Origin of the sequence: Mesorhizobium sp. M1142, assembly GCF_040318565.1 — a bacterium.
GTDB lineage: Bacteria > Pseudomonadota > Alphaproteobacteria > Rhizobiales > Rhizobiaceae > Mesorhizobium.
Genome location: NZ_JAMYMK010000001.1, coordinates 683463 through 739373, shown reverse-complemented (window position 1 = coordinate 739373; position 55911 = coordinate 683463). Strand labels below are relative to the sequence as shown.

Below are 55911 nucleotides of genomic sequence, written 5' to 3'. Positions count from 1 at the left end.
GGCTCGGTGCCGGACATGTTCAAGACGCTGCCGGATGTCGCCGTTGCCGGCGCCTGGGCCGAGATCAAGGGCGTGCAACTCAACCCGAACACCGCGCTCGACGGCAAGACCAAGGAATTGATGGGCCTCGCCGTCGCCTCGCAGATCCCCTGCCAGTACTGCATCTATTTCCACACGCAGGCGGCCAAGCTCAATGGCGCCAGCGACGAGGAGATCAAGGAGGCGGTGGCTATGGCGGCGATCGTGCGCCACTGGTCGACGATGCTCAACGGCAGCCAGGTCGATCTCGCCACTTTCAAGAAGCAGTCCGACGAGGTGTTCGCGGCCGTCAAGGCGAAGTCGCAGTGAAGAAGCCACTGCCCGGCGGCGAGCGCCGGGCAGTGCCTGATCAAGCAACCACCCGATCCGAGAAGACGGGCCTATGGAGGAAAAAATGCTGACCAAGACACAGACGATAGACGGCGCTGCGATCAAGAAGGCGATTGAGGGCCGTGATGGAAAATTGCTGGCGAGCTTCTATGCCGACGACGCATTGGTGCGGGTGATCGACCGCAACAACCCGCCGAGCAAGCCGCGCGAAATCCGCGGGCGCGCTGCGATCACTACATTCTGGGACGACATTTGCAGTCGGGCGATGACCCACAAGGTCGACACCACCATTGCCGACGGCAACAACCTCGCCTTCACCCAGGCCTGCTCCTATCCGGACGGGACCAAGGTATTCTGCGCGGCGATGCTGGAGCTGAAGAACGGCCAGATCGCGCGGCAGACCGTCGTGCAGGCGTGGGACGAGTGAGGCGGCCATATTCGGTACCAGATGGGCATTTGCCAGGCCGCGTACCCCACCCCTAACCCCTCCCCACAAGGGGGAGGGAGACGATGCCGCTGCTGTTTCGGCTAGAATTGTCGAAGTTAATGCTAAGTGGCGCTGCCGCTGCGAAGTTCCCCTCCCCCTTGTGGGGAGGGGCTAGGGGTGGGGGTCTTCTTCGCAAGAATCCGCTGCGGTGCACGGGAGCAGGTGGCGGCAGCCGGGTAGCGCAACCCTCAATTACGGCGAACGAAATCCTACTCGCTCTCGCCGTCCAGCGCCGGCACCGACACGCCGGCAAGCTCCGCCGCCAGCAGCCGCGACGCACCGGCGCGTGCGATCCTCAGCATCAGCGCCTTGCGCGTTGCCGCCGCCATGCGGTGCTCGGGCGCATCGCGCAAAATCTCGGCGCCGTAACCGTCCGAAAGAATGAACCCGCACTCCTGCGGAAAAATTTCCGAAGGCACGCCGGGATGGGTGGCGAAGAAGAAGCGGTCGGAATGCAGCCGGTAGTCCGGCCATTTGCGGTCGACCCTGAAATCCTCGATCGAGGATTTGATCTCGATGATCCAGATGTCGCCGTGGCGGGTCAGCGCAACCAGGTCGGCCCGCCGACCGGTGGCCAGCGACAGTTCGGGCAGCACATGTGCGCCCATCTGCTTGAGCAGCCGCTGCACGCCACGCCTGACCAGGATAGCGCGCTCCGACTGGCGGCCGTCTATGAGGGGGTTGAGGGGTAGAGGTGAGATGATCGGCATGGCGACACCATGCCAGATTTTGTTCACGGTTTGAACCTGGATTTTTTGGGCGATTATCCGGCTGACAAACCCACCGGCAATAGGACTATTGTCCCAATTATATACTTAGAGAGCACGGGAATATGTCCTATGATTCGAGTCGACAGGCCGGCACCGATCCGAAAGCGCAGATAGAGGTAATTCTCAGGGACGCGGAGCTAGAAGGGGAAATCTTCGCGGACACCGCGCAGCGTGTCCTCAATCTCTTCTTCGCTGAGAATGCCAAGGTGCCTAATCGTGAAGACCATCATCGCCAATGCTAGATGGCCGCATTTGCCGGTGGTTTCTCGGATAGTATCCATCGTAATCTCCCTACTTTCTAGGAACTCCATTGCGGGGCGTTCAAAGCGGGAGAGATTCAACGGCTGATCATAAAGTGTGCCACCAATCATTGAAGCGGTCCCATGGATGCACCAGTTTCTATCGTCCACGATTCGGAAGGCTGCGTTGGCTAGTTCCCCCGCTCGTGCGATAGCGCTCGCCAGCTCGGGAGTGGCCTTCACTGCCTTATGGAAGAATTTGATTTTTGCTCGGGCATTGAGCGGTAGGAGGGCAGCCAGAGAACTAGCGCCTTTCTCGTAAAATAGGATAGAAAGACAGTGGTCGAGCGCGTGTTCGGCGGCCGCCCAATTGATGGCTAGCTTGCCGATGGCGCGTTCAAAATCTTCTCGCTGGATAGGTTCCAATTAAAGAATCACCTGGTAATCGTGGTGGCGACAAAGCCGACGATACACGCTTCAACGAAATCGTGAAGCGGATGCTCGAGACACCGCCGAAGCCGCGCGGAAAGACAGGTATCGTGGCAAAGCCAGATAAGAAAAGCCCGCCGAGCGGCGGGCCAACAAGAATTAAGCGTAAAGACGCTCTCGTTCCTTCTCTCGTTCCTTCTCATGCACCGCCTCGTGGCTTTCCTCAAGGCGAGCGTTTGTTTGCCGAAGGATCAGCGCCTCTAGGGCGACTTCCGGCGTCACTTGGCCGCGCTCGAATAACCAAAAGGCCACATCTGTCCAATCCCAGAGCGGATTCTGAGTGGTTACTCTAGCTACAGGCAAGGGAAAGTCCTCGCCGCGTTGCCCCTTGGAATACAAACTGACAGCTGCTCTTGTAAGCATTGCCCGTTCGGCTATCTCGGAAAGACTGACCAAATAGTCAGGCTCAACCCGTTCGACTGTGGCACCCGTGGACTTCACCGCATCAATGACGGAATCAACGGCAGAACTCAAATCTTCTGCCTCGCGGGCGAACTGAAGGATGATTGCGCCACGCGCCACAGCTATTGTAGCGTCATCGCATCCAGCTTCGAAGAAACGGTCTTCGAAGTGCTCATCCTCATGATCGAGGCCAGAGGCTACAATCGTGAATTCAAACTTCTTCATTTTTGCCTCCTTCTTTTTCGTGGGCACATTTTTTACCGTGCCCTATCAGTTGATTTGCGTGGTCTTCGGGAACCCTGGGTGTGGACCAAACCGAGACTTGGCATCCCGACCGGTCGTGCTGGGGGCATAGCATGCGCCCCCAGGCATGAGCGCTTTTCCCGGTCGCTCGATAGGACCATCCAAGAGATTCCAAATGAGAGATCGCGGCCTCAATCTCCTTGTTTGGGTGCTTGGGACGCCTGCTCATGCCAGCGCCCCCAAAATGGGACAGCTGTTAACGGTTGTCAACACTATAGGTTCCGATTCGTGAATTTAGGGTGAACGGGCGTTGGGGTCAGTCCGCTAAAAACGGCTGTCCTTGGCCCGTAAAATTACTGAAGCCGGTGAGGTATTCGCGTGTCCAAGATAGCAGTTCCAATTCCTGAATCACGTCCCCCTCAGTGTTGTCCCGGAGCTCATAATATGCCCGGCGAAGCCGTTCTAAAAAACGCTCTTCAAAGGATGGATCTGATTCATTTAGAGTTTGAACGATGCAAGCGGCAAGGATTGCCGTGCCCCTCTTTGCCCGATGTAGATCAGTTGTTTGGCCGGCCATAAGAATCCCTCCTGCTGAAGTAACGGTAGAGACTACTTCTTTTTTCGTAAATGCAGGAGTCGTTTTGCCTTCATCGCGAAAGTCGGCCTCATGGATGATAATCAGATCCAGTTGAATTGGCGATTGTCCGGCTGACAAACCCGGCCCTCAGCTAACCGGCATCATGCCCTCCAGGGCAATGATTCTCGTCTTTGCGCAGCGTTCGCGGATGGTTTTGAGGCGGCCGTATTCTGGAGAGTCGTACCATGCCAGGAGGGACGCCATGTCCGGGAATTCGACAATGACGAGGCGATGAGGTTCCCAATCGCCCTCCAGAACTTTGGTGGCTCCGCCGCGAGCGATATACCTCCCCCCATAGCGGGCTTCGGTTGCCGGCACGTCCCGGCGGTATTCCTCGAAAACGGCGGCGTCGGTTATGTCGACATCAGCAATGAGATATGCGGCCATTGACCTTACTCCCTGAAAAAAACATTGAAACAGGTCTATTAGCGGCCCCGCAACTAAGCCAGCGGTACTACGCCTCGGAAACGACTCGCGTTCTCCCGGATTGGGGCGCTTAACTGTCTTGGTGGGGGCAGCTCTGGGAGGAGACGAACCATGCCGATGTATCTCACGCGATTCAGCTACAGGCCCGAAACCTGGGCGCGCTTGATGGATAATCCCGAGGATAGACGCGAGGCTGCCCGTTCCTATATCGAGTCGGTCGGCGGAAAGCTGCACGGGTTCTGGTATGCCTTCGGAGAGTACGACGGCTGGAACCTATGGGAGGCGCCGGACAACGTGTCGATGGCATCCGTCATGCTCGCCATCGGTGCGGGAGGCGCGCTCAGCTCGTACCAGACCACCGTGCTGTTAAGTGTCGAAGAGACGATGGACGCTCTTGGGAAAGCCAAGTCGATCCGGTATCGCCCACCGGGATCGTGACCGCCGCCCGCGCTTTGCGGAGTGTCGAAGGCTGGGGAACGCTTGCTCTCGGACGGCGCACGTTGCAGCTTGCGCTTTCAATGTCTGCCACGGATTTTAGGAGGAGCATTAGATGACGGAAGATGACGACCGGAAATCGGCGACGCCGGAGGAAATCCGCTCGGCCATCGGAGGCTGGGCGGTGCTTGGGGCAATTATCGTTGCCGTGTTTGGTGCGGCCTACGTCATGATCGATAGTTGAATGGCCAACGATCCTGGTCGCCCCGATGGATTGCCTGAAAAGATCGGCACGGTCCTTGGTGCATTGGTGGTGATCGGCACGTTCGGGCTTCTGGCTTGGGCCGTGCTTCGCGGCGTCCTTTATTAAACCCGGCCTGTCTGGACTTTCCCCTGCGGCGGCCGCGTCTCAGGCCGATCTCCTCGTAGCAACGGATGGTCTTGGCCGCAGGCCAGAGCGCCGGGCAGCGTCACCGACATTCATGGGTGATTTCTTCGTCTCCTGGTCCTTGTTCCTGGCCCATTGATTTTGCAACATAATCCTGCGGGGGCTGTTGCCGAAATGCCATAGTCGCAGGTTTACCAGCACGCAAGCGCAAGGATATAGGCATCGCCCGCTTGGCAAGCAAAGCAAATGCCAGCATGAATGAAGATGAAAAAAGCGGCCGACTCGAGCCGCTGTTGTTTGGGCAGGCATCGGACCTTTTCATGCGCATGAAGTCACTTGCAATCGTCGCGGCCCTGGCGCTGTCGACGGCTGTCGCCGGTTGCAGCACCATCGGCTCGCAGATCTTCACCAACAACTACGGCGCGGTGACCGACGCCGGCTATCACCTGCCGCGCGTTCCGATCGAAAAGGTGCCGTTCAAATACCGCCGGCAGATCGTCGACTACGACACCAGGGAAAAGCCGGGCACCATTATCGTCGATACGCAGAACAAGTTCCTCTTTTTCGTCATGGGCGACGGCGAAGCGATGCGCTACGGCATCGGCGTCGGCCGTGAGGGTTTCGAATGGCACGGCACCGCCCATATCGCGCTGAAGCGCGAATGGCCGACCTGGACACCGCCTTCGCAGATGATCAAGCGCCAGCCGGAGTTGGCCAAGTTTGCCGGTGGCATGGAGCCGGGGTTGAAGAACCCGCTCGGCGCGCGCGCCATGTACCTGTTCAACAAGGGCGGCGACATGGGTTATCGCCTGCATGGCAGCCCGGAATGGAATTCGATCGGCAAGGCGATGTCGTCGGGCTGCATCCGGCTGATGAACCAGGACATTATCGACCTCTACGACCGCACCTCGGTCGGCGCCAAGGTCATTGTGATATAAAACCCTTATACGCGGACCGTCTAGGCAACAACACAGACGTCGCAAACAGAAAACCGGGCACTTTGGCCCGGTTTTTTGTTGTCTATCGACGTTGACGATGGAACGGTGCGTCAGGAGACCTGTTCGACGTGCTGCACTTCCGGCACAAAGTGCCGGAGCAGGTTCTGGATGCCGTGCTTCAGCGTCGCCGTCGACGACGGACAGCCGGCGCAGGCGCCCTTCATGTGCAGGAACACGGTGCCGTTCTCAAAGCCGCGGAAGGTGATGTCGCCGCCATCCTGGGCCACCGCTGGGCGCACCCGCGTGTCGAGCAGCTCCTTGATGGTGACGACCAACTCCTCGTCGGCCTTGTCGTAGAATTCGCCGGTCTGGCTGGTCTCGGCGGCGGGGCCGGCCTTGGCCATCACCGGGGCGCCGGACATGAAATGCTCCATGATGGCGCCGAGGATAGCCGGCTTCAGATGCTGCCAGTCGGGGCCGTCCTTGGTCACGGTGATGAAATCATAGCCGAAGAAGACGCCGGTGACGCCGGGGATTTCGAACAGCCGGCCGGCGAGCGGCGAAGCCGTCGCGGCGCTATCGGCATCGCGGAAATCGGCGGTGCCTTCTTGCAGCACTTCCTTGCCGGGCAGGAATTTCAGCGTCGCCGGGTTTGGCGTCGACTCGGTCTGGATGAACATGGCCGTCTCCGTGCCCATTTCGGGCAACTAGTTTGGAATAGTTCTAATTAGGCTTTATCCGCCCGACATTCAAGCGAAAGGCATCGCGGGGAACGGCTGGCTGGCGGAATGTTTTGCTAGCGCCCTGAAACGCTTGGAGATGTGTTGAGATTCAGGTCAGGCCGAGCCGAAAATGGTGGGTTCCGAGAACCGGAGCGGAGCGTACTTTTGGTACGTGAGCACCGGAAGCGCAGGAAGCCGCCAATTGCAGGCCGGCCTCACCTGAATATCAGCGCATCTCAGGCGAGGCTGTCGATCTCTTCGTCCGACAGGTTCTGCGGCACCACCGTGACGGGAATCGGAAAGGCGGCGCCCTTGCCGGCGACCGCGCCGACCAGCGGCCCCGGCCCCTCCTTGCCGGCGCCTGCCGCCAGCACCAGGATGGCGATGTCCTGGTCTTCCTCGATCAGCTTGTGAATCTCTTCGGTCGGCTTGCCTTCGCGCACCACCAGTTCCGGCTCGATGCCGAGCTTCTGGCGCACCTTGTTGGCATAGCTGTCGAGTGCGGCACGCGCCGTGGCGGTCGCCTCCTCGCGCATGATCTTCTCGACGCCCAGCCAGTGCTGGAAATCATCCGGCTCGATGACATAGAGCAGCACCAGCACGCCGCCTGTGCTTTGCGCCCGCTTCGAGGCATAGGCGACGGCGCGCTCGCATTCCGGCGTGTCGTCGATGATCGCCAGGAACTTACGGCGATGACCGGCTTCGCGGCTGAGGCGTTTGGAGACCATATTCACCCTGTTCGATGGTTTCGGTCGCAATCTGCCACCGCCACAGCCCGCCCGCAAGCGACAGGCGGCGGTGGCGATATTGGTGCGGCTTGAAGCGCGTCGCGTTCGACCAGCGACGCGCTTCAGGTTCTTGTTTTATGCATGTCGTTATCGCAAACCGCTACACACTTTGCGCGACATGCATCAGCCTTGCAGCAGGCCGATAATGTCGCGCACGGTCTTCATGGTCGCTTCGGCCAATGTGCCGGCACGCTCGCCGCCATCCCGCAGCACCGCGTCGACATAGGCGCGGTCGCCGGAGATGCGGCGCATCTCACCGGCGATCGGCGCCAGCTTTTCCACGGCGAGATCGGCAAGCGCCGGCTTGAACACCGAAAACTGCTGGCCGCCGAACTCTTGCAGCACCGCCTCTTTCGATATTTCGGCGAGGCCGGCATAGATGCCGACGAGGTTCTCCGCTTCCGGCCGGCCGGCAAGGCCGTCCAGTTCGCCGGGCAAAGCCTCCGGGTCGGTCTTGGCCTTGCGGATCTTCTTCGAGATGGCGTCGGCATCGTCAGTCAGGTTGATGCGCGACAGGTCCGACGGATCGGATTTCGACATCTTCTTCGAACCGTCGCGCAGCGACATGATGCGCGCCGCCGGGCCGCCGATGACCGGCTCGGTCAGCGGGAAATAGCCGTTCACCGTCTCTTCGCCGACCTGCATCTCGACGCCGACGCCAAGCGCTGCGATGCGGTCCGAAAAGTCGTTGTTGAATTTCTGCGCGATGTCGCGGGTCAGCTCCAGATGCTGCTTCTGGTCGTCGCCGACCGGCACGTGGGTGGCGCGGTAGACGAGGATGTCGGCGGCCATCAGGGAGGGATAGGCGAGCAGGCCGAGCGAGGCGTTCTCGCGGTCCTTGCCGGCCTTGTCCTTGAACTGCGTCATCCTGTTCATCCAGCCGATGCGCGCCACGCAGTTGAAGATCCAGGCAAGCTCGGCGTGCTGCATCACCCGCGACTGGTTGAAGACGATGTGCTTGGTCGGGTCGATGCCGGAGGCGAGAAACGCCGCGGTGATCGACCGCGTCTGGTCCTGCAGATCCTGATGGACGAGCTGTGCGGTCAGCGAATGCAGGTCGACGACGCAGTAGATGCAATCGGAGGTGTCCTGCAGGGCGACGAATTTCTTGATGGCGCCGAGATAATTGCCGAGATGCAGATTGCCGGTTGGCTGGACGCCGGAAAAGACGAGCTGTTTGAAGGCGGGCTGATCGGTCATGGTGTTTCCCTGGCTTGTGGAGGGCCGTTTCGCGCGCGGCGAAAGTCTTGCGACGGCGCGCTTATGGACGAGAGCGAGGAGACGATCAAGAGGGGCGTTGGCCAGGGCGCGCAGGCTTTGACGTCGGCCGAACAGACGGCTGTTTGAGGGATGGCGCCGACCAGAAATAAAAACCCGCCTCGGTGGGCGGGTCGTTGGAGCCAATTAGCACCATACCGAGATTAGTAGCATAGCTGCCGGCACAAAGCAAGAACAAAATTGGCGCTGATGAATTTTCCCCCTCACGGATCCGGAGAGTGCTCCTTGACCGGCTGGGACGCCTTCCGCCCGATATTGCGGCGGATCATGCCGAAATCGGCGCCGCCGGTGGCGAAGGCGGTGACGAAGTAAAGCAGCGCGCCGCCGGCGACGAGCGCAAGCAAGATTACCGCCTTGATCACCAGCGGCGAGCCGGAGCCGAGACTTGCGGCGAACCAGTGTTCGGCAAAATAGAGCGCCGCGGCCATCACCGCCGCCGACAGCACCAGCCGCGGGATGCGTTTCATGAGCGGCACGTCGCGGCCCCAATGGCCGCGCCGGATCAGCACGGCGAGCAGCATCGCCGCATTGACCCAGCCGGCGACGGCGGAGGCAACGGCAATGCCGGGCGCGCCCATGATCGGAAACAGCGTCAGCGCCGTCGTAATGTTAACCGCCACCGAGATGGCGGCAAAAATCATCGGCGTGCGCGTGTCCTCGCGGGCGAAATAGCCTGGGGTGAACGCCTTGATCAGCACGAAGGCCGGCAGGCCGAGGCCGAAGATCGCCAGGATTGCCGCGACCGTCGGCGTCGAATTGTTGGCGGCGAAGGCGCCGCGCTCATAGACCAGCCGCACGATCGGCTCGGACATGACCAGCAGCGCGGCCGCCGCCGGCAACGTCATGAACAGAGTGAACTCGACCGAGCGGTTCTGCAGATTGGCGGCCTCGACCAGATTGCCCGATTTCAGCGCCCGCGACAGTTCCGGCAGAAGCACGATGGCGACGGCGACGCCGACGACGCCCAACGGCAGCTGGTAAACGCGGTCGGCATAGGCCAGCGACGACACCGCGCTGTCCTGCGCCGACGCGATCGCCGTGCCGATCAGCTGATTGATCTGGGTGATGCCGCCGGTGATAGCCGCCGGCAGCGCCAGGATCAGCAGCCGCTTGACGTTCGGCGTCATCTTCGGCCGGCGGAAGCCGATCGAGATGCCGGCATGGCGCACCGCCGCCCAGACGATCGCCAGTTGCACCAGGCCGGCCGCCAGCACACCCCAGGCCAGGCCGAAACCAACGGTGCGGGCGTCCGAACCCTTGTACCAGGCATAGGCGAGCACGGCGATGAGGATGACGTTGAGGAACACCGGCGCCACCGCGGCGGCGAAATAGCGGCGCAGCGAATTCAGCATGCCGGCCATCATGGCGCCGAGCGACATGCAGATCAGGTAGGGGAACATCACGGTCGCCAGTGCCACCGTCGTTTCGAATTTTCCCGGCGTGTCGGCAAAGCCCGGCGCCACCAGGTAGCGCACGATCAGCGGCATCGCCAGTTCCATGGCGATGGTCAGCGCCAGAAGCGCGGTGAACAAGACGCCGAACACCTCTTCGGAAAAGCGCTTGGCGCCGTCGGTGCCGTGCGTCTCGATCTCCTTGGCGAACAGCGGCACGAAGGCGGCGTTGAAGGCGCCTTCGGCGAACAGCCGGCGAAAGGTGTTGGGGAACTGGAAGGCGGCGTTGAAGGCGTCGGCGATCGGCCCGGTGCCGAGTGCGGCGGCCATCAGCATCTCGCGGCCGAAGCCGAGGGCGCGGCTCATCAGCGTGCCGGAAGCGACCGTGGCGAATTTCTTGACAAGGCTCATGCGCTTGAAGACTGCCTGTGGGATTGGGGCAAATGGAAGGTAACAGTCACTCGGCGGCCGTTTTGGTCTTGCCGCGCTCGGACGCCGTGCCCTCGAGCACCGCGATCAGCCTGTTGCGGATGGTCGCCGTACGCGACGGGCTGTCGATCTTCTGGCCGGTGAGATCGGTGACGTAGAACGTGTCGATGACCTTTTCGCCGAAGGTGGTGATGTGGGCCGAGGCGATGTCGAGCGACAGGTCCGACAACATGCCGGTGATCTCCGACAGAAGGCCCGGCCTATCCAGCCCCTCGACCTCGATCACCGAGAACCGGTTCGACAGCGTGTTGCGGATCTCGGCGCGTGGCGGGATGCGGAAAACCTTGGCGCCGCGCCGCGGCTTGGTGCGCTTCTCGATCATTTCAGGCAGCCAGCTCTTGCCCGACAGCACGTCCTCGATCAGCCGGCCGACGCGCTCGGCGCGGCGGCGCTCGTCCTCGTCGCGGTCGAACTCCCTCGAGATCAGGATGGTGTCGAGCGCGCGGCCATCCGAGGTGGTGAAGATCTGCGCGTCGACGATGTTGCCGCCGGCCGCGGCACAGGCGCCGGCAATCACCGAGAGCAGGCGCGGATGGTCCTGCGCCAGCACGGTGATCTCGGTCACCGCCTCGAACTGGTGGGTTTTCACCATGGTGGCGAGCTTCTTGCCGGCATGGTCGGCTTCGCGGATGAATTCGGCATGGCGGAGCTGGTCGGGAAGATCGACCGCCAGCAGATAGTTCTCGTAGTGCTGGCCGACATAACGCTTGCGGGCCTTTTCCGGCCAGTCGGCAAGCGCCTCGGCCAGTTGTTCGCGCGCCGCCGCCGTCCGTTTGGCGCGCGACACCTCCGAAAACCCGCCGGTCAACAAAAGCTCGGTCTCGTAGTAGAGCGTGCGCAGCAACTGGCCCTTCCAGCCATTCCAGACACCAGGCCCGACGCCACGGATATCGCAGACGGTAAGCACTAAAAGCATCTTCAGCCGTTCGACCGACTGCACTATGGCGGCAAAGTCCTCGATCGTCTTGCGGTCGTTGAGATCGCGGGTCTGCGCCGTCATCGACATGACGAGGTGGTTCTCGACCAGCCAGGCAACCGTTTCGGTGTCGGCCGGCGAGAGCCCCATATGCGGGCAGATGCGCCGGGCGATCCTGGCGCCGGCTTGCGAATGGTCCTCCGGCCTGCCTTTGGCGATGTCGTGCAGCAGCACTGCGACATAGAGCGCCTCGCGGCTCTTCTTCAGCCCCGGCATCAGCGAGTGGGAGAGCGGATGGATCTTTTCGCCGTCGCCGCGTTCGATCTCGGCCAGCACGCCGATGCAGCGGATCAAATGCTCGTCCACCGTGTAGTGGTGGTACATCGAGAATTGCATCATGGCGACGATCTTGCCGAAGTCCGGGATTAGCTTGGCAAGCAGTCCGGCCTCGTTCATGCGCCGCAAGTTGAGCTCGGCGTTGCGGTCCGAGGTCAAGATGTCGAGGAACAGCCGGTTGGCCTCCTCGTCGCGCCTGAGCGCCTTGCCGACGAGGCCGAGCGAACGGGTGAGAAGCTTCAGCGCATCGGGGTGGAATTCCAGGCCGTGCCTGTCGGCAAACCAGAACAGCCTGAGCAGGTTGACCGGATCGCGCTCGAACACCTCGTCGTCGGCAATGTTGATGCGGTGGTTGTCGACGATGAAGTCGGCCGTGCCGGCGAGCTTGCGTTTGCGCCGCGAGAAGGTGAGGAAAATGCGGTTGAAGCCCGGCACATGCTTGGCCTGCTCCTCCTCGAGCGCGGCGCAGAAAATGCGGGTCAGGTCACCGACGTCCTTGGCGACGAGGAAGTAGTGCTTCATGAAGCGCTCGACCGCCGACAGGCCGGGATGGGTGGTGTAGCCGAGCCGCTCGGCAATGTCGCGCTGGATGTCGAAATGCAGCCGCTCCTCGGCCTTGCCGGTGAGGAAATGCATGTGGCAGCGCACCGCCCACAGGAAGTCCTCGGCCTTCTGGAATTCCCTGTATTCGGCGTCGGTGAAGACACCCTTTTCGACCAGTTCCTCGCCGGTGCGCACCCGGTAGAAATATTTGCCGATCCAGAACAGCGTCTGCAGGTCGCGCAGGCCGCCCTTGCCGTCCTTGACGTTGGGTTCGACCAGATAGCGGCTCTCGCCGGCCTTGGCGTGGCGCTCGTCGCGTTCGGCGAGCTTGGCCTGAACATATTCGGGCCCGGTAGTGCGCACCACTTCGTGGTCGAAGCGCTGCAAAAGCTCGTCATAGAGTTTTTGCTCGCCCCATAGGAAACGCGCTTCCAGGATCGAGGTGCGGATGGTGACGTCGGTGCGCGACAGTCTGAGGCATTCGTCGATGTTGCGCGTGGCGTGGCCGACCTTCAGCCCCAGATCCCACAGCATGTAGAGCATGTATTCGACAATCTGCTCGCCCCACGGCGTCTGCTTGTAGGGCAGCAGGAACAGGAGATCGATGTCGGAGCCCGGCGCCAGCGTGCCGCGGCCGTAGCCGCCGACGGCGACGACCGCCATGCGCTCGGCGGATGACGGGTTTTTCACGCGATAGACGTGGGTGGCGGCGAAATCGTAGAGCGCGCGGATGATCTCGTCCATCAGATGCGACAGCCGGGCGGCGCAGGCGGTGCCGCTGCCGTCGTCCATCAGCATGCGTTCGGCGACCGTGCGGCCGTCGGCGAGCCGGCTTTTGAGGAGCTTGAGAACACCGCTGCGCGCGGCCTTGCCCGAACCGTCGCCTGCCGTGGCCGCGGTCACTTCGGTCATCTCGCGACGCAAGGCCTCGCCGTCGACCAATTCCTCGAGCTTCAGTGATATTCTTGCCATGGATGCCGTTCGGCCTCGCCGTTTCGGCGGCGTCTATAGCGCGTTTTCGCGGCGCTGGGTATGGGGCTGACGGACGCGTTCTCCGCAGGGGTGGAACAGGACGATCGTCTCGTGCCCGCAGCCGGTTCGGCTTGGGATTGGCCGCGAAAAATCGAAAATCGGCCCTTGACCTTCCAGTTACTGGAAGCACTACCTCCGCCGCAACATCGAAATACAGGGGCTTTCGGCATGACGCATTCCGACCACCATCATCACGCCCATGGCAGCTATTGCTCGGCAAAAGGCGCCACCTCTGCTGCGGACGCCGTCGCCCGCGATCCGGTCTGCGGCATGACCCTCGATCCGGCTGCCGGCAAGCCGACCGCCGAGCATGGCGGCCATCGCTATCATTTCTGCAGCGAAAGCTGCCGCTCGAAATTCATCGCCGAGCCGGAAAAATACCTGACGGCCAACGATCCCGTCTGCGGCATGAGCGTCGACCGCGCCACGGCCAGGCACTTTTTGCGGCACGCGGGCCAGGGTTTCTATTTCTGCTCCGCCGCTTGCCAGGCGAAATTCGAGGCCGAGCCGGCAAAGTATCTCGGCGACAGGCCGGCGCCGCAGGCGATGCCGAAAGGTACGCAATACACCTGCCCGATGCACCCGGAAATCATCCGCGACAAGCCCGGCTCCTGCCCGATCTGCGGCATGGCGCTAGAGCCGATGGGGGTGCCTACCGGCGACGAGGGACCGAACCCCGAACTGGTCGACTTCACCAGGCGTTTCTGGGTGAGCGCAGTGCTGTCCGTGCCGTTGCTGGTCATCGCCATGGCACCGATGCTCGGCCTGACGTTCCAGGCTTTCATCGACGACGGTGCGAAGGTCGGGCTGGAACTGGCGCTGGCCAGTCCCGTGGTGCTGTGGGCGGCATTCCCGTTCTTCCACCGCGGCTGGGATTCGATCCTGAACCGCAGCCCCAATATGTGGACGCTGATTTCGCTCGGCGTCGGTGCCGCCTATCTCTACAGCGTCGTCGCCACCCTGTTTCCGGGCCTCTTTCCGCACCAGTTCCGCGGCCATGACGGCACCGTGCCGGTCTATTTCGAGGCGGCGGCGGTGATCGTCGCGCTGGTATTCCTCGGCCAGGTGCTGGAATTGCGTGCCCGCGAGAAAACCGGGTCGGCGATCCGTGCGCTGCTCGACCTGGCGCCGAAGACGGCGCGGCTGATCGGCGCGGACGGTTCCGAAAACGACGTGCCGCTCGATACGATCAAGGCCGGCGACCGCTTGCGCATCCGCCCCGGCGATGCCGTGCCGGTCGACGGCATTGTGCTCGAAGGACGCTCCTCCATCGACGAATCGATGATCACGGGCGAGCCGCTGCCGGTCGAAAAGACCGAAGGCGACAACCTCACCGGCGGCACGCTCAACAAGAACGGCTCCCTGGTCATGCGCGCCGAAAAGATCGGCGCCGAGACGACGCTGGCACGCATCGTCGAGCTGGTCGCCAAGGCGCAGCGTTCACGCGCACCGATCCAGGGGCTGGCCGACCGCGTGTCGTTCTACTTCGTCCCGGCTGTCGTTCTGGTCGCGATCATTGCGTTCGTCGCCTGGGCGGTCATCGGACCGCAACCCAGCCTGGTCTTTGCCGTCGTCGCGGCGGTCTCGGTGCTGATCATTGCCTGTCCGTGCGCACTGGGCCTCGCGACACCAATGTCGATCATGACCGCCACCGGGCGCGGCGCGCATGCCGGCGTGCTGATCAAGGAAGCGGCGGCGCTCGAACGTTTTGCCTCGGTCGACACGCTGATCGTCGACAAGACGGGAACGCTGACGGAAGGCCGGCCGCGACTGACCGACGTCGTCGCCGTCGAAGGCATGGCACAAGACGATCTGCTGGCGCTCGCCGCCGGGCTGGAAAAAGGCTCGGAGCATCCGCTGGCCGAGGCTATCGTCGACGGCGCCCACGAACGCTACGTGAAGGTCCCCGACGCGAGCGGCTTCGAGGCCGTCACCGGCAAGGGCGTTTCGGGCACGGTCTCGGGACAGAAGGTGGCGCTCGGCAACGCCGCGATGATGGCCGATCTCGGCATCGACACGGCATCGGTCCTGGCCAGTGCCGAGGCGCTGCAGGCCGATGGCAAGACCGCGATGTTCGTCGCTGTCGCAGGCAAGCTCGCCGGCCTCGTTGCCGTCGCCGATCCGATCAAGGCGACGACCGCCGAGGCGATCAAGGCGCTGCATGACAGCGGGCTGAAGATCGTCATGGCGACCGGCGACAATGAGCGCACCGCCAAGGCCATCGCCGCCAAGCTCGGCATCGACGCGGTGCGTGCCGGGCTTTTGCCCGAACAGAAGAACGCGCTGGTCGAGGAATTGCGTGCCGGCGGTGCGGGCGTCGCCATGGCCGGCGATGGCGTCAACGATGCGCCCGCACTTGCCGCCGCCGATGTCGGCATCGCGATGGGCACAGGCGCCGATGTTGCGGTCGAAAGCGCGGGAATAACGCTGGTCAAGGGCGATCTCAACGGCATCGTCAGGGCCAGGACGCTGGCCCGCGCGACGATCCGCAACATCCGCCAGAACCTGTTTTTCGCTTTCCTCTACAATGTGCTTGGCGTGCCGGTCGCTGCCGGCGTGCTCTATCCGCTCACCGGCACGCTGTTGTCGCCGATGCTCGCGGCGGCGGCGATGAGCCTGTCTTCGGTTTCGGTCATCGCCAACGCATTGCGGCTCAGGACGTTGAAACTCTGAGTAAAACTTCCAGATAGACCCTGTTCAAAAAGGAGACGATGAATGACCTTGGCCAAGAAGATCGTGCTGCTGATGATGGCGGCGGGAATGCTGCTTGCTGTTTTCCTCGAAAGCGTTCCGGCACAAGCCGAGGAGATGAAGCACGACATGGGCGCAATGGGCGCGCAGAGCCCCTCGACCGAGGGCTACAAGGCGGCGATGGACAAGATGCATACCGACATGATGGCAATCGAATATTCCGGCAATGCCGATGTCGATTTCGCCCGCGGCATGATCCCGCATCACCAGGCGGCCATCGATATGGCCAAGATCGAGCTCGCCAATGGCAAGGATCCGGAAATCCGCAAGCTGGCGGAAGCAGTGATCGCCGCGCAGCAAGCCGAGATCAAGCAGATGCAAGACTGGCTCGCCGCCCATCCGGTGAAGTAGGCGTCACGCTGTCGGGGAATCCTGGCGAGAGGCTTCACCTGGATTTCTGCTTCACCTGGATTTCCCTTGGCGGCTATGGTGCTATCCGGGCCTCGGACTGGAGCATGCCATGGCATCGACGATAAGAACGACCACCCTGCCCTGCGGCGAAGCCGTGCCGGTGCTCGGCCAGGGCACCTGGAAGATGGGCGAGGACGGCCGCCGCCGCGCCGACGAGGCCAATGCCCTGAAGCTAGGGCTGGATCTCGGCATGACGCTGATCGACACCGCCGAAATGTATGCCAGCGGCGGTGCCGAGCAGGTGGTGGCCGAGGCCATCGCCGGGCACCGCGACGAGGTTTTCCTGGTCTCCAAAGTGCTGCCGTCCAATGCCTCGCGCGCCGGCGTGAAACGGGCCTGCGAGAACAGCCTGAGGCATCTCGCCACCGACCGCATCGATCTCTATCTCTTGCATTGGCCGGGCAGCGTTCCTTTGATGGAGACGGTAGAGGCGTTCGAAGCGTTGAAGGCGGCCGGCAAGATCCGCCATTGGGGCGTCAGCAATTTCGATACCGATGAGATGGAAGAGCTGGTTCGGTTGCCGGCCGGCGGCAACGTCCAGACCAATCAGGTGCTCTACAATCTGTCGCAGCGCGGCGTCGAGTTCGACCTTGCCCCGTGGAGCCGGCAACGCGGCATGCCGCTGATGGCCTATTCGCCGGTCGATCAGGGGGTATTGGCGCGGAACGCCAGGTTAGATGCCATCGCCGCCCGCCACGGTGCGACGCCGGCGCAGATCGCACTTGCATGGGTGATGGCGCAGCAGGGCGTGATCGCCATTCCGAAGGCCAGTCGCCCGGAGCATATCCGGCAGAATGCCGCGGCGTTGGACATCGAGCTCACGAGCGAAGATTTCGCCGAAATTGACCGCGCCTTCCCACCGCCGAGGCGGAAGTCGGGCTTGGCGATGATTTGAGGGTGAAGCTGCCAATCTCCCCCCTGGTGGGTCCCTCGAGGGGGAGATTGGCGGTTTCGCCGACGCCGCTCCGATTGCAGAAGCCCTACTTCGCCAGCATCCCCTTCAATCTGTACAGCGCCTCCAGCGCCTCCCTTGGCGTCATCTCGTCGGGATTGATCTCCGCTAGCGCCAAACCCAGCCCATCACTCTTCGCCGGCTTCGACGCTTCCCGCTGCGCCGCCACAGAAAACAGCGGCAGGTCGTCGACCAGACGGTTGGCCTTGCCCGAGACCTCGCCGGCTTCGAGCTGGTGCAGCACTTCTTTGGCCCGGCCGACGACGGCTTCCGGCAGGCCGGCCAGCCGCGCCACCTGGACGCCGTAGGAACGGTCGGCCGCACCCTTGCCGACCTCGTGCAGGAAGACCACGTCGCCTTCCCATTCCTTGACCCGCATGGTGACGTTGTGGAGCCGTGTAAGTTTCCCGGCCAGCGCCGTCATTTCGTGGAAATGCGTGGCGAAGATCGCCCGGCAGCGGTTCTTCTCGTGCAGATATTCGACCGCCGCCCAGGCAATCGACAGGCCGTCGAAAGTGGCGGTGCCGCGGCCGATCTCGTCGAGGATGACCAGTGCGCGCTCGCCTGCCTGGTTGAGGATCGCCGCCGTCTCGACCATCTCGACCATGAAAGTCGAGCGGCCGCGCGCCAGGTCGTCGGAGGCGCCGACCCGCGAAAACAACCGATCGACGACGCCGATATGGGCTGATGCCGCGGGCACGAAGGAACCGGTCTGGGCAAGGATGGCGATCAGCGCGTTTTGCCTGAGGAAGGTCGACTTGCCGCCCATATTGGGGCCGGTCAGCAGCCAGATCGCGCCGGTCTTGGCATCGCCTTGCGGCGACAGATCGCAATCATTGGCGACGAACGGGCCTTCGCCGGAACGCCGCAGCGCCTGTTCGACCACCGGGTGGCGTCCGCCCGAAATCTCGAAGGCAAGGCTCGCATCGACCAACGGCCGGCACCAGGCCTCGCTCTCGGAAAGCAAGGCAAGTGCGGCCGAAACGTCGAGCACGGCGAGCGCTTCGGCGCCGGCACGGATCCTGTCGGCGTGGCCGACCACTTGCGCCGTCAGCGCCTCGAAAGCGGCAAGCTCGATCGCCAGCGCCCGGTCGGCCGCATTGGCGATCTTGGTTTCCAGCTCGGCGAGTTCGGTGGTGGTGAAGCGCATGGCGTTGGCCATGGTCTGGCGATGGATGAAGCGCGCCCTGGCGCCGTCGCTGCCGGTCATCAGCGCATGATGATTGGCGATGACTTCGATATAATAGCCCAGCACATTGTTGTGCCTGATCTTCAGCGAGCGGATGCCGGTCTCGTCGATCAGCGAGCGCTCCAGCCCGGCGATCACTTTTCGCGACTCGTCGCGCAACGCCCGCATCTCGTCGAGTTCGGCGTGGTAGCCGCCGCGGACGAAGCCGCCGTCGCGCTTGAGCAACGGCAGCTCGTCGCTCAGCGCCTGCGCCAGATGCGCCGCCAGTTCATTGGGCAGCGTCTTGATAGCTCCCAACGCCGCGGCCAGTTCGCCCGGCAAGGCGATCTGGCCGAACAGTTCGGCGATGGCGCCGGCCGCTTCGAAACCGGCGCGCAGCGCGCCGAGGTCGCGCGGGCCGCCGCGGTTGAGCGCCAGCCTGGACAGCGCGCGCGGCATGTCGGCAACGCTCTTCAGGCTTGCCCGCACCGCCTGGCAAAGGCGCGTCTCGGAGCGGAAGAACGACACCGAGTCCAGCCTTGCAGCGATTGCCGCCGGATCGGTCAGCGGCGCCATCAGCCGGTCGGCGAGCAGCCTTGCACCGCCGCCGGTCACCGTGCGGTCGATCGCCTTGAACAGCGATCCGTCGCGGCTGCCGGACAGCGTGCGCAGCAGTTCCAGGTTGGCGCGCGTCGCCGGGTCGATGAACAGCGTCGAGCCCTGCTCCTCGCGCTCCGGCCGCGACAGCGGCGGCCGCTCGGCTTTCTGCGTCTTTTCGACATAGGCGATGACGCCTGAGATCGCCGACAGCTCGGCGCGCGAAAACGAGCCGAAACTGTCAGGGGTCGCCACCTCGAAGAAGCGCGCGATGCGGCCGGCGGCCGAAGCCGAATCGAACAGCGACGGCGGCTGCGGGCTGGCGACACGGCCGAGCACGTCGAAGACCGGTTTCAGCTCCGGGTCGTAAAACACCGGCTCGGCGACGATCAGCTCGCGCGGGTCGACGCGGAAGACATCGGCGAGCAGCCGGTCGGCGGTGGTCTCGGCGACGCGGAAGACACCGGTCGAGATCTCGATCCAGGCCAAGGCAAAGGAATGCTCGGCCCCGCCCTTGACCCGTCCCAGCGCCATCAGAAAACTCGATTCCGACGGCGCCAGCAATTTGTCTTCGGTGATGGTGCCGGGCGTTACCAGCCGCACCACGTCGCGGCGCACCACCGATTTGCCGCCGCGCTTCCTGGCCTCCGTCGGATCCTCGATCTGCTCGCAGACGGCGACGCGGAACCCCTGGCCGATCAGCTTCTGCAGATAATCGTCGGCGGCATGCACCGGCACGCCGCACATCGGGATGTCGAGCCCCTGGTGCTTGCCGCGCTTAGTCAGCACGATGCCGAGCGCCCGGCTTGCTTTCTCGGCGTCGTCGAAGAACAGCTCGTAGAAATCGCCCATGCGGTAGAACAGCAGCGAATCCGGGTTCGCCGCCTTGATCTCGATATACTGCTCCATCATCGGCGTCGCCGGCGCGAAGGCCGGCGTGGCATTGTCGCTTCGAATGGGCGTCTCGTCGTTCAAGAAGCTGCTTCCAAAATTTTCCAGGCCATGCTTGGCGGTTTACAGCGGCGAAGTGTAGCCTTAATCCCGAACCTTCCACAAAAGAAAGCATGCGCACCCATCTCAAGCGGTGCCGTACGGGCGAGGAACCGAAAGCATCATGGCCAAGAAATCCGAAAGCAACGGGCCCTCCGTCAGCGCCCAGGAGGCATTGGAATTCCATGCCATGGGGCGGCCGGGCAAGCTGGAGATCGTCGCCACAAAACCGATGGCGACGCAGCGCGATCTCAGCCTCGCCTATTCGCCGGGCGTCGCCGTGCCGGTTCTCGCCATTGCCGAGGATCCGAGCCGCGCCTTCGACTATACGGTTCGCGGCAACATGGTCGCCGTCATCTCCAACGGTACCGCCATCCTTGGCCTCGGCAATCTCGGCGCGCTTGCTTCGAAGCCAGTGATGGAAGGCAAGGCGGTGCTGTTCAAGCGCTTCGCCGATGTCGATTCCATCGATCTCGAGGTCGACACCGAGGATGCCGACGAATTCATCAACTGCGTGCGTTTTCTCGGCCCCTCCTTCGGCGGCATCAACCTCGAGGACATCAAGGCGCCGGAGTGTTTCATCATCGAGCAGCGGCTGCGCGAGCTGATGGACATACCGGTCTTCCATGACGACCAGCACGGCACTGCCATCATTTCGGCCGCCGGCCTGATCAACGCGCTGGAAATCACCGGCCGCGACATGAAGACCACGAAAATGGTCTGCAACGGCGCCGGCGCTGCCGGCATCGCCTGCATCGAACTGATGAAGGCGATGGGCTTTGCGCCAGAAAATATCATCCTGTGCGACACCAAGGGCGTGGTCTTTCAGGGCCGCACCGAAGGCATGAACCAGTGGAAATCGGCGCACGCCGTGAAAACCGGTGCGCGCTCGCTGGCCGAAGCGCTGGACGGCGCCGACGTGTTCCTCGGCCTCTCGGCCAAGGGCACGCTGACCACCAGGATGGTGCAGTCGATGGCCAAGAACCCGATCATCTTCGCCATGGCCAATCCCGACCCCGAGATCACGCCGGAGGAGGTCGCCGAGATCCGCACCGACGCCATCATGGCGACGGGGCGGTCCGACTATCCCAACCAGGTCAACAACGTGCTTGGCTTCCCCTACATTTTCCGCGGCGCGCTCGATGTGCGGGCGACCACCATCAACGACGACATGAAGATCGCCGCGGCCAAAGCGCTCGCCGAACTGGCGCGCCAGGACGTGCCCGACGACGTCGCCGCCGCCTATCAGGGCATGCGGCCGAAATTCGGTCCAAACTACATCATCCCGGTGCCGTTCGATCCGCGCCTGATCTCGGCGATCCCGATCGCGGTCGCCAAGGCGGCGATGGACTCCGGCGTCGCCCGCAAGCCGATCCTCGATCTGGACCGCTACGCGCAGGAGCTTTCCGCCCGCCGCGACCCGATCGCATCGACGCTGCAGCGCATCTACGACCGGGTGCGCCGCCAGCCCAAGCGCATCGTCTTTGCCGAGGGCGAGGAGGAGCAGGTGATGCGCGCCGCCGTCTCCTATGTGAACCAGCGGCTCGGCACCGCCATCCTGCTCGGCCGCGACGACATCATCAAGGAAAACGCCAGGAACGCCGGCATCGACCTCGGCAAGCAAGGCATCGAGATCATCAATGCGCGGCTGTCGCGGCGCAACTCGGTCTACGCCGACTATCTCTACGAGCGCATGCAGCGCAAAGGCTTCCTGTTCCGCGACTGCCAGCGGCTGATCAACAACGATCGCAACCATTTCGCCGCCTGCATGGTGGCGCTGGGCGATGCCGACGGCATCGTCACCGGTGTCACCCGCAACTATTCGACGGCGCTCGATGACATCCGCCGCGTCATCGACGCAAGGCCCGGCCACTGCGTTATCGGCGTGTCGATCGTGCTGGCGCGGGGCCGCACCGTCCTCGTTGCCGACACCGCCGTGCACGACATGCCGAATGCTGAACAGATCGCCGACATCGCCGAGGAGGCCGCCGGCTTTGCCCGCCGCATGGGCTACGAGCCGAGGCTCGCCATGCTCGCTTATTCGACCTTCGGCCATCCGCAGGGCGAGCGCTCCGAGCGCGTCCAGGAAGCGGTGCGCATCCTCGACAAGCGCCGCGTCGATTTCGAGTATGACGGCGAAATGGCCGCCGACGTGGCGCTCAACGCCCGCGCCATGGCGCAGTACCCGTTCATCAGGCTGACCGGCCCGGCCAACGTGCTGGTGATGCCGGCTTTCCACTCGGCCTCGATCTCGACCAAGATGCTGCAGGAACTCGGCGGCTCTACCGTCATCGGCCCGCTGCTGGTCGGCCTGAACAAGCCGGTTCAGATCGTCTCGCTCAATGCCAAGGACTCAGACATCGTCAATATGGCGGCGATCGCGGCGTATAGCACCGGGGCTTGAGGAGCGCCTAGCGGCACCTCTTCCTTCTCCCTTGGGGGAGAAGGAAGAGGCGCCGCGCTACAGCAACCCCGCCTGTTCGGCCTCGCGGCGCAGATTCTGCCTTGGCCTTGGGCCGATCTGCTGGATGACCAGTCCGGCGGCCAGCGAGCCGAGGTCGCCGCACTGCTTCAGGCTGCGGCCTTGCGTGTAGCCATAGAGGAAACCGGCGGCATAGAGGTCGCCGGCGCCTGTCGTGTCGACCAGCTCGCGGATCCTGGTCGCCTCGATGGTGACGGTCTCGTCGCCGCGCACGATCACCGAGCCCTTTTCCGAGCGGGTGACGGCGGCGATCTTGCAATCCTTGCGGATCTGCGCCAGCGCCTCGTCGAAGGACGCGGTCTGGTAGAGCGACTTGATCTCGTGGCTGTTGGCAAAGACGATGTCGACGGTGCCGGAGCGCATCAGATCGAGGAACTCGTCGCGGTAGCGGTCGACGCAGAACGAGTCCGACAGGGTCATCGACACTTCGCGCCCGGCGGCGTGGGCGAGTTTCGCCGTCTGCCGGATCGCTTCCTTGGCGCGCGGCGGGTCCCACAGATAGCCCTCGAAATAGGTGACGGCGGCGCCCGACGCCTTGTCGGCCTCGACGTCCTCCGGGCCGAGCTCGACGCAAGCGCCGAGATAGGTGTTCATCGAGCGCTCGCCGTCCGGCGTGACGAAGATCATCGAGCGCGCCGTCGGCGGTTCGCCGTTGAGCGGCTTTGTGTCGAAGGCGACGCCCTGGGCATGGATGTCATGCGCGTAGATTTCGCCGAGCGCGTCGTTGGAGACCTTGCCGAAGAAGGCGGCGCGGCCGCCGAAGGAGGCAACGCCCGCCGCCGTGTTGCCGGCGCTGCCGCCCGAGGCTTCGATGGCCGGGCCCATGCGGCTGTAGAGCAGTTCGGCGCGCCTCGTGTCGATCAAATTCATCGCGCCTTTGATGATGCCGTTGGTCTCCAGGAACGCCTCGTCGCACTGGGCGATGATGTCGACGATGGCATTTCCGATACAAAGCACGTCATAATCCGGCATCAATTCATGTCTCCGCCAAAAGCCACCGGCTTTCTGCCACGCCGGGCGCGGGCGGGTCTAGCGGTTTGATGCGGCTTTGCCTAGCGGCGATCCGACGAATGTCAGCATAGCGACCATCGTTGGATGGCGGCCGAAGCATTTCCCGCGTGCCTGGCTTACAAGCATGGCTGAGATGAGCGATGCCCAGAGGTTCCAGCCGGCCATGTCCATGAAAACCGACACGAGGCTCGAGTTGGTGCTGCTCGTCGTATTGGCGCTGCTGTGGGGCGTATCCTACAGCTTCATCAAGATCGGCGTCGCGACGATCCCGCCGGTAACGCTGATCGCCGCGCGAACCCTGGTCGCGGGTGGCATCCTGTTCGCCTGGATCCGCTGGCGCGGGCTGGCCTTGCCGGGTGATGCCGCAAGCTGGCGCCGGTTTGCATTCCAGGCATGCCTCAACAGCGTCGTGCCGTTCACGCTGATCGCTTGGGCCGAGCGCTCGCTGGATGCCGGGCTGGCCACGATCCTGAATGCGACCTCGCCGATCTTCACCTTCTTGCTGACCGCCCTCATCACCCGCCATGAACCGGCGACCATGCGCAAGCTGTTCGGTGTCGCGGCGGGAATCGCCGGAATATGCCTCGTTGTCGGCGCCCCAGCGCTAGGCGGCCTCGGACAGCAAATATTGCCGCAACTTGCCGTGGTCGCGGCGACGATCTGCTACGCCGGCGCTGCCGTTTTCGGCCGCGGCTTCAGGGGGCTCGACCCGATGGTGCCGGCCGCCGGTTCGATGCTCTGCGGCGCCGCGATGCTGATCCCGTTGAGCCTTGCGTTCGACCGGCCATGGACCTTGGCGCCATCGACAGCTTCGGTCCTTGCGCTGCTCGGGCTTTCGGTGTTTTCGACCGCGCTGGCCTTCTCGATCTATTTCCGCCTCCTCCATTCGCTGGGCTCCGTCGGCACCACCTCGCAAGCCTATCTGCGGGTGCCGATCGGCGTTGCTATCGGAGCCGTGTTCCTTGGCGAAAGCCTTGGTCCGAGCGCGTGGTGGGGAATGGCCCTGGTCGTCGTCGGCGTGGCGGCGATGACCATTCCCCAGGCGAAGGTCGCGCGCTAGGAAGCCGCGCTTGCGACTTGGGCGGTCTCCGCCTATTCGGAGATATCAGCCACGGGCATGTTTGACATGGAATTGGAAACGCCGTGATCCTCGACGCCGCCCGCGCCGCCTTGAGCCGGCTGTTCTCGCCCGAATTCCGTTCCGTGTTCGTGAAGACACTGGGGCTGACCTTGCTGGCACTGGCGGCGCTGTGGTTCGGGATAAAGAGCCTGTTCGAATGGCTGGCCTGGCCGTGGATCGATGCATGGCTGCCCGCCCTTCCCTCCTGGGCCGGATGGCTGGGCGCCGTCGTCGCCGGCGTCGGCCTTGCGCTGGGGCTGGCGCTTTTTATCGCGCCGGTGACGGCGATCATCGCCGGCCTGTTCCTTGACGACGTCGCCGAAGTGGTCGAGCGCACCGACTATCCCAACGATCCGCCCGGCTGCGCCGTGCCGGCGCTGCGCTCGCTGGTGCTGGCGATCAGGTTCTTCGGCGTCGTCATCCTCGGCAACATCATCGCTCTGCTGCTTCTGCTGGTGCCGGGCATCAACATCGCCGCCTTCTTCATCGTCAACGGTTATCTGCTCGGGCGCGAGTTCTTCGAGTTCGCCACCATGCGCTTTCGCCCGGAGGCCGAGGCCAGGGCGCTGCGCAGAAAGCACGCGGTCACCGTATTCCTGGCCGGGCTGGTCGTCGCCGCTTTCCTGGCCGTGCCCCTGCTCAACCTTTTGACGCCGCTGTTCGCCGCCGCCATGATGGTGCATCTGCACAAGGCGATCTCGGCGCGGGAAGGGAGCTAGCGCAGCAGGAAACCCCTGCCCAGGTCATCATCGTCCTCGACGATGAATTCGGCCCGTCCTGAGTAATAGGCGCGGCCGCCGACCCGGGCGATGATGGCATCATGCGGCCCGGCTGTGGCCCTGCGTGCGACCGCGCCGGAAAAGCGCGAGCCGGCGATGCTCTCGAACAGCCGCGCCCGGCCAATCTCGATTTGCCCCTTGGCGTGCATGGCCGCCAGCCGCGCGGTGACGCCCGAGCCGGTCGGCGAACGGTCGACCTCGGCTTCGGCGAAAACGCAGATGTTTTTGGTCGGCGTATCGGAGAACGCATCCTGTCCGTCAGTCAGGATGGTGCCGTAGAGAAAGGCGAGATCGGCATGGTCGGGATGCGACAGCGGCAATTCGGCCTTGAGCTTATCGGTCAGCGCGGTCGCTGCATCGACGAAATCGCGCACCCGGTTCCTGCCGAATTCCAGCCCGAACTGGCGGCAGTCGGCGAGCGCATAGAAGGCGCCGCCATAGGCGATGTCAAAGCCGACCGGACCATAGCCCGGCAGCTCGATCCGCCGGTCGCGGGCGAACAGAAACGCCGGCACGCTTTCGAAGGACACCGCACCGGCCTTGCCATTCCTTACGTCCACAGAAGCCGAGATCAGCCCGCACGGCGCCTCGATGTTTACGGTCGTCAACGGCTCGCGTGGCGCCACCAGCCGCTCGTCGACGGCGTAGCGGCCGAGCGCGACGATGGCGTGGCCGCACATCGTCGAATAGCCCTCATTGTGCATAAACAGCACCGCGAGGTCGGCGCCCGGCAGGTCAGGCTCCACCAGCAGCGCGCCATACATGTCGTAATGGCCGCGCGGCTCGAACATCAGGATCTTTCTGAGATGATCGAGATGGTCGCGCACATAGGCACGCTTTTCGAGGATCGTGCCCTTGGGAATGTCGGGGTAGCCGCCGGTGACGATCCGCAGCGGCTCGCCGCCGGTGTGCATGTCGACGACGGTGAGGGTCATTCGCCGGGCCCGACCTAGGCTGAAGATTTGGCAAACAGCGCCTGCAGCTTGCCGAACGGCATGGCGGCGCGGGTGAAGCCGAAGGTGCCATCCTGCTGGATCTCGCGCGCCGCGGTCTCCAGCATGCCGAAGGCGAAATTGGTGAGCCATGGACCGAGCGAGACGCGCTTTACCCCCGCCGTGGCCAGGTCGGCGATGGTGAAGCCGGGCCTGGCCATGACGTTGACCGGCTTGGTCAGCGCCGAGCAGACGGTTCGCACCATCTCGATGTCGCCTAGCCCCGGTGCATAGAGCACGTCGGCGCCGGCCTTCTCGAAGGCCTGCAGCCGCTTGATCGTATCGTCAAGATCGGGCTTGCCCCACAGGAAATTCTCGGCCCGCGCGGTGAAGACGAAATCGCGTTTCAGTGCCCGTGCCGCTTCTGCCGCCGCCGCGACGCGCTCGACGGCATGCGCAAAATCATAGATCGGCTTGTCGGGCTCGCCGGTATGGTCCTCGATCGAGCAGCCGGCGAGGCCAGCCGCCTCGGCGGCGAAGATGGTCTCGCCGGCACTTGTTGCGCTGTCGCCCTTGCCCTTTTCGAGATCGGCCGAAACCGGCAGCCCGGTCGCCGCCGACACTTCACGGCAATGATGGATCATCGCCTCGAACGTCACCGCACCATCGGGCAGGCCGCGCGAAAAGGCAAAGCCGGCGCTGGTCGTGGCCAGCGCCTTGAAGCCGAACGAAGCCAAGAGCTTGGTCGTCCCGACGTCCCAGGAATTGGCCATGACGAAGATCGAGGCATGCAGGTCGCGAAAAATCTTACCCTTGTCCATGGATGCTCCCCTCCAGTGCAGAATGTGAGGCAAATTCTAGCCCGGCGGAAGGCGCCGGGCAAACAAATGCGGTTGGCTCAGAAGCGTTTGGCGTTGTCATCTGCCAATCGGTCCAGCGCATCGGAATCCTTGACGTAGCGCGAAGCATTTTTGTTCCAATGATAGGTGACGGAAATGTCGCGCGAAGACGCCTCTGGCGGCGGCTGGCCGTCGCAGCTTTCTTCTCCCGGTAGCGTCGCGTCGGTCACTGTGACCTTGATGGCTGCATAAGGCTGGCCGTCGGCGACCACCTGGAACGCCGCATTCTGTGTCCTCCTATGAGTGCAGAGGTTTTCGTCGAACGTATAGATCATGTCGATCAGCTCGAACCTGTCGTTGCGGACCATGATCAGCGGCGTGATCCCATAGCCCTGGCTCGAATTGAAATGCATGCTCATGCTGATGATAGCGTCGTCACCAGGCCCGATCGCCAGCTTGCCCGGATCGCGAAGATAGGTGATGCGGTCGACGGCGACATTGACCGCGTCGAGCAGCGCCGGCTTGCCGGTGATGTCATAGAGTGCCAGCACGGCATAGCCCTCGGCGCTGTCAGGCGAGTCGCCAAGGTCGAACAGCATGGCCAGCCGCTCCTTGCCGCCGGCCTTGATGCCGAGCACGCCGGCGTTGGAAAGACCCGACGTCGCCGGCGGGGAGCCGCCGTAGTCCGGACCAGCGATGTGGCGCATCTCGATCGGCGTCGAACCCCGGAAAAAGCCGTCCTTGTCCGCGGCCAGATCGGGAATGACCATCCTGGCGAGGTCGAGATAGGTGACATCGCCGTGGCCGGGGACAGCGCTGCCGAGCTCCGGGAAACTGACGGCCTCGGCGCTGGCCGTCGTCCAAAGACAAGGCAGCAGCAGGCAGGCAAGGATGAAACGAACCAGCGAGAAGGCCATGCGCGCGCTCGTTATGTCGGGCGCGCGCAAGCTAGAGCATTTTGCGGCCAAGAGGAAACACCTGGCGTTACCCCGCTATGTTGGTTTGGCTTCGGTCGCCAGGGTCTGCTGGAAAACAGGCACCAGCTGATCCATGGCGGCTGCGAGCCACGCGCCGAGTTCGTCCGGCAGAGTGTCATGGATCCAGACCAGGCGGCTCCGGCCCTCACCCTCGGCAAAGACCTGCATGGAGGTGTTATCATGGGCGACCTCATCGCCGAGCCATCCCCACACGATGCGCCGGCTCTGCTCGTCGCGGGCGATGAGCCGCTCTCGCACAATCTTGCCGTCGGCGAAAGTAAGGGCCCGTACGTCGTCCTCATCCACCCTGCAGTCGACGAAAACGCCTGGGGCTATCCGTTGGGCGCCGCCGGCGAAGTCGCCGACCGTCGCCCATACGCTTTCCGGTGAAGCATCTACGATGATTTCCCTGACTATCGAAGCCATGTTCGCATTTCCTTCATTAGTAGGTAGACCTGTCTGTCTACATGTGGATGTATACAGACCTGTCTGCTATATAGTCAAGGCATGTCCGCAGCCCGAATCAACAATCGTCCCGAAAGTCTTGCGCGCCGTCGCATCCTCGATACGGCGACCGCGCTGTTTTCTCTGGAGGGGGTGCGCGCAGTCGGCATCGACCGCATCATCGCCGAGGCCGGCGTTGCCAAGGCGACGTTCTATCATCACTTCGCGGCCAAGGACGATCTGGTCCGCGCCTATATCGAGGAGCTCAGCAAGGGAGGACGGGCGGCAATCGCGAAGCTTGGGCGGCGGCCACCTCGGCAGATGATCCTTGCGATATTCGATCTCATCGCCGATGCGGCAGATCAGCCGGGCTACCGCGGCTGCCCGTTTCAGAATGCCGCCGCTGAATATCCGGATCCCAGCAGCCCGGTTCGCCAGGCGATCGATCAGCATCGTCACTGGAAGTGGGGTATCCTCAGGGATCTGCTGATCGCGGACGCAAATCCCGATCCGGACCGCACAGCGGACGCGCTAACGGTGGCGGCCGACGGCCTCCTTGTCGTCAGTCATCTCGACAGGCCGGCCAAGCTGCGCAGCCTCATACGCGACACGGTCGACCGAGTACTTGGAGCCCCACGCCCGGTCTGAGACCGGATGCGCATGCAGCTTACGCAAAGGCGATCAGTGGATCGGCACCAGCCCGGCCAGTTCACGCATGTCGTCGAACAGGATGCCGCCAGCTTCGATCAGTCCATCGCGGTCGGAAAGCGGGTCGCCGTGGTAGGAATAGACGCGCATGCCGGCGGCGATGCCGGCTGTCGTCCCGGCGACGCTGTCCTCAATGACGATGCAGTCGGCGGGCGCGAAGCCCATCGTCGCTGCCGCATGCAGGAAGAGGTCGGGGAACGGCTTGCCGCGCGAGACCATGGTCGAGCTGAACAGCGCATGCTCGAACAGCGGCAGCAGCCCGGTCTGGCCGAGTGTGATGTGCATTTTCGATACCCGTGCCGACGAGGCGACGCAGGTGGCGATGCCGGCGGCGTGCACGGTTTCGATGAACTCGCGAACGTAGGGGATGGCCTCGACGCCATGTGCGAACAGGTCCGGCAGGCCGGCGTTCCAGCGCTCGACAAAATCGGCGCCAAGACTGACGCCGGTCGCCTCGACTTCCTTCTGCACCGAGACCATGCTGCGGCCGGAGAAATTCTTGCGGCAATATTCGAAGCTGGCCGGGAAGCCTGCCGCGGTCAACCATTCGGCGAGGCGCCGATTGGCCAGGTTCTCGGTATCGACCAGAACCCCGTCGCAATCGAAGATGACGAGTTTGGGTATTTTCATCAAGCGGTGCCGGTCGATCCGAAGCCGCCCGAGCCGCGCGCCGTGCCGCCGGCCAATGTGCGCTCCTCGACGGTCGCCTGCGTTACCGGGGCGAAGACGATCTGGGCGATCCGCATGCCGCGCGTCACGGCGAAATCCTCGTCGCCGAGATTGATCAGCAGCACCTTGACCTCGCCGCGATAGTCGCTGTCGATGGTGCCCGGCGTGTTGAGGCAGGTGAGCCCGTGCTTGACGGCGAGGCCCGAACGCGGCCGGACCTGGCCTTCGACGCCCTCCGGAATTTCCAGGACCAGCCCGGTCGGCACCAGCGCGCGCTTTCCGGGCAGGATCAAAAGCGGCCTGTCGTCGGGGACGGCGGCGCGCAGGTCCATGCCGGCGGCGCCCGAGCTCTCATAGGCGGGAAGCGGCAAGCCCTCGCCATGCGGCAGCCTGACGAAACCGACAGCCGGACCGATGACGGAGGTAGGATAAGGTGCTGCGCGCATAAGGCTGATCCTATCGTCGCGAACGCCGGTTCAGTCAACTCGGCGGCAATGCTATCAACGGCTTTCTTTCAGCGCAGTTCCGCCTCAGCGCAGTTCCATCGGAACGACCGTGGTCTCCTTGATCTCCTCCATGACGAAAGAGGCCGAAACGTCCGACAGCGCCACCTTGGCGATCAGCCGCTGGTAGAGCCGGTCATAGGCCTTCACATCGGCGACGCGGGCGCGCAGCACATAGTCGAGATCGCCGGACATGCGGTAGGCGCCGGTGATCTCGGCAAAGCCGGTCACCGCCGCCCGGAATCTTTGCAGCCAGTCGGGATCGTGGTTCGAGGTGCGGATCAGGATGAACACCGAAAGCCCGAGTCCGAGCTTGTCGGCGTCGACCAGTGCCACCCGACCGGTAATGACGCCGTCTTCCTCCAGCCGCTTGACCCGGCGCCAGCAGGCATTGCGCGACAGCGATATTCTTGCCGAGAGCTGGTCGACGGACAGCGTGCCGTCGCGTTGCAGCTCGGCCAGCAATCTCCGGTCTATTTCGTCGATTTCCGCCATCATGCGGGATGTTTGTCCCAAAATTTGGCTTTAGACAAGGACAATTTGAGACCGATGACCCTGATAGCCGTGGCAGGATATTCATCGCTGGCTCTTCATGCCGGCAGGAGGGATCGACATGACAGCACGGCTCGCAAGACTTTTCACCTCTCACCCGGCCGCGGTCGGCGAGAGCTATTTCGGCCATATGGCTTTCGCCGCATGGTTCTCGTCGCGATTGTTCATGGCGGCCTTTGCCGCGCTCATTCATGCTTTCTTGCCGTTTCTGTTCGAGACCACGGCAAGCGGCATCATCCGTGAGCTCTACGAACGGACGCATAACAGGGGACGGTAAGCCGTAGAGGTGCCGATCGCGGGAGGCCGCGGTACAGCGCCCCCTCAACAAATCCCGGCAGCGCAATCCGATCAAGCGCCGCCGTCGTCAAAATGCCGAGCCAGGCTTGAAGCCGCGCCGCAATCCACCATTTTGAGGAGCGCGACGCGATAGCCCGGAGCGGTCATGATGGATATCGTCTTTTCCTCGACCACCAAACTGGCCGCGGCCATCCGCGACCGTACGGTTTCCGCAATAGAAGTGCTGGACGAGCATCTGGCGCAGATCGACAGGCACAATGAGGCGGCCAATGCCGTCGTCACGCTCGACAGGGAGGAGGCTCGCGCTCGAGCGAAGAAAGCCGACGAAGCGCAGGCGCGCGGCGAGGCACTTGGGCCGCTGCATGGCCTGCCGTTCACACTGAAGGACACGCACGAAACCGCTGGCATGAGAACCACCGTCGGCTTCCCGGCCTTCGCCGACTATGCCCCGAGGGCAGACAGTTCGGTCGTTGCCCGGCTAAAGGCGGCAGGCGGCATACTGGTGGGCAAGACGAACGTGGCGACAATGCTCGGTGACTGGCAGTCGAGCAATCCGCCATTCGGCCGCACCGGCAATCCCTGGGATCTCCAGCGCACCGCCGGCGGCTCCAGTGGCGGTGCGGCGGCGGCGCTCAGCACCGGAATGACGCCGTTCGAGGTCGGCACCGACATGCAGGATTCGATCCGGCTGCCGGCCGCCTTTTGTGGCGTCTACGGCCTCAAGCCGACCGAGCACCGCGTCTCGCTCGCCGGCGCCTTCCCCGATCCAGGCGGGGCGCCGCGCAGCGTGCGGCTGATGTCCTGCCTCGGACCGCTGGCGCGCAGCGTCGAGGACCTGGCGCTCATCTACGGCCTCATTGCCGGGCCGGATGGAAGCGATACCGACCTTGCGCCGGTCCCGGTCGAAACCATGCCTGAGCTGGACCTCAAAAATTTGCGCATTGCCGTCGCGCCGTCCTTTCCGGGCTTTCCAGTGGCCGGCGAGATCAGCGCGGCGGTCGAAAGTCTGGCAAAAGAGCTTCAGGCTGCGGGCGCCATCGTCGAGGAAGCCGAATTGCCGGAGCTCGACCTGCACGACGAGCTGAAGCAGGGCGGCGTCCTGATCGGCATGATGCTGGAGGCGGCGCAGCCCGAACCACCGGAGAAGCCGACGCCGGTCTCGCGCTGGTTCGAGGCGCTCGCCCGCCGCGACCGCTCCATCCTGGCATGGGAACGGTTCTTCGACGGTTGCGACGCCTTGCTGTGCCCGGTGGCCATGGTCACCGCCTTCCCGCATTGCGAGCCGGGAACGCCGATCGAGGTCGACGGCGAGAAGCAAAGCTACTGGATGCTGCCGGCCTATGGCGCGGTGTTCAACTACAGCGGCCATCCGGCACTGTCGCTGCCCTGCGGACAGGATCGCGACGGCCTGCCCATCGGACTACAGCTTGTTGGCAAACGCTGGTCGGAGTCGCGCCTGCTCGGGATCGCCAGGGCCATCGAGCCGCTGGCCGGCGGCTTTCGCCGCCCACCCGGTTATTGAGTAAACCGCGCCAGTCCGTAGGGATCAAGCAGCGGATCGCGCTCGCCGTCGAGGATTTCGCGGGCGGCGAACAGGCCGACGGCCGGCGCCAGCGTGATGCCGGAATGCATAACGGCGACGTAGACGCCGCCCGTGCCTTCGGCGCGGCCTATGATGGGAAAGCCATCGACCGGCGTCGGCCGGTAGCCAATGGTGTGGAAATCGAGTTCCAGCCCATCCGCGCCGCGCAGCATCGCCTTCATCGCTGCAAACAGGTCGCGGGCGGTGGCCGCGGCATCCATGCCGGGATCGGCGCCGCCGAAATCCGAGCCGGCGATGACGCGGCCTCCCGCTGTCTGGCGCATATGCAGGCGGTCGCCGATCACCAGCCCGTTGAGCAGCTTTTCGTAGGGGCGCGAATGCACGATCAGGCCGGGCGGCGTTTCGATCGGGAGTTCTATCCCGGCTGTTGCCGCTAGTGCCGGAGAGCCGGCTCCGGCCGCGATCACCACCTCGTCGGCAGTAATCGGCCCGCCGGATGTATCGACGCCGGCAATCCTGCCGTTGGCCTGCACAAGCGCGGTCGCGGTAACTCCCGTCAGCAGCCGCGCGTCGCGCCGTTCGGCGTCGGCCAGCAGTGCTTGCGTGGCGGCGACCGGCTCGGCGACACCTTCCTTGGCGACATAAAGGGCGAAGTCGGGAAGTTCGGCCAGATTGGGCTCGATGCGGGCCGCTCCGGCACGGTCGACACGCTCGATGCCGTAGCCCCATAGGGAATGTTCGGCGGCATAGGCTTCCAGTTCGGCCGCGGGCAGGTCCCAGCACAGGCCACCGCACCATTGCAACGGGATGCCCGGCACCTCGTTCGCCAATCGCGTCCATTCGGCCATCGATCGAGTCCGTAGCCGGAAGTAAGGCTGCGGATTACCCCAACTGGCATTGATCCAGGCAAAGGAATTCGGCGTCGCGACGCCGCCGGCACCGCTGCCGGCAATGACCGTCACCTTTGCTCCGGCCCTGGTCAGGTGCCAGGCGATGGAGGCGCCGATGATGCCGGCGCCGATGACGATGACTTGTTTCGCCGCTGCCATGCTTCACTCCTCGTTCCAACGCCACCACTGCGATGCCATTGCCCGTGGGTTCTGCCAAGAGCGCGCGGTATAAAACATGCTTCTTGACTTTAATACGTACGTACGTATTATACGGCATGGCTAGACATTCACTTCGCGAAAAACTTCTCGACGCCGGTTTCAAGACCATCTGGAGTTCCGGCTATTCGGCCGCCGGCGTACGCGACATCGTCGCCGCGGCCGATGCCCGCCCGGGGTCCTTCACCAATCATTTTGCATCCAAGGAGGCGTTCACCGGCGAGGTGCTGGACCGCTATTTCGCCTATGTGAGCGGTTTGGTGGAGCAGGCCCTTGCCCGGGACGGCACGCCCCCGGTCGGGCGCTTGCGCCGCTATCTCGAAATCATCACGTCGAAGCTGGAGGCGCATGATTGGGCACGGGGCTGCATGATCGGCAATCTCAGCCTCGAGACGGCGGCTCACAGTGAGGCGCTGAGGCTGCAACTCGTCGCCATTTTCGAACGCTGGCGCAAGCCGTTCGCCGAATGCATCACCGAAGGCCAGGCGGCCGGCGATATCACCGACGCATTCGATGCCGAGGACCTCGCCGATTTCCTTTTGAGTTCCTGGCAAGGTGCGATGCTGCGCATGAAGGTGGAGCGCAGTCCCGAACCGGTCGAGCGTTTCAAGAATATCGTCTTCAAAACAGTCTTCGCAAAAAGGAGCTGATCCGATGAACCCGAAACTCGAAAAGCGCAGAATGTTGCCGCGCTCGCAAGTCGCGGTACTCGATTCCACCATTTCCTATATCGAGGCAGGCACGGCTGGCCCGACAGTACTCTTCCTGCACGGCAACCCGACGTCGTCCTACATCTGGCGCGACATCATCCCGCATGTAGCGCCGTTCGGCCGCTGCATAGCGCCCGACCTGATCGGCTATGGCCAATCCGGCAAGCCGGACATCGACTATCGCTTCTTCGACCACGTCCGGTATCTCGACGCTTTCATCGAGACGCTTGGCATCACCGACATGGTGGTCGTCGCGCAGGACTGGGGTACCGCCCTTGCCTTCCATCTCGCCGCCCGGCGGCCGCAGCGGATCCTCGGCCTCGCCTTCATTGAATTCATCCGGCCCTTCGAGAGCTGGGACGATTTCCACCAGCGTCCGCAGGCGCGCGAATTGTTCAAGGCAATGCGCACGCCTGGCATCGGTGAGAAGCTTGTTCTGGAAGACAATGTTTTCGTCGAAAAGGTGCTGCCGGCCTCGGTTCTGCGCACGATGAGCGATGCTGAAATGGCAGCTTATCGGGCGCCGTTCCCGACACCGCGATCGCGCGAGCCGATCCTGAGGCTGCCGCGCGACCTGCCGATCGAAGGCCAGCCCGCCGACGTCGCCGCCATCAGTGAGAACGACCATCGGGCGCTCCGGGCTTCCTCCTACCCGAAGCTGCTTTTCTCAGGCGATCCGGGCGCCCTCGTCTCGCCGCAGGCGGCACGGGAATTCGCGGTGGGCCTGAAGAACTGCCGGTTGATCGATCTCGGACCCGGCGCGCATTATCTGCAGGAGGACCATGCCGACAGGATCGGTACCGCCATTGCCGAGTGGATTCCCGAGATAGCCTTCGAGAGCCATGCCGCCGAACCGGCGTGAAGCCGGGAGCGTGGCCACTCCGCCGGAGAGGTCGACAGCTCTGCACTCCGCTGCTAGAAGCCCGGCCTCACACGGAAATCCTGAAAATGTCCGAAACGATTACAGATGCGGTATCGCGCCGCCGCACTTTCGCGATCATTGCTCACCCCGACGCCGGCAAGACAACGCTCACCGAAAAGCTGCTTTTGTTTGGCGGCGCGATCCAGCTTGCTGGCGAGGTCAAGGCCAAGAAGGACCGCATCCAGACCCGGTCCGACTGGATGAAGATCGAACGCGAGCGCGGCATTTCGGTGGTCACCTCGGTGATGACCTTCGAATATGAGGACACCGTCTTCAACCTGCTCGACACGCCCGGCCACGAGGATTTCGCCGACGATACTTATCGCACGCTGTCGGCGGTCGACAGCGCGGTCATGGTCATCGACGCCGCCAAGGGTATCGAGCCGCGCACGCTGAAACTGTTCGAGGTCTGCCGGTTGCGGGACATCCCGATCATCACCTTCGTCAACAAGATGGACCGAGAAAGCCGCGACCCGTTCGACATCCTCGACGAGATCGAGCAGAAGCTGGCGCTTGATACCGCACCGATCACCTGGCCGATCGGCCGCGGCAAGACCTTTTCCGGGACCTACCATCTGGCACTGAATGCTGTGCGCAAGGGCGACGCCGAAAAGGAGCGCACGCCGGTCAACGGTCCCGATTCCAACCGCGTCGCCGGCCTGCTGCCGGAGAACGAGCGCGAGGCTTTCATCGAGGAGCTGGAGCTGGCGCGCGAGGCCTGCCGCCCGCTCGATCTGGAAGCCTTTCGCGAAGGCCATCTGACACCGGTCTATTTCGGCTCGGCGCTGCGCAATTACGGCGTGCGCGACCTGATCGAGGCGCTCGGCGCCTATGGGCCGCCGCCGCGCGCGCAGGAGGCCGACACGCGCAAGGTCGAGGCAACCGAGGACAAGATGACCTCCTTCGTCTTCAAGATCCAGGCCAATATGGACCCCAACCACCGCGACCGTATTGCTTTCGTCCGTGTCTGCTCCGGCAAGCTCGAGCGCGGCATGAAGGCCAAGCTGGTGCGCACGGGAAAGCCGATGAGCCTGTCGGCGCCGCAATTCTTCTTCGCCCGCACCCGCGTCACGGCCGACGAGGCGTTCGCCGGCGATGTCGTCGGCATCCCCAACCACGGCACGCTGCGCATCGGTGACACGCTGACCGAGGGCGAGGAGATCCTGTTTCGCGGCGTGCCGAATTTCGCGCCGGAAATCCTGCGCCGCGTCCGCCTCGGCGACGCGATGAAGGCCAAGAAGCTCAAGGAGGCGCTGCACCAGATGGCCGAAGAAGGCGTCGTGCAATTGTTCTCGCCGGAGGACGGCTCGCCGGCCATCGTCGGCGTCGTCGGCGCCCTGCAGCTCGATGTCCTGAAAGAGCGGCTGAACTTCGAATACACACTGCCGGTCGATTTCGAGATGTCGCGCTTTTCGGTCTGCCGCTGGATCTCGGCCGACGACAAGGCCGAGCTCCAGCGCTTCATCGAGGCGCATCGCGGCGACATTGCCCGCGATCTCGACAACGATCCGGTGTTCCTCGCCCAGCACGCCTTCTCGCTCAACTACGAGGCTGAACGCTGGAAGGCGATCCGCTTTGCCGCGGTGAAGGATTATCAAGTCCGCGACAAAGCGGCTTGATGCGGCCCCTTCCCTTCTCCCCTTGGGGGAGAAGGTGTCGCCGAAGGCGACGGATGAGGGGTGTTCCAGGAAACACCAACGTCTCATTCCGTCCAACATCCCTCAACCGTCTCGGCGCTTCGCGCCGATCCACCTTCTCCCACAGGGGGGGAAGGCAAGACCGCGTTCGTTCACCCCCTGGCTGCCTCTTCGATCTTGGCGATGTCGATCTTGCTCATCTGCATCATCGCCTGCATCACGCGGCCGGCCTTTTCCCTGTCGGGGTCCAGCAGCAGCTTGGGCAACTGCTCGGGAACGACCTGCCAGGAGAGGCCGAACTTGTCCTTCAGCCAGCTGCACTGGCTGGGCTCGCCACCGCCCGCGATGAGCCTGTCCCAAAAATAGTCGACCTCGTCCTGCGTCTTGCAGTCGATGGAGAGCGAGACTGCCTGGGTGAACTTGAATTGCGGCCCGCCGTTGAGCGCCTGGAACTGAACGCCGTCGAGCTCGAATGAGACCATCAGCACCTTGCCCTCATTATCGCCGCTGCCCTTGGGCCAGCGCATCACGCTCAGCACCTTCGAATTCTTGAAGATGGAGATGTAATGGTTCATGGCCTCCTCGGCCTGGTCGTCGAACCACAGGCAGGGGGTGATCTTTTGCATTCTCTTGCTCCTCGGACTGGTTTTGGCTTTGTTTTCACTCACAAAACGGCCGGCTGGCGATTGATGCCCGGCCCGCCGTCTGCCCAAGGACGCTCGAGCAAAACCCGATCCGACAGCACCTCTGACTTTTTTACGGTCTGGACCGGCTGCGTCTTTGGCTGGCGCTCGTTCCGCGCCCTGGCGCAGCGCAAAATTGTGGCCAGACCAGAGCTTGGCGTCTATAAGGCCTGCGGCTCAATTCCGGTTTTCCGCGCCTGTGCGGCGCGAACAGACAGCAAGGACAGTTCAATGCCCGCCTACCGTTCCCGCACCACCACCCATGGCCGCAACATGGCCGGCGCCCGCGGCCTGTGGCGCGCCACCGGGATGAAGGATTCGGATTTCGGCAAGCCGATCATCGCCGTGGTCAACTCCTTCACCCAGTTCGTGCCCGGCCATGTCCATCTGAAGGACCTAGGCCAGCTGGTTGCCCGCGAGATCGAAAAGGCCGGCGGCGTCGCCAAGGAATTCAACACCATAGCCGTCGACGACGGCATCGCCATGGGCCATGACGGCATGCTGTATTCGCTGCCGTCGCGAGAATTGATCGCCGACTCGGTCGAATACATGGTCAACGCGCATTGCGCCGACGCCATGGTCTGCATCTCGAATTGCGACAAGATCACGCCGGGCATGCTGATGGCGTCGCTGCGCCTCAACATCCCGACCGTCTTCGTCTCCGGCGGACCGATGGAGGCCGGCAAGGTGGTGCTCGCCGGCAAGAGCCAGGCGCTTGACCTGGTCGACGCCATGGTCGCGGCCGCTGACGACAAGGTATCCGACGAGGACGTCAAGATCATCGAGCGATCGGCCTGTCCGACCTGCGGCTCGTGCTCGGGCATGTTCACCGCCAATTCGATGAACTGCCTGACCGAGGCGCTCGGCCTGTCGCTGCCCGGCAACGGCTCGACGCTGGCGACGCATGCCGACCGCAAGCGGCTGTTCGTCGAGGCCGGCCATCTGATCGTCGATCTCGCCCAACGCTATTACGAGCAGGACGACGACACCGCGCTACCGCGCGGCATCGCGTCGAAGGGCGCTTTCGAGAACGCCATGACGCTCGATATCGCCATGGGCGGCTCGACCAACACCGTGCTGCACATCCTCGCCGCGGCACATGAGGGCGAGGTCGACTTCACAATGGAGGACATCGACCGGCTGTCGCGGCGGGTGCCGGTGCTGTGCAAGGTGGCGCCGGCCAAGGCCGACGTCCACATGGAGGACGTCCACCGCGCCGGCGGCATCATGGCGATCCTCGGCCAGTTGGATAGCGCCGGGCTGATCAACCGCGACTTGCCGACGGTGCACACCGCAAGCCTCGGCGAAGCGCTCGATCATTGGGATATCTCCCGCACGTCAAGCCAGAATGTCCGCGACTTCTTTCTGGCGGCACCTGGCGGCGTGCCGACGCAGGTCGCCTTCAGCCAGGACCGCCGCTGGGACGAGCTCGATCTCGACCGCGAGACGGGCGTCATCCGCTCGGCCGAACATCCTTTCTCAAGGGATGGCGGCCTTGCCGTGCTGAAAGGCAATCTCGCGCTCGACGGTTGCATCGTGAAGACGGCCGGGGTCGATGAATCGATCCTGAAATTCACCGGTCCGGCAAGAGTGTTCGAAAGCCAGGACGCCAGCGTCAAGGCGATCCTGTCGAACGAGATCAACGCCGGCGATGTCGTCGTTATCCGTTATGAAGGCCCGCGCGGCGGCCCCGGCATGCAGGAAATGCTCTATCCGACCAGCTATCTCAAATCGAAGGGCCTCGGCAAAGCCTGCGCACTGATCACCGACGGTCGTTTTTCCGGCGGCACCTCCGGCCTGTCGATCGGCCACGTCTCGCCGGAAGCGGCTGAAGGCGGTCTGATCGGGCTGGTCAGGGAAGGCGACACGATCGAGATCGACATCCCCAACCGCACCATCAGGCTTGCCGTCGACGACGCCGAACTCACCGGCCGTCGTGCGGCGATGGAGGCCAGGGGACCAACTGCCTGGAAGCCCGAGGAAAAGCGCAAGCGCAAGGTGACGACGGCCTTGCGCGCCTATGCGGCGATGGCGACAAGTGCCGCCAAGGGGGCGGTGCGGTACGTGCCGGAATAGGCATACTCTTCAAAGGGGTAACGATAGATGGATTTCGACCTTGTGGTGCGCGGCGGCACGCTGCCCGACGGCAGGATCGCCGATATCGGCATCGTCGGCGAAACGATCGCAGCGATAGAGCCCGAGCTGAACGTCAGCGCCGGCACGGCGATCGATGCCCGTGGCAATCTGGTCTCGCCGCCCTTCGTCGATCCGCATTTCCATATGGATGCCACGCTTTCGCTCGGCATTCCCCGCATCAATGTCTCGGGCACGCTGCTCGAAGGCATCTCGCTTTGGGGCGAGCTGAAGCCGCTTCTGACCCACGAGGCGGTGCGCGACCGTGCGCTTGCCTATTGCGACTGGGCGGTGTCGATGGGCCTGCTCGCGATCCGAACCCATGTCGATGTTTGCGACGACCGCCTGCTGGCGGTCGAAGCGCTGCTCGACGTGAAGAAGACCGTTGCGCCGTATATCGACCTGCAATTGGTCGCCTTCCCGCAGGACGGCTTCTATCGCTCGCCGACGGCGCGCAGCAACACCATCCGGGCGCTCGACATAGGCGTCGATGTCGTCGGCGGCATTCCGCATTTCGAGCGCACCATGGCCGACGGCACGCGCTCCGTCACCGAGCTCTGCGAGATCGCGGCCGAGCGCGGCCTGATGGTCGACCTGCATTGCGACGAGACCGACGATCCGCTGTCGCGCCACATCGAGCAGCTTGCCTATGAGACGCAGCGGCTTGGATTGCAGGGCAGAGTGGCCGGCTCGCACCTAACATCGATGCATTCGATGGATAATTACTACGTCTCGAAACTGTTGCCGCTGATTGCCGAGGCCGGCGTTTCGGCGATCCCCAATCCGCTGATCAACATCATGCTGCAGGGCCGCCACGACACCTTTCCCAAGCGCCGCGGGCTGACGCGGGTCAAGGAGATGCTGGCGCACGGCATCCGCGTCGGCTGGGGCCAGGATTGCGTGCTCGACCCCTGGTATTCGCTGGGCACCGCAGACATGCTCGACGTCGCCTTCATGGGCCTGCATGTCGCCCAGATGTCGAGCCCGGCAGAGATGGCGCGCTGCTTCGACATGGTCACCAACGTCAATGCCGCCATCATGGGCCTCGACCACCTTGGCCTGGCGGTCGGCAAGCGCGCCAGCCTGGTCGTTCTCGATGCCGGCAACCCGGTCGAGGCGCTGCGGCTGCGCCCAGAGCGTCTCTGCGTCATTGCCAGGGGCAAGGTGGTGGCCGAGCGCAGCCGGCAGGACACGCGGCTTTCGATCGCCGGAAGGCCGGGCACGGTGAACCGGCGCCACGCTTAAAGCGCGTCGCGCTCGACCGGCCTCATGCGACGCGCTTAAGTTCCTGTTTTGATGCATGTCGTTGTCGCAAAACCGCTGCACACTTTTGCGCGACATGCATTAGTCCAGCCGATTTCCGGCGCTGGTCTTACCGAATTCTCGATTTTCGCCTCGTCACGGCCGCAGCTTGCGACTACGACGCGGGTCACCGTACCCCACGGCGAGGAACCGGTAACGGAATGGCGCAGCCCGCAGCCCATAATTCGACGATCAGGAACGTGCTGCTGGCCGGCATCCTGCTGATGCTCGCCGGCGATTTCCTGTTTGCGCTGAACGATGCGATGGGCAAGTGGCTGGTTGCCAGTTTTTCCGTCGGCCAGGTCGTGCTGATCCGCTCGATCGGCGCGTTTTTCATACTTGGGCCGATGATTGCCCATCAGGGTGCGGCCAAGCTGTTTCTCATGGAGCGGCCGGAGCTGCAGCTGCTGCGCGTGGTGATGACGACGCTTGACACGGCGCTGTTCTACGCGGCGGTCGTCTATCTGCCGCTCGCCGATGTGATGAGCTTCTACATGGCCGGGCCGATCTACGTCGCGGCGCTGTCGCACTTTTTGCTCGGCGAAAGGGTCGGCTGGCGCCGCTGGGCGGCTATCCTGCTCGGTTTCTGCGGTGTGCTGATCATGCTGAAGCCGTCGTCGGCCGCGTTCTCGCTGTCCTCGATGTTCGCGCTCGCCGGCAGCATTTCCTTTGCCTTCGCCATCATCCTCAATCGGCGGCTCCGCGGCACCAGCGACACTTCGCTGGTCACCTGGCAAACCATCGGCACGCTGCTGGTCGGCGCTGCGCTGACCCTCGGCAGCTGGAGGACGCCGTCCTCGCTCGACTTCGGCGCCATGCTGCTTCTCGGCATCGTCTCCTGCGGTGCGCATCTGATGATCACCAGGGCGTTGAAGCTGGCGCCGGCCTCGACCTTGGCGCCGCTGCATTACAGCCTGCTGTTGTGGGCAGTGGTCTTCGGCCTCGCCTTCTTCGGCGATGTGCCTGGGCCGCGCATCCTGATCGGCTCGGCCATCGTCGTGCTGGCCGGCCTGTTCATTTTCCATCGCCAGAAGGTGGTCGAAACCGTGGTGCCGCCCGAGAACGTGCCGAAGGGTGTGAATTAACCCCGGCGCACCGCTGCGAGATGCCGCGAAAATTCCGGCATCTCCATCAGTGCCTTGCAGCGCGCAAACCGGCCGTCTGCATAGGCGCGAAAGTCGTCGGCCGGATTTTTGTTGGCAAGCTGGATCAGTCCCCACAGCGTCCACAAAAGGTCGCACATCGCCTTGTAGATGACGATGCGGGCGCGCTCCGCCGGTCTCGGCTCGCCGCCGAAATAGGCCAGCATCATTTCCTCGTCCTGCGCGGCGTCGAATTGCCCTTCGACGCTGAGGTCGCCGAGATCCCAGAGCGGATCGTTCATGCCGGAATATTCCCAGTCGACGATCCACATCCTGTCGCCCGTATCGAGAAAGTTTTCGCAGAGCGGGTCGCAGTGGCAGGCGACGATCGGCAGAGGTTGAGCTGCAAGTGCTGAGCGCACTGCCTCCGCCTCGCGGACCACATCGTGGTAGCCGGCAGGCAGGGCGACGTCCTTGGTTGACAGCACTTTCAGATAATCGTCGATCATCGCGAACAGCTCGAAGCGGAAGGGGAACACCGCGCCGGATGTGTGCAGCTTGCGAAAGGCCTTGCCGGCGCGTGCCGGGCTGCCCGGTCGGGTCTTGAATTTTTCCGGCGACATCGTCTCGGCGCCGGCGATGAAGCGGGTCACCAGCACGCCGGTCTCGGCATCGACATGCAGCACTTCCGGGCTGACGCCGGCCTTCGCCGCTTCCCGGGCCGCCACTGCCTCGTTGGCGCGGTTGATGTATTCCTCGGTATCCTTGCCGGGGATACGCAGGCAGAAATCCTTACCTCTGAAGACGAGGTTGGTCAGGCCGCCGAGCCGTTCCAGCGGGCCGTCATAGCCGGCCAGCATCGGAATTGCCGCAAGCGCGGCGCGTGCCTGGTCATCCGCCATGGCTTTCGCTCCTTTTCCCATCTTTATTGTCGCGACGACGGTTCCACAGTTTTCACCGTTTGGCTATCATCGCGTAGCGGATCAATACCGGGCGACGAAACAGCAATGACGGACAGCAAACAGCAGAGCGCACTCGCCGCAGCCTATGCGGCGAAGCGGCCGGAAGACGTAGCCGCGCTCTACGACAGCTGGGCCGGCACTTACGACGCCGACATGTCGGCGGCCGGCTATCGCCATCCCACCATCTGCCTTGCCTTGCTGGCCCGCCATCTGCCGCGCGGCGCCGCACCTCTCCTCGATGCCGGCGCCGGCACCGGGCTCATCGGCGAGTGGCTCGCCATCACCGGTTATCCGCAGGTCGAGGCGCTCGACATCTCGGAAGGAATGCTGGCGCAAGCGGCGCGCAAAGGTATCTATTCGGCGCTGCACTGCCTGGCGCTTGGCGGGCCGCTGCCCTTCGTGGACGATGCCTATGCCGGGATCATCTCAGCCGGCGTCTTCACGTCGGGCCATGTCGGAGCCGAGGGGCTGGACGAGCTGATCCGCATCTGCCGGCCGGGCGGAGTGATCGTACTGACGGTGAAGAACACGCTGTGGGACACGGGCTTTGCCGCGCGGATCGCCGAGCTCGAGGCGCAAGGCATCGTCACCCGCGCCGAGGAGACGCCGCCCTATGTCTCGATGCCAGGCGAGGCCGATACGGTGCCTAGCCGGGGGCTGGTGCTCATCGTGAACTGAGGCTGAAATCGGAACGCTCTACGCCTTCACCTTTACTCCTGCCGGATCGTAAAGCGGCTCGAGGTGAATCTTCGCCGGCGTCCGTTCCATTGCCACAACCAGCTCGTAGTCGCCGGAGGTGAGGAAATCATCGCTGACGCCATAGGCATTGCGCACATAGCCGTAGCCGATGTTCCTGCCGATGGTGTAGCCATAGCCGCCGCTGGTGAGGTAACCGACCGCCTCGCCGTTGCGCAGGATGGTCTCGCGCCCGAGCAGCACGACGTCGGGATCGTCGACAGTGAAGCCGGCAAAGCGTTTCCTGAGCGTCGAGCCACCGAGCTTTTCAAGCGCCCGTCGGCCGAGGAAATCGGTGTTCTTCCTGAGCTTCACCGCCCAGCCGAGGCCGGCCTCCTGCGGCGTGTCGTTGGGCGTGATGTCGGCGCCCCAGGCGCGGTAGCCTTTTTCCAGCCGCAGCGATTCCAGCGCCCGGTAGCCGACCGGGCGGATGTCGTGGGTAGCGCCCGCCGCCATCAGCGCGTCGAAAACCTCGCCTGTCGCCGCGATCGGCGCATGCAATTCCCAGCCCAGTTCGCCAACATAGGTGACGCGCAGTGCCCGCACGGCGTGGCCGGCAATGGCGATCTCGCGAACATGGCCGAACGGAAAGGCGGCATTCGAGACGTCAGCATCGGTCACCGCCGACAGCACGTCACGTGCGCGCGGCCCCATCAGCGACAACGTGCCAAAATCCTCGGTGACGTCGGTCAGCGTCACGTCGAACTCCCTGCCGATATGATCGGCAATCCAGGAGAAATCGTGCGTGCGGAACCCGGTGCCGGTGACGATGTAGAATTTTTCCTCACCGAGCCTCGCCACGGTCAAATCGGCCTCGATGCCGCCGCGCGTATTGAGGAGCTGTGTGTAGGTCAGCCGGCCGACCGGCTTGGCGACGTCATTGGCGCAGATCCAGTCCAGCGCCTTCAGCGCGTCGGCTCCGGTCATTTCGTATTTGGCAAACGACGATTGGTCGAAAATACCGATCTTTTCGCGCACATGGCGATGCTCGTCGCCGACGGGTGAAAACCAGTTCTGCCGGCCCATCGAATAGACGTCCTTCGGCTCGATGCCTGCCGGCGCGAACCAGTTCGGCCGCTCCCAGCCAAGTTTCGAGCCGAACACGGCGCGATGTTTTTGCAGCCGCTCGTACAAAGGTGAGACGATGCGCGGCCGTCCGCTGGCATATTCCTCATGCGGGAAGCCGATCGTGTAGTGCTTGCCGTAGGCTTCCAGCGTGCGGTCGCCGACCCATTTCCGGTCGCGGTGCAGGTCGGAGAAGCGGCGGATGTCGACCACCCACAAATCGAGCGGCGCCTCGCCGTCGACGACCCATTGCGCCAGCGCCCAGCCGGCGCCGCCGCCGGACGCGATGCCGAAGGCATTGAAGCCGGCGCCGACGAACATATTGGGGCATTCCGGCGCCACGCCGAGGATGAAATTGCCGTCCGGCGTAAAGCTCTCCGGCCCGTTGATCATCTGCTTGACGCCGACATTGGCAAGCGCCGGGACGCGCTCGATGGCCTGGCTCATATGCTGCTCGAAATGATCGTAATCATCGTCGAACAGCCGGAACTCCCAATCGTCCGGCACATCGCCGCCGGGCAGGCCGGTCGTCCACGCCTGCGGGTTCGGCTCGTAGCCGCCCATCACCAACCCGCCCACCTCCTCCTTGAAATAGGTGCGGCGATCGGGGTCGCGAATTGTCGGCGCGTCGGTCGCCAGGCCGACGATCCTCTCGGTGATGATGTACTGGTGCTTCACCGGCTGCAGCGGCACGTTGATGCCGGCCAACGCACCCACCTGCCGCGCCCATTGCCCGGCGCAGTTCACCACCTTGTCGCAGGCGATATCGCCCCTGTTCGTCCTAACCTTGACGATCCGGCCGTTGGTCAGTTCAAAGCCGGTGACCCGCACCTCCTCGAACAATTTTGCGCCATGCATGCGCGCGCCCTTGGCCAGTGACTGGGTGATGTCGGAAGGGCTTGCCTGACCGTCGGTCGGCAGCCAGGACGCGCCGACGAGGTCGCCGGTTTCCAGCAGCGGCCACATTTCCTTGACCTCGGCCGGCGACAGCAGATGCATGTCCATGCCGAAGCTTTTGGCCGTCGTTGCCAGCCGCTTATACTCCGTCCAGCGGTCGGCATTGGTGGCGAGGCGCAGGCAGCCAGTCATCTTCCAGCCGGTGGCGAGGCCGGTTTCGGCTTCCAGCCCCTTGTAGAGATCGACTGAATATTTGAGCACGCGCGTGATCGACGCCGACGAGCGTAGCTGGCCGACCAGCCCGGCAGCATGCCAGGTCGAACCCGAGGTCAGTTTGCCCTGTTCGAGCAGCACGATTTCGGCCTTGTGGTCGCGCGCCAGATGATAGGCCGTCGAACAGCCGATGATGCCACCGCCGATGACCACGATCCCGGCCTGGGCGGGCAAGGTCATGTCCGCGTCCCGTATTTTGTCCTGTAGTTTTCCAGGGCGGCTTCGAGCCGCGCCAGGTTTTCGTCCGCGTAGGCGGCGTAGTCGACACCGGGCGCATCGAGGTAGAGCTCGGAAACCATGCCCCACATCGCCTCGCGCAGCAGCGACGCGCATTGCATGGCGGCGTGCGAGCGCCGTATCGCCGGGTCCGGCTCCTTCATGAAATAGGCAGTCAGGAAGGCGAAGGATTCCTCGTCGCTCATGCCGGCGTTCGAAGCCGCGCCGGCAAGGTCGAACATCGCGGTGTTGAAGCCGGCATATTCGAAGTCGATGAGCCACAGCCTGTGACCGTCGTCGATTATGTTAGCCGGCAGAAGATCGTTGTGACCGAAGACGATCGGCAGCAGTTTTTGCGCGCGCTCGAGCTCGTCCGCCAGAGTCAAAAGGCGTGGCAATTCGCCCAGCTTGCGGCTGCGGCCTTCCTCCAGCGTGCGCGCATAGTCGCGAATGACATGGAATACCCAGAACATGAAGCCGGCGCCGGAGATGTGACTGGGCATCTCCCGGTGGAAGCCGCGCAGCAACGCGGCAACGCGGCCGAGATCGGCGCGCACGTCCTGCGCGACGTAGGCCTTGGCGCCGAGATACTCCGTCACCATGACGCCCGGTCCGGTGTAGTGGACGGCCGGAGCGAAGCCTGCGGCGTGCGCTGCCCGCGCGGTCATCATCTCGCGCTCGCGAAAGACATGGTGGAACGGATAGTCCTGGCCGAGCCGTACGACGTGCCGCCCGGCCGCGTCCTTGACCAGATAATTGGCATTGCTCAGCCCACCCGGCAGCGGCGCAATGTCGATGCTGCCGGTCCAGCAAGGCAGCGCGCGGATGCGGTCTTCGACAGTCACGATCTCGTCCAACATCGGGTCAATTTTCCACGCATGTCACGGCTGGCCGGGGATGACAATCGGACAGAGGAATGGCGGCAACGCGAAGATCTCGTCGGTGCAGATCTCGGGATCGGTATCCCGCACCGCACCGACGAGCCCCTTTGTGCCGGGTTTCTTCGACGCCGGCATCCGCCCCCGCGGATCCTGAATTTCGGCACCCTTGCACCCAACAGTTTTCCCGGGCGTTCGGGCAGGCGATTTTTCGTGCGGCTCAGCCGTCGTCCTCCGTTCCGAGCCTGTCACAGCGATAATGTCGCGCCACGCTGGAGGCGTTGTCAACGCGAAATTGTGGTGTTCTCTGCGTTTTTGCCCGAATTTTGCGAAATTTATTGAAGCTAGTAGCGTTTTTGCCGTAGAAACGGTCAACGCTGCAACAATCCGACCGGATGGAACCGATGGTCCACTCGAAGCGGCATGGCGAAATCCTGCGCCTCCTCAAGGAGGAAGGCACTGTCACCATTGCCAGCCTGGCCGACCGGCTGGGCGTCTCGCTGGAGACGGTACGCCGCGACGTCAAGCCACTGACCAGCGACGGTTCCATCCTCAAGATGCACGGCGCAATCAGCCTGCCGTCGTTTGCCGGCGAAGCGCCGTTCGAGCGGCGCATGCGCGAGAACGCCGATGCCAAGCGGGCTATTGCCCGCATGGTCGCCGCCACCATCCGCGACGGCGAGTCCATCATGCTCGACACCGGCACCACCACCTCTTTCCTGGCCCGGGAACTGCTCGGCCACCGGCGGCTGACGGTCGTCACCAACTCCTCCGACATCGCCCGCACACTGGCCACCGTCAACGGCAACAAAGTCTATATGGCCGGCGGCGAGCTGCGCAGCGATTCCGGTGCTGCCTTCGGCGTCTCGGCCATCGAATTCGTCAGCCGCTTTTCCGTCAACCATACAGTGATATCGACCGGTGCGGTCGATGCCGTCACCGGCGTCATGGACTATGACCTGGAAGAGGCCGAATTCGCCCGCATGGTGCTGTCGCGCGGCCAGCGTTCGCTTGTCGTCACCGACCACAGCAAATTCGGCCGCCAGGGCCTTGTTCAGGTCTGCGGCTTCGGCGGCTTTTCCGAACTCGCCACCGACCGGCCGCCGCCGCACGACATCGCCGCCGCCCTCGTCCAGGCCGGCGCGCGGCTCAGCATTGCGGACGGCGGAAGCGAGGGCTGAGCTCTATCGGCAGATCGGCACCAGCACCCACTTCCCAGCGCCGCCTCTGCCGTGTTTAGTCCGGCCATGGCTTTCACCATCCGCCAATTGCAGTTCTTCATCGCCGTCGCCGAGCAGGGCACAGTGTCGGGCGCCGCCCAGAACCTGTCGATCTCGCAATCCTCGGTCACCGAAGCGATCAAGGAGTTGGAGCACGATCTCGGCGTCGAGCTGTTCGAGCGCCACCCGCGCGGCTTGAACATCACCCACAAAGGCCACCAGTTCCTGCGCCATGCGAGGAAGATCCTGGCCGACGTTTCCGATGCGCGCCGCGCCTTCTTCGGCGAACGGATCGCGGCAAGCGGGCGGCTGCAACTTGGCGTCACCTCGTTGGTCGCTGGCTATGTGCTTTCCGATCTTCTTGCCCGCTACCGCCGCGCCTATCCGGGTGTCGAGGTCTCGGCGATCGAGGACAATGGCGACTATCTCGAGCATCTGTTGATCGGCGGCAAGCTTGACATTGCCGTCATGGTCACCTCGAACCTGCGCGACCGCACCGCGCTGCAGTCCGAAATCCTCGAAGTCTCGGCCTACCGGCTGTGGCTGCCGCTCGGACACCCCTTGGCCGGTGCCGACATCATCGGCATCGGCGACATCGCCTCGGAACCGCTGATCATGCTGACCGTCGACGAGATCGAGGAGAATACCGGAAAGCTGCTGACGGCAATCGGCGCCAAGCCGCATGTCGCCTTCCGCACCCGCTCGGTCGAAGCGGTGCGCAGCCTCGTCGCTACCGGCGCCGGCGTGGCGCTGCTGCCCGACCTCGTCTACCGGCCATGGTCGCTGGAAGGCGACCGCATCGAATCGCGCGATATTTCGGGGTCGTTGCCGGTCGTCCAGGTCGGCATGGTCTGGCGGCGCGGCTCCGGTCTGCCGCAGGCGGCGCGCGACTTCATCGGACTTGCCCAGTCGCAGCGCATGGTGCGCCAACGGCCTGAGAAGATTGGCCGCTGACCTATCGGAAAAATCGATATCGGCTTTCTGATAAATGAATTTGCGAAACCGGAAATTTCGCAGCACTTTTCGGTCAGGGAACAAAGCTGCCGCCGGAGCACGGCCCTCAGAGCCGCGCATCCAACGTCTTTGAACGGGCGCATGATCTTCTTCCGAAAACCGAAACCGGTTTCGAGGTCATGCAAAAATGGGAGATCGACGATGAATTCATTGCTGAAATCATGCACTGCCTTGACGGTCGCGCTGAGCTTCTCCGGCCAGGCCATCGCCCAGGTCAAGGAGCTCGGCAAAGGCGAAGGCGAGGTCAATATCGTCGCCTGGCCGGGCTATATCGAGCGCGGCGAAACCGACAAGGCCTATGATTGGGTCACTTCGTTCGAGAAGGAAACCGGCTGCAAGGTCAACGTCAAGACCGCCAACACCTCCGACGAGATGGTCTCGCTGATGAACGAGGGCGGCTTCGATCTCGTCACCGCCTCGGGCGATGCCTCCCTGCGCCTTGTCGCCGGCAAGCGTGTCCAGCCGATCAACACCGATCTCATCCCGAGCTGGAAGACGGTTGACGACCGGCTGAAGGATGCACCCTGGTTCACCGTCGGCGGCGTCCATTACGGCGTCCCCTATCAGTGGGGGCCGAACGTGCTGATGTACAACACCGAAGTGTTCAAGGAGGCGCCGAAGAGCTGGAACGTGGTCTTCGAGGAAATGAAGCTTCCCGACGGCAAGTCGAACAAGGGCCGCGTCCAGGCCTATGACGGGCCCATCCACATCGCCGATGCCGCCAATTACCTGATGGCCCACAAGCCGGAGCTCGGCATCAAGGATCCGTACGAACTGACCGAAGACCAGTACAAGGCCGCGCTCGACCTTCTGCGGGTCCAGCGTACGCTGGTCGGACGGTATTGGCACGACGCCGCCATCCAGGTCGACGATTTCCAGAACGAAGGCGTCGTCGCCTCCGGCTCCTGGCCCTACCAGGTCAACACGCTGATCGCGGCCAAGAAGCCGGTCGCCTCGACCATCCCCGAGGAGGGCGTTACCGGCTGGGCCGACACCACGATGATGGAGGCCGATGCTGCCCACCCGAACTGCGCCTACATGTGGATGGAGCATTCGCTGTCGCCGAAAGTGCAGGGCGACGTCTCCGCCTGGTTCGGCTCGCTGCCGGTGGTACCTGCCGCCTGCAAGGGCAACGAACTGCTCGGCGAAGAAGGCTGCAAGACCAACGGCTACGACAATTTCGACAAGATCAAGTTCTGGAAGACGCCGGTCTCGAAATGCGCCACCCAGAACGACCAGTGCGTACCCTACTACCGCTGGGTGTCGGACTATATCGGCGTCATCGGCGGGCGGTGAGTTCGCCTCACCTACGAAGCCCGGCGCTGCCCCTCACCCTTACCCTCTCCCGGTGAAGAAACGGGGGGTCGCCAGCGTTGGAGCGCCTCCCTTCTCGCCGTCCACTATATACGGGGAGAAGGTGCCAGCAGGCGGATGAGGGGCGGCGCGACCGCCTGAAATTTGATGAGCCTGACAGATCAGGACGACCCATGACCTCCGCCGTTTCCTTCCAAAAAGTCTCCCGCCATTTCGGCAGCGTGCGTGCCGTCGACGCGGTCGATCTCGACATCGTGCCGGGCGAGTTCTTCGCCATGCTCGGGCCTTCCGGCTCGGGCAAGACGACGTGCCTGCGCCTCATCGCCGGTTTCGAGCAGCCGACGGCCGGCTCGATCTCGATCTTCGGCGAACGCGCCGAGGGCGTGCCGCCCTATCGCCGCAACGTCAACACCGTGTTCCAGGACTATGCGCTGTTCCCGCATCTCAACGTGCTCGACAACGTCGCCTATGGGCTGATGGTCAAGGGCGTCGGCAGACCGGAGCGGCAAAAGGCGGCGGAAGAGGCGCTGGCGCTGGTACGGCTTCCCGGCTACGGCGCGCGTCGCCCTGGCCAACTTTCCGGCGGCCAGCGCCAGCGCGTCGCGCTCGCCCGGGCGCTGGTCAACCAGCCCAAGGTGCTGCTGCTCGACGAGCCGCTCGGCGCGCTCGACCTCAAGCTTCGCGAAAACATGCAGGAGGAGTTGAAATCGCTGCAGAAGGCGCTCGGCATCACCTTCGTGTTCGTCACCCACGACCAGGGCGAAGCGCTGTCGATGGCCGACCGCGTCGCCGTCTTCAATGATGGCAAGATCATGCAGATCGGCACGCCGGAAGACATCTACCAGCGCCCCAAGACCCGCTTCGTCGCCGATTTCGTCGGCTCGTCCAACGTGCTGCCGCCGGATTTCGTCCAGCGCTATGCCGGCCAGCATCGCTGGGGCAGCCTGCGGCCCGAATCCATCCGTATTGGCCGGGCCAACGGCGAAGGCGTTGCCGCCCGCCTTGTCTCGACCAATTATCTCGGCGCCACGACTAGACTGGCGCTCGATGCAGAGGGCTTGCGGCTGCATGCCATCGTCCCGGCGGGTGCAGCCTTGCCCCGGGAAGGCGAGGCGGTGGTGCTCACCTTCAACCGCGAGCATTTGCATTTGATGGACGAACTGGGATGAGCCTGGACGCTGCCATGCCGCGGGCCACGGCGCCTGCCATCCTGCCGGGCAGCGGCGGCGTACGCGGCGCGCTCTCCGACATCTTCTGGCGCCGGCCGCAACTCCTGCTCCTGCTCATGCTGCTGCCGCCGGTTCTGTGGCTCGGCATCGTCTATATCGGCTCGCTCTTCGCGCTGCTTTTGCAGAGTTTCTTTTCGATCGACGAGTTCTCCGGCCTCATCAACCGCGAGTTCACGCTGAAGACTTATGGCGACCTGCTGCAGGCCGCCAATCTCGACATCATCCTGCGCACGGTGACGATGGCGGCGCTGGTGACGTTTGCGTCGGCGGTCATTGCCTTTCCCATCGCCTATTACGCGGCGCGCTATGCGCGCGCCCGTTGGAAGGCGTTGTTTTATCTCGGCGTCATGCTGCCGCTGTGGTCGAGCTACCTGGTCAAGATCTATGCCTGGAAGCTGATCCTCGCCAAGGAAGGCATCCTGACGTGGCTGCTGGCCAAATTGCATCTTCTATGGCTGCTCGATGCATGGCTATCGCTGCCGATCGTCGGCGGCAACTCGCTGTCGGTCTCGTCAACCGGCACCTTCATCGTCTTCGTCTATGTCTGGCTGCCCTTCATGATCCTGCCGGTGCAGGCCGCACTCGAGCGCGTGCCGGGCAATTTGGTCGAGGCCTCGTCCGATCTGGGCGCCTCGCCCGGCCAGACCTTCCGCAACGTGCTGTTCCCGCTGACGCTGCCCGGCATCGTCGCCGGCTCGATCTTCACCTTCTCGCTGACGCTCGGCGACTACATCATCCCGCAGATCATCGGTACCTCGCGGCTGTTCATCGGCCAGGCCGTCTATTCGCAGCAAGGCACCGCCGGCAACATCCCGCTCGCCGCCGCCTTTACCGTGGTGCCCATCGTCATCATGGGCTTCTACCTCTGGGGCGCCAAGCGCATGGGGGCTTTCGATGCGCTCTGACCGTGGCCCATCGGCGCCGATCGGCCTGAAGCTCGCTGCCACCGGCGGCCTGCTTTTCCTGCATTTGCCGATTGTGCTGATCTTCGTCTATGCCTTCACCACGGAGGAGAAGAGCTTCGTCTGGCCGCCGCCGGGGCTGACGACGCAATGGTTCGCCGTCACCTGGAACCGCCCCGACGTCTGGCAGGCGCTGTCGCTGTCGGTGCGGGTCGCGGCGATCTCGACCGCCATCGCGCTGGTCCTCGGCACGCTGTGCGCCGCCGCCGTGTCCCGCACAAAATTCTTCGGCCGCGAAACCATCTCGCTGCTGGTGATCCTGCCGATCGCGCTACCCGGCATCATCACCGGCATTGCGCTGCGCTCGGCCTTCGCGCTGGCCGAAATCCCGTTCTCGTTCTGGACGATCGTGCTCGGCCACGCGACCTTCTGCGTGGTCGTCGTCTACAACAATGCGGTCGCCCGTTTCCGCCGCACGTCCGGCTCGATGATCGAGGCGTCGATGGACCTCGGCGCCGACGGTTTCCAGACCTTTCGGCATGTCGTGCTGCCCAACATCGCAACCGCGCTGCTGGCCGGCGGCATGCTCGCCTTTGCGCTGTCCTTCGACGAGGTCATCGTCACCACTTTCACCGCCGGCCAGCAGCAAACGGTGCCGATCTGGATGCTCGAAGAGCTGATCCGTCCGCGCCAGCGTCCGGTCACCAATGTCGTGGCGATGGTCGTGGTGCTGGTGACGCTGCTTCCCATCCTCGCTGCCTATTACCTGACCCGCGACGGCGACCAGATCGCCGGTTCGGGCAAATGATCTCGTTCATAAGGGAGAGACTTCCATGGACACGCAGATGCTGATCGGCGCGAAATTCGAAAAAGGCACCGAGACCGAGGAACCGATCCTCAACCCGAAGACCGGGGCGACCATCCTCAATCTGCCCGAGGCCAGCCCGGCGCAGATCGAGGCGGCAGTGCTTGCCGCCGAAAAAGCCTTCGTCACCTGGTCGCGCACCACGCCGGCGCAGCGCGCCGGCTATCTCCTGAAGATCGCCGATCGCATCGAGGCCGCGGCACAGGATTTCGCGGCGCTCGAGGCGCTGAACTGCGGCAAGCCGATCAATGCCGTGCTCAATGACGAGATCCCGGCGATCGTCGACTGCTACCGTTTCTTTGCCGGCGCGGTCCGCTCGATGCCTGGCCAGGTCGCCGGCGAATACATTCCCGGCCACACCTCGATGGTCCGCCGCGACGCCATCGGCGTTGTGGCGTCGATTGCGCCGTGGAACTATCCGCTGATGATGATGGCCTGGAAGCTGGCGCCGGCGATTGCCGGCGGCAACACGGTCGTCTTCAAGCCGTCGGAACAGACGCCGCTGACCGCGCTGAAGCTGGCGAAAATCCTTGTCGAGATCCTGCCGGAAGGCGTCGTCAACGTCGTGCTCGGCCGCGGCGACAGCGTCGGCAACACGCTGATCAACCATCCGAAGGTCAACATGATCTCGATCACCGGCGACGTCGCCACCGGCAAGAAGGTGCTGCAGGCCGCCGCTAAATCGGTCAAGCGCACACATCTCGAGCTCGGCGGCAAGGCGCCGGTCATCGTCTTCGACGACGCCGATCTCGGTGCGGTGGTCAACGGCCTGCGCGCCTTCGGCTATTACAATGCCGGCCAGGATTGCACCGCTGCCTGCCGCATCTATGCCGGCAAGAAGATCTATGACAAACTCGTCGCGGACCTCTCCGCTGCGGTCTCGACCATCAAGTATGATCGCCCAGATGATACCGAGAACGAGATCGGCCCGCTGATTTCGCGTCGCCAGCGTGACCGCGTCTCGAGCTTCGTCGAGCGCGCCTCGGAGCTCAAGCACATCGAGATCACTACGGGCGGCAAGCCGGGCGAGGGCTCCGGCTTCTTCTACCAGCCGACCGTCGTCGCCGGCGCGCTGCAGGAGGACGAGATCGTGCGCCGCGAAGTGTTCGGCCCGGTGGTCTCGGTCACCCGCTTTTCCGAAGTCGACGAAGCGGTGAACTGGGCCAATGATTCTGACTACGGCCTGGCGTCGTCGGTGTGGACCAAGGATGTTTCGCGCGCCATGGCGACGGCCGCCCGCCTGCAATATGGCTGCACCTGGATCAACACCCATTTCATGCTGACCAACGAGATGCCGCATGGCGGGTTGAAACAATCCGGCTACGGCAAGGACATGTCGCTATATGCGCTGGAGGACTATACCGCAGTCCGCCACGTCATGATTGCGCACGGATAGCGCCCTCGGGGAGACGGTGGCCTCAGGCCGAAGGCGCCACGCGATTATTCTTCCGCCTCCTCCGCCCCGCTCGCGGCCGGCGCAACCAGCAGCACAGCGGCGCCGAGGATCGCTGCGATGAAAGAGCCGGCGAGGATGCCGACCTTGACCGCGTCCTGCAGAGCGACGTCGCTGGCGAAGGCGAGCAGGCCGATGAACAGGCTCATGGTGAAGCCGATGCCGCAGAGCAGTGAAATACCGATCATGTGCAGCCAGCCGGCATTGACCGGCAGATCGGCAAATCCGAGCCGGATGGCAAGCGCGGAAGACCCGAACACGCCGACCAGC

55 protein-coding genes (2 of these 55 running past the window's edge) are annotated in these 55911 nt (G+C 63.7%); 29 read left to right on the top strand and 26 right to left on the bottom strand.

Features of this window, described 5'->3' with window-relative positions:
- Both NKH42_RS03570 and NKH42_RS03565 read left to right on the top strand, forming a co-directional pair.
- Nucleotides 1-348 carry the 3' portion of a carboxymuconolactone decarboxylase family protein gene (locus NKH42_RS03570; RefSeq protein ID WP_352506919.1) on the top strand. Its footprint begins 126 nt before the window's first position, so only the last 348 of its 474 coding nucleotides appear in the window; its start codon lies off the left edge, out of view; its stop codon occupies nt 346-348.
- An 85-nt stretch (nt 349-433) separates the two neighbouring features.
- On the top strand, nt 434-796 hold the full coding sequence (locus NKH42_RS03565) for a nuclear transport factor 2 family protein (protein WP_352448516.1): 363 nt from the start codon (nt 434-436) through the stop codon (nt 794-796).
- A gap of 269 nt (nt 797-1065) precedes the next feature.
- Here the strand turns inward: NKH42_RS03565 and NKH42_RS03560 are convergent, their stop codons facing one another.
- From NKH42_RS03560 to NKH42_RS03540, 5 genes are all read right to left on the bottom strand, one after another.
- Complete coding sequence (locus NKH42_RS03560; protein ID WP_352751997.1) at nt 1066-1566, bottom strand: MmcB family DNA repair protein; 501 nt, start codon at nt 1564-1566, stop codon at nt 1066-1068.
- Nucleotides 1567-1763: 197 nt separating this feature from the next.
- Nucleotides 1764-2291, bottom strand: a complete 528-nt coding sequence (locus tag NKH42_RS03555) for a hypothetical protein (protein WP_352506920.1) — start codon at nt 2289-2291, stop codon at nt 1764-1766.
- Nucleotides 2292-2453: 162 nt separating this feature from the next.
- Nucleotides 2454-2981, bottom strand: coding sequence for a hypothetical protein (locus NKH42_RS03550; protein WP_352506921.1), 528 nt, complete (start codon nt 2979-2981; stop codon nt 2454-2456).
- Nucleotides 2982-3315: 334 nt separating this feature from the next.
- A complete protein-coding gene (locus tag NKH42_RS03545) occupies nt 3316-3714 on the bottom strand; it encodes a hypothetical protein (protein ID WP_352506922.1) in 399 nt (132 codons plus the stop codon).
- 9 nt (nt 3715-3723) lie between these two features.
- The gene (locus NKH42_RS03540) at nt 3724-4023 is read right to left on the bottom strand and encodes a DUF1330 domain-containing protein (protein ID WP_023676391.1); all 300 of its coding nucleotides are present in this window, start codon (nt 4021-4023) and stop codon (nt 3724-3726) included.
- A 150-nt stretch (nt 4024-4173) separates the two neighbouring features.
- Between NKH42_RS03540 and NKH42_RS03535 the strand changes: the two genes are divergently transcribed.
- The 4 genes from NKH42_RS03535 (at nt 4174) to NKH42_RS03520 (ending at nt 5823) form a co-directional block, all read left to right on the top strand.
- The gene (locus tag NKH42_RS03535; RefSeq protein ID WP_023676390.1) at nt 4174-4500 is read left to right on the top strand and encodes a GYD domain-containing protein; all 327 of its coding nucleotides are present in this window, start codon (nt 4174-4176) and stop codon (nt 4498-4500) included.
- A 112-nt stretch (nt 4501-4612) separates the two neighbouring features.
- Nucleotides 4613-4741 carry a hypothetical protein gene (locus tag NKH42_RS03530; RefSeq protein WP_352506923.1) on the top strand — a complete coding sequence of 43 codons (129 nt, stop codon included), beginning with the start codon at nt 4613-4615 and terminating at the stop codon, nt 4739-4741.
- The gene (locus NKH42_RS03525; protein WP_352506924.1) at nt 4742-4867 is read left to right on the top strand and encodes a hypothetical protein; all 126 of its coding nucleotides are present in this window, start codon (nt 4742-4744) and stop codon (nt 4865-4867) included.
- Between the two features lie 338 nt (nt 4868-5205).
- Nucleotides 5206-5823 (top strand): L,D-transpeptidase, encoded by a 618-nt coding sequence (locus tag NKH42_RS03520; protein ID WP_352506997.1) that lies wholly within the window; start codon nt 5206-5208, stop codon nt 5821-5823.
- 110 nt (nt 5824-5933) lie between these two features.
- On the opposite strand, the gene NKH42_RS03515 is transcribed toward NKH42_RS03520, so the two are convergent.
- From NKH42_RS03515 to NKH42_RS03495, 5 genes are all read right to left on the bottom strand, one after another.
- Entirely contained in the window at nt 5934-6503 is a 570-nt protein-coding gene (locus tag NKH42_RS03515; RefSeq protein WP_023676386.1) for a NifU family protein, read from the bottom strand.
- A gap of 278 nt (nt 6504-6781) precedes the next feature.
- On the bottom strand, nt 6782-7273 hold the full coding sequence (locus tag NKH42_RS03510; RefSeq protein ID WP_023717912.1) for a universal stress protein: 492 nt from the start codon (nt 7271-7273) through the stop codon (nt 6782-6784).
- Between the two features lie 183 nt (nt 7274-7456).
- The gene (gene trpS / locus NKH42_RS03505; RefSeq protein WP_352506925.1) at nt 7457-8533 is read right to left on the bottom strand and encodes a tryptophan--tRNA ligase; all 1077 of its coding nucleotides are present in this window, start codon (nt 8531-8533) and stop codon (nt 7457-7459) included.
- 281 nt (nt 8534-8814) lie between these two features.
- Nucleotides 8815-10413, bottom strand: coding sequence for a murein biosynthesis integral membrane protein MurJ (gene murJ / locus NKH42_RS03500; protein WP_352506926.1), 1599 nt, complete (start codon nt 10411-10413; stop codon nt 8815-8817).
- A 46-nt stretch (nt 10414-10459) separates the two neighbouring features.
- Nucleotides 10460-13258: a [protein-PII] uridylyltransferase gene (locus NKH42_RS03495; protein WP_352506927.1), complete on the bottom strand. Its 2799-nt coding sequence runs from the start codon at nt 13256-13258 to the stop codon at nt 10460-10462.
- A 228-nt stretch (nt 13259-13486) separates the two neighbouring features.
- Here NKH42_RS03495 and NKH42_RS03490 point away from each other — a divergent pair, with 228 nt between their 5' ends.
- The 3 genes from NKH42_RS03490 (at nt 13487) to NKH42_RS03480 (ending at nt 17375) form a co-directional block, all read left to right on the top strand.
- Entirely contained in the window at nt 13487-15991 is a 2505-nt protein-coding gene (locus NKH42_RS03490) for a heavy metal translocating P-type ATPase (RefSeq protein ID WP_352973925.1), read from the top strand.
- 42 nt (nt 15992-16033) lie between these two features.
- Nucleotides 16034-16420: a CopM family metallochaperone gene (gene copM / locus NKH42_RS03485; protein ID WP_352455040.1), complete on the top strand. Its 387-nt coding sequence runs from the start codon at nt 16034-16036 to the stop codon at nt 16418-16420.
- 109 nt (nt 16421-16529) lie between these two features.
- The gene (locus NKH42_RS03480; protein WP_352506929.1) at nt 16530-17375 is read left to right on the top strand and encodes an aldo/keto reductase; all 846 of its coding nucleotides are present in this window, start codon (nt 16530-16532) and stop codon (nt 17373-17375) included.
- Between the two features lie 85 nt (nt 17376-17460).
- Here NKH42_RS03480 and mutS read toward each other — a convergent pair whose 3' ends face one another.
- Nucleotides 17461-20109: a DNA mismatch repair protein MutS gene (gene mutS, locus NKH42_RS03475; protein WP_352506998.1), complete on the bottom strand. Its 2649-nt coding sequence runs from the start codon at nt 20107-20109 to the stop codon at nt 17461-17463.
- Between the two features lie 202 nt (nt 20110-20311).
- On the opposite strand from mutS, the gene NKH42_RS03470 reads away from it, so the two are divergent.
- Complete coding sequence (locus NKH42_RS03470) at nt 20312-22591, top strand: NADP-dependent malic enzyme (protein WP_352506930.1); 2280 nt, start codon at nt 20312-20314, stop codon at nt 22589-22591.
- 57 nt (nt 22592-22648) lie between these two features.
- On the opposite strand, the gene NKH42_RS03465 is transcribed toward NKH42_RS03470, so the two are convergent.
- Nucleotides 22649-23641 (bottom strand): adenosine kinase, encoded by a 993-nt coding sequence (locus NKH42_RS03465; RefSeq protein WP_352506999.1) that lies wholly within the window; start codon nt 23639-23641, stop codon nt 22649-22651.
- Between the two features lie 208 nt (nt 23642-23849).
- On the opposite strand from NKH42_RS03465, the gene NKH42_RS03460 reads away from it, so the two are divergent.
- Both NKH42_RS03460 and NKH42_RS03455 read left to right on the top strand, forming a co-directional pair.
- Entirely contained in the window at nt 23850-24740 is an 891-nt protein-coding gene (locus NKH42_RS03460) for a DMT family transporter (protein WP_502896077.1), read from the top strand.
- Nucleotides 24741-24823: 83 nt separating this feature from the next.
- Nucleotides 24824-25519, top strand: coding sequence for a sulfate transporter family protein (locus NKH42_RS03455; RefSeq protein WP_352506931.1), 696 nt, complete (start codon nt 24824-24826; stop codon nt 25517-25519).
- Here the strand turns inward: NKH42_RS03455 and NKH42_RS03450 are convergent.
- The 4 genes from NKH42_RS03450 to NKH42_RS03435 form a co-directional block, all read right to left on the bottom strand.
- Nucleotides 25516-26514 (bottom strand): proline racemase family protein, encoded by a 999-nt coding sequence (locus NKH42_RS03450; RefSeq protein ID WP_352506933.1) that lies wholly within the window; start codon nt 26512-26514, stop codon nt 25516-25518. The genes NKH42_RS03455 and NKH42_RS03450 overlap by 4 nt on opposite strands.
- Nucleotides 26515-26528: 14 nt before the next feature.
- Nucleotides 26529-27332: an isocitrate lyase/PEP mutase family protein gene (locus tag NKH42_RS03445; RefSeq protein ID WP_352506934.1), complete on the bottom strand. Its 804-nt coding sequence runs from the start codon at nt 27330-27332 to the stop codon at nt 26529-26531.
- A 77-nt stretch (nt 27333-27409) separates the two neighbouring features.
- A complete protein-coding gene (locus NKH42_RS03440; RefSeq protein WP_352506935.1) occupies nt 27410-28267 on the bottom strand; it encodes a hypothetical protein in 858 nt (285 codons plus the stop codon).
- Between the two features lie 75 nt (nt 28268-28342).
- Nucleotides 28343-28753: an SRPBCC family protein gene (locus tag NKH42_RS03435; RefSeq protein ID WP_352506936.1), complete on the bottom strand. Its 411-nt coding sequence runs from the start codon at nt 28751-28753 to the stop codon at nt 28343-28345.
- Nucleotides 28754-28834: 81 nt separating this feature from the next.
- On the opposite strand from NKH42_RS03435, the gene NKH42_RS03430 reads away from it, so the two are divergent.
- A complete protein-coding gene (locus NKH42_RS03430) occupies nt 28835-29419 on the top strand; it encodes a TetR/AcrR family transcriptional regulator (protein ID WP_352506937.1) in 585 nt (194 codons plus the stop codon).
- Between the two features lie 33 nt (nt 29420-29452).
- Here NKH42_RS03430 and NKH42_RS03425 read toward each other — a convergent pair whose 3' ends face one another.
- The 3 genes from NKH42_RS03425 to NKH42_RS03415 all read right to left on the bottom strand — a co-directional run bounded on the left by NKH42_RS03425 (nt 29453) and on the right by NKH42_RS03415 (nt 31149).
- Nucleotides 29453-30109 carry an HAD family hydrolase gene (locus NKH42_RS03425; RefSeq protein WP_352479875.1) on the bottom strand — a complete coding sequence of 219 codons (657 nt, stop codon included), beginning with the start codon at nt 30107-30109 and terminating at the stop codon, nt 29453-29455.
- Nucleotides 30109-30594 carry a dUTP diphosphatase gene (gene dut, locus NKH42_RS03420; protein WP_352506938.1) on the bottom strand — a complete coding sequence of 162 codons (486 nt, stop codon included), beginning with the start codon at nt 30592-30594 and terminating at the stop codon, nt 30109-30111. Before dut ends, NKH42_RS03425 begins: the two co-directional genes overlap by 1 nt.
- A gap of 84 nt (nt 30595-30678) precedes the next feature.
- Entirely contained in the window at nt 30679-31149 is a 471-nt protein-coding gene (locus NKH42_RS03415) for an Lrp/AsnC family transcriptional regulator (protein WP_254816142.1), read from the bottom strand.
- Between the two features lie 115 nt (nt 31150-31264).
- On the opposite strand from NKH42_RS03415, the gene NKH42_RS03410 reads away from it, so the two are divergent.
- Both NKH42_RS03410 and NKH42_RS03405 read left to right on the top strand, forming a co-directional pair.
- On the top strand, nt 31265-31480 hold the full coding sequence (locus NKH42_RS03410) for a DUF6356 family protein (protein ID WP_023717932.1): 216 nt from the start codon (nt 31265-31267) through the stop codon (nt 31478-31480).
- A gap of 168 nt (nt 31481-31648) precedes the next feature.
- Nucleotides 31649-33022: an amidase gene (locus NKH42_RS03405; protein ID WP_352973948.1), complete on the top strand. Its 1374-nt coding sequence runs from the start codon at nt 31649-31651 to the stop codon at nt 33020-33022.
- On the opposite strand, the gene NKH42_RS03400 is transcribed toward NKH42_RS03405, so the two are convergent.
- Nucleotides 33016-34092, bottom strand: coding sequence for an NAD(P)/FAD-dependent oxidoreductase (locus NKH42_RS03400; protein ID WP_352506939.1), 1077 nt, complete (start codon nt 34090-34092; stop codon nt 33016-33018). The genes NKH42_RS03405 and NKH42_RS03400 overlap by 7 nt on opposite strands.
- A gap of 116 nt (nt 34093-34208) precedes the next feature.
- Here NKH42_RS03400 and NKH42_RS03395 point away from each other — a divergent pair, with 116 nt between their 5' ends.
- From NKH42_RS03395 to NKH42_RS03385, 3 genes are all read left to right on the top strand, one after another.
- Nucleotides 34209-34799, top strand: a complete 591-nt coding sequence (locus NKH42_RS03395; RefSeq protein WP_352506940.1) for a TetR/AcrR family transcriptional regulator — start codon at nt 34209-34211, stop codon at nt 34797-34799.
- A 4-nt stretch (nt 34800-34803) separates the two neighbouring features.
- Nucleotides 34804-35721, top strand: coding sequence for a haloalkane dehalogenase (locus NKH42_RS03390; RefSeq protein WP_352506941.1), 918 nt, complete (start codon nt 34804-34806; stop codon nt 35719-35721).
- Between the two features lie 86 nt (nt 35722-35807).
- Entirely contained in the window at nt 35808-37400 is a 1593-nt protein-coding gene (locus tag NKH42_RS03385; RefSeq protein ID WP_352506942.1) for a peptide chain release factor 3, read from the top strand.
- A 170-nt stretch (nt 37401-37570) separates the two neighbouring features.
- On the opposite strand, the gene NKH42_RS03380 is transcribed toward NKH42_RS03385, so the two are convergent.
- On the bottom strand, nt 37571-38044 hold the full coding sequence (locus NKH42_RS03380) for a VOC family protein (protein WP_352506944.1): 474 nt from the start codon (nt 38042-38044) through the stop codon (nt 37571-37573).
- A 288-nt stretch (nt 38045-38332) separates the two neighbouring features.
- Here NKH42_RS03380 and ilvD point away from each other — a divergent pair, with 288 nt between their 5' ends.
- The 3 genes from ilvD (at nt 38333) to NKH42_RS03365 (ending at nt 42621) form a co-directional block, all read left to right on the top strand.
- A complete protein-coding gene (gene ilvD, locus NKH42_RS03375) occupies nt 38333-40177 on the top strand; it encodes a dihydroxy-acid dehydratase (protein WP_352506945.1) in 1845 nt (614 codons plus the stop codon).
- A gap of 27 nt (nt 40178-40204) precedes the next feature.
- The gene (locus NKH42_RS03370; RefSeq protein ID WP_352506947.1) at nt 40205-41479 is read left to right on the top strand and encodes an amidohydrolase family protein; all 1275 of its coding nucleotides are present in this window, start codon (nt 40205-40207) and stop codon (nt 41477-41479) included.
- A gap of 218 nt (nt 41480-41697) precedes the next feature.
- Entirely contained in the window at nt 41698-42621 is a 924-nt protein-coding gene (locus NKH42_RS03365; protein WP_352506948.1) for a DMT family transporter, read from the top strand.
- On the opposite strand, the gene NKH42_RS03360 is transcribed toward NKH42_RS03365, so the two are convergent.
- Complete coding sequence (locus tag NKH42_RS03360; protein ID WP_352506949.1) at nt 42618-43520, bottom strand: phosphotransferase; 903 nt, start codon at nt 43518-43520, stop codon at nt 42618-42620. The two genes, NKH42_RS03365 and NKH42_RS03360, sit on opposite strands and share 4 nt — an antisense overlap.
- Before the next feature lie 105 nt (nt 43521-43625).
- Between NKH42_RS03360 and NKH42_RS03355 the strand changes: the two genes are divergently transcribed.
- Nucleotides 43626-44258, top strand: a complete 633-nt coding sequence (locus NKH42_RS03355; RefSeq protein ID WP_352506950.1) for a class I SAM-dependent DNA methyltransferase — start codon at nt 43626-43628, stop codon at nt 44256-44258.
- Between the two features lie 18 nt (nt 44259-44276).
- Here the strand turns inward: NKH42_RS03355 and NKH42_RS03350 are convergent, their stop codons facing one another.
- From NKH42_RS03350 to NKH42_RS03340, 3 genes are read right to left on the bottom strand one after another with little or no spacing between them, the layout of a single operon-like run.
- Nucleotides 44277-46730 (bottom strand): GcvT family protein, encoded by a 2454-nt coding sequence (locus tag NKH42_RS03350; RefSeq protein ID WP_352686948.1) that lies wholly within the window; start codon nt 46728-46730, stop codon nt 44277-44279.
- Complete coding sequence (locus tag NKH42_RS03345) at nt 46727-47611, bottom strand: phosphotransferase (RefSeq protein WP_254816390.1); 885 nt, start codon at nt 47609-47611, stop codon at nt 46727-46729. The genes NKH42_RS03350 and NKH42_RS03345 overlap by 4 nt, the downstream gene beginning before the upstream one ends.
- A gap of 36 nt (nt 47612-47647) precedes the next feature.
- Complete coding sequence (locus tag NKH42_RS03340; protein ID WP_352506952.1) at nt 47648-47782, bottom strand: hypothetical protein; 135 nt, start codon at nt 47780-47782, stop codon at nt 47648-47650.
- Nucleotides 47783-48048: 266 nt separating this feature from the next.
- Between NKH42_RS03340 and NKH42_RS03335 the strand changes: the two genes are divergently transcribed.
- From NKH42_RS03335 to NKH42_RS03305, 7 genes are all read left to right on the top strand, one after another.
- A complete protein-coding gene (locus tag NKH42_RS03335; protein WP_352686951.1) occupies nt 48049-48825 on the top strand; it encodes a DeoR/GlpR family DNA-binding transcription regulator in 777 nt (258 codons plus the stop codon).
- A gap of 66 nt (nt 48826-48891) precedes the next feature.
- Complete coding sequence (locus NKH42_RS03330; protein WP_254816127.1) at nt 48892-49818, top strand: LysR family transcriptional regulator; 927 nt, start codon at nt 48892-48894, stop codon at nt 49816-49818.
- A gap of 201 nt (nt 49819-50019) precedes the next feature.
- Nucleotides 50020-51174, top strand: a complete 1155-nt coding sequence (locus NKH42_RS03325) for an ABC transporter substrate-binding protein (RefSeq protein WP_352506953.1) — start codon at nt 50020-50022, stop codon at nt 51172-51174.
- A gap of 191 nt (nt 51175-51365) precedes the next feature.
- A complete protein-coding gene (locus tag NKH42_RS03320; protein ID WP_352506954.1) occupies nt 51366-52361 on the top strand; it encodes an ABC transporter ATP-binding protein in 996 nt (331 codons plus the stop codon).
- A gap of 14 nt (nt 52362-52375) precedes the next feature.
- Nucleotides 52376-53326 (top strand): ABC transporter permease, encoded by a 951-nt coding sequence (locus NKH42_RS03315; RefSeq protein WP_352507003.1) that lies wholly within the window; start codon nt 52376-52378, stop codon nt 53324-53326.
- Nucleotides 53316-54131 (top strand): ABC transporter permease, encoded by an 816-nt coding sequence (locus NKH42_RS03310; RefSeq protein WP_352506955.1) that lies wholly within the window; start codon nt 53316-53318, stop codon nt 54129-54131. The genes NKH42_RS03315 and NKH42_RS03310 overlap by 11 nt, the downstream gene beginning before the upstream one ends.
- A gap of 25 nt (nt 54132-54156) precedes the next feature.
- Entirely contained in the window at nt 54157-55584 is a 1428-nt protein-coding gene (locus NKH42_RS03305; protein ID WP_352686956.1) for a gamma-aminobutyraldehyde dehydrogenase, read from the top strand.
- Between the two features lie 44 nt (nt 55585-55628).
- Here NKH42_RS03305 and nhaA read toward each other — a convergent pair whose 3' ends face one another.
- On the bottom strand, nt 55629-55911 hold the end of the coding sequence (gene nhaA, locus NKH42_RS03300; protein ID WP_352686959.1) for a Na+/H+ antiporter NhaA. 911 nt of this gene lie beyond the right edge of the window; only the last 283 of its 1194 coding nucleotides appear in the window; its start codon lies off the right edge, out of view — the gene reads right to left on this strand; its stop codon occupies nt 55629-55631.

Bases quoted from the DNA above. Each gene is read 5' to 3' on its own strand.
- NKH42_RS03350 (WP_352686948.1), bottom strand. From the start codon at position 46,730: ATGACCTTGCCCGCCCAGGCCGGGATCGTGGTCATCGGCGGTGGCATC.
- NKH42_RS03335 (WP_352686951.1), top strand. From the start codon at position 48,049: ATGGTCCACTCGAAGCGGCATGGCGAAATCCTGCGCCTCCTCAAGGAG.
- NKH42_RS03535 (WP_023676390.1), top strand. From the start codon at position 4,174: ATGCCGATGTATCTCACGCGATTCAGCTACAGGCCCGAAACCTGGGCG.
- NKH42_RS03480 (WP_352506929.1), top strand. From the start codon at position 16,530: ATGGCATCGACGATAAGAACGACCACCCTGCCCTGCGGCGAAGCCGTG.
- NKH42_RS03560 (WP_352751997.1), bottom strand. From the start codon at position 1,566: ATGCCGATCATCTCACCTCTACCCCTCAACCCCCTCATAGACGGCCGC.
- NKH42_RS03490 (WP_352973925.1), top strand. From the start codon at position 13,487: ATGACGCATTCCGACCACCATCATCACGCCCATGGCAGCTATTGCTCG.
- NKH42_RS03365 (WP_352506948.1), top strand. From the start codon at position 41,698: ATGGCGCAGCCCGCAGCCCATAATTCGACGATCAGGAACGTGCTGCTG.
- mutS (WP_352506998.1), bottom strand. From the start codon at position 20,109: ATGATGGAGCAGTATATCGAGATCAAGGCGGCGAACCCGGATTCGCTG.
- NKH42_RS03550 (WP_352506921.1), bottom strand. From the start codon at position 2,981: ATGAAGAAGTTTGAATTCACGATTGTAGCCTCTGGCCTCGATCATGAG.
- NKH42_RS03310 (WP_352506955.1), top strand. From the start codon at position 53,316: ATGCGCTCTGACCGTGGCCCATCGGCGCCGATCGGCCTGAAGCTCGCT.
- NKH42_RS03405 (WP_352973948.1), top strand. From the start codon at position 31,649: ATGGATATCGTCTTTTCCTCGACCACCAAACTGGCCGCGGCCATCCGC.
- NKH42_RS03450 (WP_352506933.1), bottom strand. From the start codon at position 26,514: ATGACCCTCACCGTCGTCGACATGCACACCGGCGGCGAGCCGCTGCGG.
- trpS (WP_352506925.1), bottom strand. From the start codon at position 8,533: ATGACCGATCAGCCCGCCTTCAAACAGCTCGTCTTTTCCGGCGTCCAG.
- NKH42_RS03410 (WP_023717932.1), top strand. From the start codon at position 31,265: ATGACAGCACGGCTCGCAAGACTTTTCACCTCTCACCCGGCCGCGGTC.
- murJ (WP_352506926.1), bottom strand. From the start codon at position 10,413: ATGAGCCTTGTCAAGAAATTCGCCACGGTCGCTTCCGGCACGCTGATG.
- NKH42_RS03325 (WP_352506953.1), top strand. From the start codon at position 50,020: ATGAATTCATTGCTGAAATCATGCACTGCCTTGACGGTCGCGCTGAGC.
- NKH42_RS03515 (WP_023676386.1), bottom strand. From the start codon at position 6,503: ATGTTCATCCAGACCGAGTCGACGCCAAACCCGGCGACGCTGAAATTC.
- NKH42_RS03565 (WP_352448516.1), top strand. From the start codon at position 434: ATGCTGACCAAGACACAGACGATAGACGGCGCTGCGATCAAGAAGGCG.
- NKH42_RS03510 (WP_023717912.1), bottom strand. From the start codon at position 7,273: ATGGTCTCCAAACGCCTCAGCCGCGAAGCCGGTCATCGCCGTAAGTTC.
- NKH42_RS03460 (WP_502896077.1), top strand. From the start codon at position 23,850: ATGAAAACCGACACGAGGCTCGAGTTGGTGCTGCTCGTCGTATTGGCG.
- NKH42_RS03315 (WP_352507003.1), top strand. From the start codon at position 52,376: ATGCCGCGGGCCACGGCGCCTGCCATCCTGCCGGGCAGCGGCGGCGTA.
- NKH42_RS03385 (WP_352506942.1), top strand. From the start codon at position 35,808: ATGTCCGAAACGATTACAGATGCGGTATCGCGCCGCCGCACTTTCGCG.
- NKH42_RS03440 (WP_352506935.1), bottom strand. From the start codon at position 28,267: ATGGCCTTCTCGCTGGTTCGTTTCATCCTTGCCTGCCTGCTGCTGCCT.
- NKH42_RS03470 (WP_352506930.1), top strand. From the start codon at position 20,312: ATGGCCAAGAAATCCGAAAGCAACGGGCCCTCCGTCAGCGCCCAGGAG.
- NKH42_RS03370 (WP_352506947.1), top strand. From the start codon at position 40,205: ATGGATTTCGACCTTGTGGTGCGCGGCGGCACGCTGCCCGACGGCAGG.
- NKH42_RS03425 (WP_352479875.1), bottom strand. From the start codon at position 30,109: ATGAAAATACCCAAACTCGTCATCTTCGATTGCGACGGGGTTCTGGTC.
- NKH42_RS03380 (WP_352506944.1), bottom strand. From the start codon at position 38,044: ATGCAAAAGATCACCCCCTGCCTGTGGTTCGACGACCAGGCCGAGGAG.
- ilvD (WP_352506945.1), top strand. From the start codon at position 38,333: ATGCCCGCCTACCGTTCCCGCACCACCACCCATGGCCGCAACATGGCC.
- NKH42_RS03360 (WP_352506949.1), bottom strand. From the start codon at position 43,520: ATGGCGGATGACCAGGCACGCGCCGCGCTTGCGGCAATTCCGATGCTG.
- NKH42_RS03395 (WP_352506940.1), top strand. From the start codon at position 34,209: ATGGCTAGACATTCACTTCGCGAAAAACTTCTCGACGCCGGTTTCAAG.
- NKH42_RS03415 (WP_254816142.1), bottom strand. From the start codon at position 31,149: ATGATGGCGGAAATCGACGAAATAGACCGGAGATTGCTGGCCGAGCTG.
- NKH42_RS03430 (WP_352506937.1), top strand. From the start codon at position 28,835: ATGTCCGCAGCCCGAATCAACAATCGTCCCGAAAGTCTTGCGCGCCGT.
- NKH42_RS03465 (WP_352506999.1), bottom strand. From the start codon at position 23,641: ATGCCGGATTATGACGTGCTTTGTATCGGAAATGCCATCGTCGACATC.
- NKH42_RS03320 (WP_352506954.1), top strand. From the start codon at position 51,366: ATGACCTCCGCCGTTTCCTTCCAAAAAGTCTCCCGCCATTTCGGCAGC.
- NKH42_RS03445 (WP_352506934.1), bottom strand. From the start codon at position 27,332: ATGGACAAGGGTAAGATTTTTCGCGACCTGCATGCCTCGATCTTCGTC.
- NKH42_RS03435 (WP_352506936.1), bottom strand. From the start codon at position 28,753: ATGGCTTCGATAGTCAGGGAAATCATCGTAGATGCTTCACCGGAAAGC.
- NKH42_RS03495 (WP_352506927.1), bottom strand. From the start codon at position 13,258: ATGGCAAGAATATCACTGAAGCTCGAGGAATTGGTCGACGGCGAGGCC.
- NKH42_RS03305 (WP_352686956.1), top strand. From the start codon at position 54,157: ATGGACACGCAGATGCTGATCGGCGCGAAATTCGAAAAAGGCACCGAG.
- NKH42_RS03400 (WP_352506939.1), bottom strand. From the start codon at position 34,092: ATGGCAGCGGCGAAACAAGTCATCGTCATCGGCGCCGGCATCATCGGC.
- NKH42_RS03340 (WP_352506952.1), bottom strand. From the start codon at position 47,782: ATGCCGGCGTCGAAGAAACCCGGCACAAAGGGGCTCGTCGGTGCGGTG.
- NKH42_RS03530 (WP_352506923.1), top strand. From the start codon at position 4,613: ATGACGGAAGATGACGACCGGAAATCGGCGACGCCGGAGGAAATCCGC.
- NKH42_RS03540 (WP_023676391.1), bottom strand. From the start codon at position 4,023: ATGGCCGCATATCTCATTGCTGATGTCGACATAACCGACGCCGCCGTT.
- NKH42_RS03525 (WP_352506924.1), top strand. From the start codon at position 4,742: ATGGCCAACGATCCTGGTCGCCCCGATGGATTGCCTGAAAAGATCGGC.
- NKH42_RS03520 (WP_352506997.1), top strand. From the start codon at position 5,206: ATGCGCATGAAGTCACTTGCAATCGTCGCGGCCCTGGCGCTGTCGACG.
- copM (WP_352455040.1), top strand. From the start codon at position 16,034: ATGACCTTGGCCAAGAAGATCGTGCTGCTGATGATGGCGGCGGGAATG.
- NKH42_RS03390 (WP_352506941.1), top strand. From the start codon at position 34,804: ATGAACCCGAAACTCGAAAAGCGCAGAATGTTGCCGCGCTCGCAAGTC.
- NKH42_RS03330 (WP_254816127.1), top strand. From the start codon at position 48,892: ATGGCTTTCACCATCCGCCAATTGCAGTTCTTCATCGCCGTCGCCGAG.
- NKH42_RS03355 (WP_352506950.1), top strand. From the start codon at position 43,626: ATGACGGACAGCAAACAGCAGAGCGCACTCGCCGCAGCCTATGCGGCG.
- dut (WP_352506938.1), bottom strand. From the start codon at position 30,594: ATGCGCGCAGCACCTTATCCTACCTCCGTCATCGGTCCGGCTGTCGGT.